We start from the raw sequence: 54,437 nt of genomic DNA, 5'->3' as shown, positions 1-54,437 counted from the left end.
GGCGACCAGGACGGTGCGGCCGGCGAGGAGGTCCGGGACGATGCCGTCGTACCAGTACGGGAGCATGCGCTCCACGACGTCCTTGAGGCACTCGGTCTGCGGGCGCAGCTCCGGCGGGATGGTCGCGTAGCGGGCGTCGCCGGCCTGGGAGTACTCGGCGTCGTCGGCGAGGGCCGGCGGCGGGGTGTCGTACGAGCGGCGCCAGAGCATGAACTGCTCCTCGCCGAACTCGGCGAGGGTCTGGGCCTTGTCCTTGCCCTGGAGGGCGCCGTAGTGACGCTCGTTCAGGCGCCAGGAGCGGTGGACCGGGATCCAGTGGCGGTCCGCGGACTCCAGCGCGAGCTGGGCGGTGCGGATGGCGCGCTTCTGGAGGGAGGTGTGCAGCACGTCGGGGAGCAGACCGGCGTCCTTGAGCAGCTCGCCGCCGCGCGTCGCCTCCTTCTCGCCCTTCGCGGTGAGGTTCACGTCCACCCATCCGGTGAACAGATTCTTCTCGTTCCACTCGCTCTCGCCGTGGCGGAGGAGGATCAGCTTGTACGGTGCGTCGGCCATGCGTACGAGCCTAATGGACCGCTGACGATTGACGCGCGTCGTCAATTCGCTGGCGTCCGCCTGCCGAGATGCGTAAGTTTCGAGAGCTGTTGGAGGGTCTTACAGCACGCGGGGGGAGCACCTCATATGTCCATCGAATCGCTCAGACGGTCGGCACACGCCACCGTCTCCGGTCTCCCGCAGGGCTTCTGGTGGCTCTGGCTGTCGACCTTGGTCAACAGGACCGGGGCGTTCGTCCTGACCTTCCTCTCGTACTACCTGACCGTCGAGCTCGGGTACTCCGCCTGGTTCGCCGGTCTCGTCGTCGCCCTCCACGGCCTCGGCGGCGTCGCCGGCTCCCCGCTCGGCGGCATGCTGACCGACCGCTGGGGCCGCCGGCCCACCATGATCACCATGCACCTCGCGGGCGCCTCCTGCGCCGCCGCGCTCGCCTTCGTCACCAGCGCCTGGGGCGTGGCCGCCGTCGTGCTGCTCATGGGCGTCGCCATGCAGGCCGTCCGTCCCTCCATCAACGCGACGATCGCCGACATGGTCCCCGCCGACGACGTGCGCCGCGCCTACGCCCTCAACTACTGGGCCCTCAACCTCGGCTTCGCCGTCGCCTCGATCGCGGGCGGCGCCGCCGCCTTCCTCGGCTACCGCACCCTCTTCCTCGTCGACGCCGTCGCCACCACCCTCTGCGCCGTGATCGTCTTCCTGCGGCTGCCGGAGACCCGGCCGGAGCGGGCCGCGGGGAAGGAGGCCGGGGAGAGCGGGCCGGCGGACAAGGTGTCGATGCTCGACGTGCTGCGCGACGCTCCCTTCCGGACGCTCGTGCTGCTCAACCTGCTGGTCTGCCTGGTCTTCACCGCGCCCTGGATCGGCCTGCCGCTGACCATGGCCGAGCAGGGCCTGCCGCCGTCCTCGTACGGCATGGTCATCGCCGTCAACGGCGTCGTGATCGTCGGCTTCCAGCTGCTGGTCAACAAGGTGACCGAACGGCGCTCGCCGGTCGCCCTGCTCACCGTCTCCTCGCTGCTCTTCGCCGTCGGCACCGGCGCCACCGCGCTGGCCGGTTCGTCCGTCGCCTTCGCCGCCACCGTCGTCGTGTGGACGGTCGGCGAGATGGTCCACGTGCCGACGAACGCCGCCGCCACCGCCCGGCTCGCGCCCGAGCACGCCCGCGGCCGCTACCAGGGGGTCATGGGCATGTCGTGGGCCGTCGCCGGTTTCGTCGCGCCCGTCCTCGCCGGCGCGATCGTCGACGGGCCCGGCTCGGACGTCCTGTGGGCCGGCACCTTCGGCGTCGGCGTCCTCGCCGCCGTCGGCTACGCGCTGCGGCTGCGGAAGGCGCTGGCCGAGGACGAGACCGTCAGTCCCGTTCCGGCGCGGCCGGAGCAGAAGGAGCAGAAGGAGCAGCGGAAGGAGCCGAAGCGGCCGGCTCCCGCGTCAGGTTCCTGAACGCGTCGAGATTCCGCGTCGACTCTCCCCGGGAGACCCGCCAGGCGTACTCCCGGCGGATGGCCGACGCGAAGCCGAGTTCGAGCAGCGTGTTGAAGTCGCCGTCCGCCGTCTCCAGGACCGAGCCGAGCAGCCGGTCCAGCTCCTCCGGGGTGACGGCGGCCAGCGGCAGCTTGCCGGCGAGGTAGACGTCGCCGAGCGGGTCGATCGCGTACCCCACCCCGTACAGCCTGAGGTTCCGTTCGAGGAGCCAGCGGTGGACGCCGGCCTCGTTCTCGTCCGGGTGGCGGACGACGAAGGCGTTCAGGGAGAGGGAGTGACGGCCCAGGCGCAGCGACAGCGTGGTGAACAGCTTGCGGGTGCCGGGGAGCTTGACCACGTACGAGCCGGGCGCGGGGCTCTCCCACTCCAGCTCCGCCTCGGTGAGGGTGTCCTCGACGATCCGCCGTACGTCCTGAGCGTCCTGAGCGTCAGCCATGGTGGGAGCGTACGCGACGGTGGTGCGTGCGCTGCCGGTGGTCGTGCATGGCGGCCGTGTACACGTCGGCGGTGCCCGACGCGGCCGTGTCCCAGCCGAAGGACTCGGCGTGCCGTGCCGCGGCCTCGCCCATCCGGAGCGTGAGACCCGGGTCGGCGGCGAAACGGTCCAGCACCCGCGCGTACTCCGCCGGGTCGTGGCCCCGCACCAGGAAGCCGGTCCGCTCGTCCCGTACGGCGACGGGCAGGCCGCCCACCGCGGCCGCGACGACCGGGGTGCCGGCCGCCTGCGCCTCGATCGCGACCAGGCCGAAGGACTCGCTGTACGAGGGCATGACGAGGACCGACGCGGCGCGGAACCAGTCGGCGAGCCGCTCCTGGCCCACCGGCGGGTGGAAGCGGACGAGGTCGGCGATGCCGAGCCGGGCGGCGAGCTTCTGGAGCTGCTCCGGCTTGGCGAGGCCGCTGCCGCTGGGGCCGCCGACCACCGGCACCACCATGCGGGAGCGCAGCGAGGGGTCCCGGTCCACCATCTGGGCGGCGGCGCGCAGCAGGATGTCCGGGGCCTTGAGGGGCTGGATCCGGCCGGCGAAGACCGGCACGAAGGCGTCCGCCGGCAGGCCGAGGCGGGCGCGGGCGGCGGTGCGGCCGTCGGCGGGCCGGAAGCGGTCGAGGTTGACCCCGGGGTGGACGACCGCGATCTTGCCGGGGTCCGCGTCGTAGAAGCGGGCCAGCTCGTCGGCCTCCTCGGTGGTGTTGGCGATCAGCCGGTCGGCGGCGGCGACGATCTGGGTCTCGCCGATGACCCGCGCGGCGGGCTCGGGGGTGTCGCCCTCGGCGAGCGCCGCGTTCTTGACCTTGGCCATGGTGTGCATGGCGTGGACGAGCGGGACGCCCCACCGCTCGGCGGCGAGCCAGCCGACGTGGCCGGAGAGCCAGTAGTGGGAGTGGACCAGGTCGTAGTGGCCGGGGCGGTGGCCCGCCCACGCCTGCATCACGCCGTGCGTGAAGGCGCAGAGCTGGGCCGGCAGCTCCTCCTTGGCGAGGCCCTCGTACGGGCCCGCGTCGACGTGCCGCACCAGGACGCCGGGCGCCAGCTCGACCACCGGCGGGAGGCCGCCGGTGGTGGCCCGGGTGAAGATCTCGACCTCGATGTCGATGGCGGCGAGCCGCTTGGCGAGCTCGACGATGTAGACGTTCATGCCGCCCGCGTCACCGGTGCCCGGCTGGTGGAGCGGGGAGGTGTGCACGGAGAGCATGGCCACCCGGCGGGGGGTCCGGGGGCGGCCCGGCAGCCGGAGCCGGGAGGCCGCTGCCGGGTGCCGGTGCCGGGTGCCGGCGAACCGGGACACGTACTGGCTCACGTCGGCGGTCCTTCCGCGAGAGGGGCCTGGCGTGCGGACATGACAGGCGGAGGGCGCGGTCCACGTCCTCCGCCCCGCACAACACCGGAACGACCTCCTTCATTTCCACCCTTTCCACCGCGTCCGGCGTTTTGCCAATTCATTACTCGAGGGACGGTCGAGGTGAGGGGGGTGGACGCGGGCGGTCGGGCGGGGAGTGGTGGTGGGGGACGGGGGGACTAGAGGGACGGAGGACAGGAGGGACGGGGACGGGGGCGGGGGCCGAGGGACTGGGGGACTGGGGGACTGGGGGGCGGGCTAAGGCGGCTGGGCGGCTGAGGCCGGGCCAGGCCAGGCCAGGCCGGGGACGAGGCCGGAAACGAGGCCGGCGTCACGCGGAGCGCCGTGGCCCCGGGGCCGCTCCCCCGCGCGGCTCCGTATCCTCGTCCCATGGCCCCGCGCACCACCCGCCCCGTCGGCACCCCGACCCGCGGGACCACCAACCCCAACCGGCTGCGCCGCATGGACCGCTGGATCGCCGCCGTCCACGGGCCGGCCCTGCGCCGCTCCCCCGAGCCGCCCGTCGCCGTCGACCTCGGGTACGGCGCCGCCCCCTGGACCGCCGTCGAGCTGCTCGCGCGGCTGCGCACCGCCGAGCCCCGCACCCTGCTGTACGGGATCGAGATCGAGCCGGCCAGGGTCGAGGCCGCGAGGCCGTACGAGGAGCGGCACGAGGGCCTGCGCTTCGTGCACGGCGGCTTCGAGGTGCCGGTGCCGGGCGCGCCCGCGCTGATCCGGGCCGCGAACGTGCTGCGCCAGTACGACGAGGAGCAGGTCGCGGCGGTGTGGGAGCGGCTGTGCGGGCGGCTCGCGCCGGACGGCCTCCTCGTCGAGGGCACCTGCGACGAGATCGGGCGCCGGCACGTGTGGGTGGCGCTCGACCGGGGCGGACCGCGCACGGTCACCCTCGCGACCCGGCTCGGCTCCCTCGACCGCCCCTCGGACCTCGCCGAGCGCCTCCCGAAGGCGCTGATCCACCGCAACGTGCCGGGCGAGCCGGTCCACGCCTTCCTGCGGGACTTCGACCGGGCCTGGGCGGCGGCGGCCCCGTACGCCTCCCTGGGCGCCCGGCAGCGCTGGATCCGCGCCGTCCGGGACCTGGCGGCGGACTGGCCGGTCACGGACGGCCCGAAGCGGTGGCGCCAGGGCGAGGTCACGGTGCGCTGGGACGCCCTGGCGCCACGCGCCGGCTGAAGGCGCCCGATCATGGCGCCCGGCCGGGGGAACGTCCGCCGGTCCCCGGGCGTCACTCTGGTGGGGTACCTGTCGTTTTCCGGAATCACGTGGCACTATCGCCAGGACCACACAAGTTACTGACGGTAAATCAGAAAGCGGCCCAGGGGGGACACCCGGGCCGTGAGGGGGAGCCAGTGAACCGACGACGCCGACGTCCGTACGCCGCCGCGGTCACCGTGGCCTGCGCCCTGGCCGTCCTGGCCACACCGGTGTTCACCCTCCAGGCCGCCGCCGCCCCGCTGCCCCCGCCGCCGCCGGCCGCGCCGAAGAAGACCCTCGAAGAGGTCCGTACGGAGATCGAGGCGCTCTACCACCAGGCGGCCGCCGCCACCGACGCGTACAACCTCGCCGAGGAGCGCACCGAGACCCAGTCCGCCGAGATCGTCCGGCTCGCCCGCATGATCGAGGGCGGCCGCAAGCGGATCGACGCGCTCAAGGCCCAGGCCGGCGCCACCGCCCGCGCCCAGTACCGCAGCGGCGGCATCCCCCGGAGCGCCCAGCTCGCCCTCTCCGGCGACCCTCAGCTCTACCTCGACACGGCCGGCCGGCTCCGCGAGGGCGCCAAGGCCACCACCGACCTCCTCGGCGAACTCACCCGCGCCCAGGCCGAGCTGGACACCTACGCCTCGGAGGCCGGCGACAACTGGACCAAGCTGGAGGCCGACCGGGTCCGGCAGGCCACCGCGAAGAAGGAGATCAACGAGAAGATCGCCGCCGCGAAGAAGCTGGAGAGCGAGCTCGCCGCCGAGGAGCGCGAGCGGCTGCGCCGCCTGGAGGAGCAGGCCCGGCAGCGGGCCCAGACCAAGTGGCTGGACACCGGCATCCTCGACGAGCTCGGCGCCGAGTCCACCGCGGAGGGCCGCGAGGCGGTCGAGTCGGCGCTCGCGCAGGTCGGCAAGCCGTACGTGTGGGGCGCCGAGGGCCCCGACTCCTTCGACTGCTCCGGCCTCACCCAGTCCGCCTGGGCCGCCGCCGGCGAGCGCATCCCGCGCACCTCGCAGGAGCAGTGGCGGCTGCTCCCCCGCGTGCAGCCGAAGGACATGCGCCCCGGCGACCTGATCGTCTACTACAAGGACGCCAGCCACATCGGCATGTACATCGGCGACGGGAAGATGGTCCACGCGCCCCGGCCCGGCCGGAACGTGACCGTGGCCGGCGCCGGCTCGATGGAGATCCTCGGCATCGTCCGCCCCTCCTGACGCCCCTCCTGACGCCCGACCTGACACACGAGCGGCCCCGAGTGACCTTTCTCATGGGTCCGGGGCCCGCCCGTGCCCGATCGGTGCGCAACTACCTCCCCTTCCGCGGCATATGCCAAGGAAGACCCCGGCGCCCGCGGAGTGATCGCCATTCCGCCGGGCGCCGCGCGGGCGCTATGGTCCCGGACGGGCGGGCCGCCACCCGGCGCCCGGCGCACCCTCGGGGGAGGGAAGGAAACCCGGACCGATGCCCGTATCCGTACCGCGCCAGAGAATCGTCTCTGCTGCGGGGCCATGCGACACCGCCGCCATGGACGCCACCGCCGCGAGCGACGCGGCGACCGGCACCGACACAGGAGCCGGCACAGACACAGGAGCCGGCACAGGCGCAGGAACCAGCACAGCCACAGGCACAGGAACCGACCGCGACCGCACCGACCTCACCCTCCTGGTCGTCGAGGACGACCCGGCGGGCGCCCTCGCCGTACCCGAGCTGCTCGACGCCGCCGGCGCCGCGGGCACCCGGATCCGCATCCGCACCGCCCGCAACCTCACCGAGGCCGAGCGGCTCCTCACCGACGACGTGCACTGCGTGCTCGTCGACCTCTCGCTGCCCGTGCCCCGGGGCGCGGCCGACGAGGACCCGCTCGCCCCGCTGCGGCACATCCTGCGCCTCGCGCCCCGGCACGCCGTGCTGGCCCTCGCCCCCTCCGCCGACGCGGGGCTCGCCGCCGAGGCGGTACGCGTCGGGGCCCAGGACCACCTCTTCCGCGAGGAGCTCGACGGCCGGCTGCTGAGCCGCGCCATCCGGTACGCGGTCGAGCGCAAGCGCAACGACGCCGCCAAGGTGAAGCTCGCCGAGTCCCGGCTGCGCGCCCAGGAGAACGCCCGCCTGGAGCGCGGCCTGCTGCCCACCCCGCTCCTGGAGGGCTCCGACCTCCGCTTCGCCGCCAGCTACCGGCCGGGCCGCTCCCGCGCGCTGCTCGGCGGCGACTTCTACGACGTCGTCCGCACCCCGGACGGCACCGTGCACGCCATGATCGGCGACGTCTGCGGCCACGGCCCCGACGAGGCCGCCCTCGGCGTCGAGCTGCGGATCGCCTGGCGCGCCCTGACCTTCGCCGGGCTCTGCGGCGACGAGCTGCTCTCCACCCTCCAGCAGGTCCTGGAGCACGAGCGGGAGAGCGAGGAGATCTTCGCGACCCTCTGCACGGTCGACATCGCGCCCGACGGCCGCCGCGCCGGACTCTGCCTGGCCGGCCACCCGGCGCCGCTGGTCGCCCAGCAGGGCGGGACCGCGCGCCTGCTGCCGTACGAGGACGGGGGCCCGGCGCTGGGTCTGCTGCCGCGCGCCCGCTGGCCGCGCCGCCAGGTCGAGCTGGGCGGGGCGTGGAGCCTGCTCCTCTACACCGACGGCCTGATCGAGGGCCGGACCGCCGGTCCCGGCTCGCCGCGGCTCGGGCAGGACGGCATGGTCGACATGATCAACCGGCAGATCACCGGGGGCCTGCGCGGCGAGGCGCTCCTGGAGGCCGCGATGGCGGAGGCCCGCACGCTCAACGGCGGCGAGCTGACCGACGACGTGGCCCTGCTGGCCCTGGAACGCGGCGGGGCCCGGGGGTAAGCACCCCCGGGCCCCGCGCCCGACGCCTTGACGCCCCTCCTACGGCAACCGCTACCGGCCGCCGTTGTAGGGGCCGTACGGGCCGTCGCTGCTGGAACCGCCGCGGCGGCCGCCGCCGCCCATGACCTGCTTGAGGGCCGGGCGGACGTCGACCATGAAGACGATGGCGGCGATCAGGCCCGCGATGAGGAGGAAGAGCAGGCCGGGGAGGAAGAGGTTCAGGGCGAGGTTGACCCCGAGGAGGATCAGCCAGAACTTCTTCGTCTGCTTGTCCGCGGCCCGGTACGCGTCCTCCCGGACCATCGCCGCGATGACGAACGAGGCGACGGCGAAGCCGGTGAAGACCAGGAACATCAGCAGGTTGAGGGTGTTGTCGAACCGGTCCATCAGCATGCTGAACACCGCCTAGGGGTCATGGGGTACGTACGCGCCTCGCGGTCAAGGTACCCGTTCCAACGCTTCGGGCCCCAGGAATGGTGCCCGGATCCGCTATTCGGCCGTCACGTCCGCCTTGGCGGCGGCCGCCTTCCTGGCGGGCGCCTTGCGGGCGGCGGGCTTGCGGGCGGCCACGGTCTTGGGCGCGGGCTCGGCCTCGGCCTCTGCGACCGGCTCGGGCTCGACGACCGGCTCCGGCCGGACGACCGGCTCCGGCTCCGGCTCGACCACGACCGTGATCTCCGTGGCCGGCTCGGCCGTCTCGCCGCGCCAGGCGCGGACGGTCTCCTCGCCCCGGGCGGCGACCTCCTCGTACTTCTCGCGCGCCTTCACCGCGTACTCGGCGGCCACGCCGACGCCCCGCAGGGCGAGGTCCTGCGCCGTCTCGCCCAGCTTCTTGAGGTCGGTGTCGATACCGCCGACGACCCCGACGACCTCGGCGACCGTGGCCTGCACCTTCTCCTGGACCTTCTCCTGCACGGCCTTCGGGTCGGTGTTCCGCACGGCCTCGATCCGGCCGGGCGCCTCGGCGGCCAGCTGCTCGATCAGCGCGGGCACCTTGCGGGCCTGGCGCACCGCGAGGTCGGCGGTGCCGGCGGCGAAGTAGAGGGGGGTACGCAGTTCGTCGATGATGGCCATGCTGGTGGTCCTCCCGGTGGGGCGTACAAGCTGACGTACGAGCTGATCGCTCTAACTGGCCGCTTCCTGGCCGGTCGCGTCCCGGCCGGTCGCTTCCTGGCCGGCCGCTCCGGACTCCGCCGCGTTCTCCTTGCGGAAGGAGTCGTAGATCTGCAGCAGCACCTGCTTCTGCCGCTCGCTGATCGAGGGATCGGCGAGGATGACGGCCCGCGTCTCCAGCTCCTCGCGGTCCTTCTCGTCGAGGATCCCGGCCCGCACGTAGAGCGTCTCGGCCGAGATCCGCAGGGCCTTGGCGACCTGCTGGAGCACCTCGGCGCTGGGCTTGCGCAGCCCGCGCTCGATCTGGCTCAGGTACGGGTTCGACACGCCGGCGGCATCGGCGAGCTGCCGCAGCGAGAGCTGCGCGGTGCGCCGCTGCTCGCGCAGGTAGTCGCCGAGGCTGCCGAGATTGCCGACGTTGAGCGATGCCATGGTCCGTACCCTGCCATCGCTTGCTAACTATTGCAAGCAGTCCGCTTGCAACTGTGTTCCCGCTACCGTGGGGGCGTGGCGACCCGCATCCCCCTCGACGATCTCCGGCGCCTGCGCAGGGCGCGGGACCGGATGGACCGGGAGTACGCGAGCCCCCTGGACGTGGCGGCGCTCGCGCAGACGGCGCTGATGTCCACCGGGCACTTCGCGCGGAGCTTCCGCGCCGCCTTCGGGGAGACGCCGTACAGCTACCTCATGACCCGCCGGATCGAGCGGGCCAAGGCGCTGCTCCGGCGCGGGGACCTGTCGGTGACGGACGTCTGCATGGAGGTGGGGTGTACGTCGCTCGGCTCGTTCAGCTCGCGCTTCACCCAATTGGTCGGCGAGACGCCGAGCGCGTACCGGGCCCGTGCGCACGGCGCCGACGCCGCCCTGCCCGCCTGCGTCGCCAAGGTGGCCTCGCGACCGGTCAGGAACGGAGAAGCGCCGCTCGACAGCGCTCCCTAGCGTGGAGGGCATGGACATCAACCTCTCCCAGACCTTCATCACCGTCGACGACCACGAGAAGGCGCTCGGCTTCTACCGCGACGCGCTCGGCCTGGAGGTCCGCAAGGACGTCGGCTTCCAGGGCATGCGCTGGGTGACCGTGGGCTCGCCCGCGCAGCCGGACGTGTCGGTGGTCCTCGAATCGCCGCTCGCCGACCCGAGCGCCTCCGAGACCGACCGCCAGGCGGTCGTCGACCTCATGCGCAAGGGCCTGCTGCGCGCGGCGATCTTCGGTACGGACGACTGCGACGCGGCCTTCGAGCGGATCACCACCTCGGGCGCCGAGGTCCTGCGCGAGCCGGTGGACCAGCCGTACGGCGTCCGCGAGTGCGCGTTCCTCGACCCGGCGGGCAACCAGATCGTCTTCCAGCAGCCGCTCTCCTGAACCCCCGCTCCCCCAGGGGGGGGCGATCCTCCGGTTTCCGATAATCCGCGACGGACCGACCTCCCCTATCCTGGGCGGCATGACCGCCTTGACGCCCCGCCGCAGCGAGCCCGATCTCTCCTACCTCCTCGACCACACGAGCCACGTCCTCCGGACGCGCATGGCGGCGGAGCTGGCGGAGATCGGGCTCACGGCCCGTATGCACTGCGTCCTCGTCCACGCCCTGGAGGAGGAGCGGACCCAGGCGCAGCTCGCCGAGATCGGCGACATGGACAAGACGACGATGGTCGTCACCGTCGACGCCCTGGAGAAGGCCGGACTCGCCGAGCGGCGCCCGTCGAGCACGGACCGGCGGGCGCGGATCATCGCCGTCACCGAGGCGGGCGCACGGCTCGCCGCGGAGAGCCGGCGGATCGTGGACGGCGTCCACGCGGGCGCCCTCGGCTCGCTGCCGGAGGAGGAGCGGGAGGTGCTGGTACGCGCGCTGGGCCGGCTGGCCGGGGACCACCTGAAGGCGCCCGTCGAGGCACCGGCGACCGCCCGCCGGGCGCGCCAGAAGAACTGACCCCCGCCCCCGCGCACCCTTCCCCCACCAACTCCGCACACCGTCCCGTAAAAAATAGTCTGCAACAAAACCTTCTGCTAACGTCTCTCCTGTTGCCTCCCTCGACAGGAGAGATCCATGCGTACCCGCCCCCTCGCGCTCACCGTCCTCGCCAGCGCCATGCTCATGACCGTCCTCGACGGCAGCATCGTCACCATCGCGATGCCCGCCATCCAGGCCGACCTCGGCTTCACCCCGGCCGGACTGAGCTGGGTCGTCAACGCCTACCTGATCGCCTTCGGCTCGCTCCTCCTGCTCGCCGGACGGCTCGGCGACCTCATCGGACGCAGACGGATGTTCCTCGCCGGGATCGCCGTCTTCACCGGCGCCTCCCTGCTCGCCGCCGTCGCCGCCTCCCCCGCCGTCCTGATCGCCGCCCGCTTCCTCCAGGGCGCCGGCAGCGCGATGTCCTCCGCGGTCAGCCTCGGCATCCTCGTCACGCTCTTCACCGAACCCCGCGAACGGGCCCGCGCCATCGCCGTGTTCAGCTTCACCGGCGCCGCCGGAGCCTCCGTCGGCCAGGTCCTCGGCGGACTCCTCACCGACGCCCTCTCCTGGAACTGGATCTTCTTCATCAACCTGCCGATCGGCGCCGCCGCCATCGCCCTCGCCACCCGCGCCCTCCCCGCCGACCGGGGACTCGGCCTGCGGGCCGGCGCCGACGCGCTCGGCGCGTTCCTGGTCACCGCGGGCCTCATGACCGGCATCTACGCGGTCGTGCGCATCGAGGAGTACGGCGCCGGCTCCGCCCACACCCTCGGCCTCGGGGCGCTCGCGCTCGCCCTCCTCGCCGGCTTCCTGGTCCGCCAGCGCACGGCCGCCACCCCGCTGATGCCGCTGCGGATCCTCCGCTCCCGGGCCGTCGCCGGAGCCAACGCCGTCCAGCTCCTCACGGTCGCCGCCCTGTTCTCCTTCCAGGTCCTGGTCGCCCTCTACCTCCAGAAGGCGCAGGGGTACGGCGCCACCGCCACCGGGCTCGCGATGCTGCCCGCCGCCCTGGTCATCGGGGCCGTCTCGCTCGGCGCCGCCGCCCGGCTCATCACCCGCTTCGGCGAGCGCGCCGTCCTGCTCACCGGCCTCACCCTGCTGACCGGCGTCCTCGGCCTGCTGACCCGGCTCCCGGCGCACGCCTCGTACGCCGTCGACCTGCTGCCCGTGATGCTGCTGGCCGCCGGCTTCGGCCTGGTCCTGCCCGCGCTCACCGCGCTCGGGATGTCGGGCGCCGACGAGGCCGACGCGGGCCTCGCCTCCGGCCTCTTCAACACCACGCAGCAGATCGGCATGGCACTCGGCGTCGCCGTCCTCACCACCCTGGCCGCCGCCCGCACCGAAGCGCTCGACGCGGCCGGCCGGAGCACCGCGGAGGCGCTGACCGGCGGCTACCGCCTCGCCTTCGCGGTCGGTACGGGACTCCTGGTCGCCGCCCTCGCGATCGCCGCGGCCGTGCTGCGCAAGGAGAAGACGCCGGCGCCGAAGTCCGAGGTGGCCATGGCCGCCTGACGGAAGTTCAGGTCGCGCGGCCCTCCACGAGGGCCGCGACGCCGTCCAGGATCCGGGCCAGACCGAAGCGGAACTCGTCGTCGGGGGCGTCGGGCTGGTCCAGGACCCCGGAATCGATCAGCCCCGCCACCCGCGGGAACACCTCCGGGTCGACCAGCCGGCGCAGGGTGCGGCTGTACTGGGCCATCGCCTCCTCCGGCGCGTACCCGGACGCCTCCACGGCGTCGGCCAGCTCCGCCATCATCAGCGCGTCGTTCTTCACGAAGCCGGCCACGAGGAGCGTCACCGAGATCTTGGCACCCTCGCCGAGACCGGTGCCGTCGAGCGCGAGCAGCGCCTTCTCCCACCAGGCCACCGCGTGCGGCGTCGCGGGCGGGCCGGAGACCGGGACGCGCAGCAGCCACAGGTTGCGCAGATAGACCTCGCGCATCGCCCAGGCCCAGCGCTCCAGCCGCTCCCGCCAGGGGTCCTCCGGGCCGAACAGCTCGGGCGGGGCGCCCGTCGCCGCCTCCTGCATCAGGACGTACAGCTCCTGCTTGGCGGAGACGTACCGGTAGAGGGACATGGTGGAGGCGCCCAGCTCCTTGGCGACCCGCCCCATCGAGACGGCGGCGAGCCCCTCCGCGGAGGCGAGGTCCACGGCCGCGGCGACGATCCGGTCCTGGCTGAGCCCGGGCTTCGGCCCCTTGGTGGGGCGCTCCCGCAGCCCCCAGGCGGCCTCGACGGACGGCGGCAGATACGTGCCGCCGCTCTCCCCGGACCCCTTCCGGCCCTCGTCACCCGCCATCCGCGCCGCCTCCTCGCCTCGTTCGCTTGACGCCCATCCTAGTAATGCGTAACCCTTACACAGTAACGCGTAAGGCATACGCAGTACGCCGACGAGCGCAGCAGAAGGGGACACCCATGCCTCCCGCCACCCAAACTCCCGCCATCGAGACCGCCGGCCTCACCAAGACCTACGGCGCCGTCCGCGTCCTCGACTCCCTCGACCTCCGCGTCGAGACCGGCACCGTCTTCGCCCTCCTCGGGCCCAACGGCGCCGGCAAGACCACCACCGTCCGCGTCCTCACCACCCTCGCCGCCCCCGACGCAGGGCACGCGCGCGTGGCCGGCCACGACGTCGTCACCGAGCGGCGCGCGGTCCGCCGCGCCATCAGCCTCACCGGCCAGTACGCCGCCGTCGACGAGACCCTCACCGGCGCCGAGAACCTCCGCCTCGCCGCCCGGCTCTCCGGCCTCTCCCGCAAGGCCGCCGCCCGCCGCGCCGACGAACTCCTCGAACGCTTCCGGCTCGCCGACGCCCGCGACCGGCAGACGAAGACGTACTCCGGCGGCATGCGCCGCCGCCTCGACCTCGCCGCCGGCCTCGTCCGCGACCCCGGCACCACCCGGATCGTCTTCCTCGACGAGCCCACCACCGGCCTCGACCCCCGCAGCCGCAACGAACTCTGGGACGCCGTCCGCGAGTTGTCGGCCCACGGCACCACCGTCTTCCTCACCACCCAGTACCTGGAGGAGGCCGACCGGCTCGCCCACCGCGTCGCCGTCCTCGGCGCCGGCCGCACCCTCGCCGAAGGCACCCCCGAGGAACTCAAGCGGCGGTACGCGGGCCACCGCCTCGACCTCGTCGCCCACGACCGGGAGGCCTACCTCCGCCTCGCCCCGCACGCCACCGGCCACACCCCCGCCACCCTCACCCTCGGCGTCCCCACCGACGGCAGCGCCGCCCACGTCCGCGCCCTGCTCGACGAACTCGACCCGCACCGCACCGACATCGCGCGCTTCGCCGTGCACAGCGCCACCCTCGACGACGTCTTCCTCACCCTCACCAGCGCCACGAAGGAGCCGAGCCATGTCTGACGCGACCGCGAGCCCCCTCGCCACCACCACCGCCCTCGTCGGGCGCGGCATCCTCCTCAGCCGGCGCAACCTCGACGCCGTCGTCACCGCCCTGGTGATGCCCGTGATGCTGATGCTCGTCTTCGTCTACTTCTTCGGCGGCGCCATCGACACCGGCTCCACCCGCTACGTCACCTACGTCGTCCCCGGCGTCATCGTCCTGTGCGCCGGCTTCGGCGCCGCCGCCACCGCCGTCTCCGTCAGCGAGGACATGCGGCGCGGCACCGTCGACCGCCTCCGCACCCTCGACGTCGGCGCCGTCCCCTTCCTCACCGGACACGTCGTCGCCACCGTCGCCCGGAACGTCCTGGCCACCGCGCTGGTCCTCGGCGTCGCCTTCCTCATCGGCTTCCGGCCCGCCGCCACCCCCGGCGGCTGGCTCGCCGCCATCGGCCTGCTCCTCGCCTACATCACCGCCGTGTCCTGGCTCTCCGCAGCCGCCGGCCTCATCGCCAGGACCCCCGAGGCGGCCAACACGGTCACCTTCCTCATGATGTTCCTGCCCTACCCGAGCAGCGCCTTCGTGCCCATCGACACCATGCCCGGCTGGCTGCACGGCTTCGCCGAAAACCAGCCCGTCACCCCGCTCATCGAGTCGATGCGCGGCCTGCTCCTCGACCAGCCCGTCGGCGACGCGCCCTGGACCGCGCTCGCCTGGTGCGGCGGCCTCCTCGCCCTGGCCGTCACCGCCTCCGGCGCGCTCTTCCGCCTCCGCACCCGCTGACGAGCGGGGACCCGCTGACGCGCGAGGACCGGCGTCAGAAGATGTCCGGCGAGAACGCCCGCAGCGGCGCCCGGAACAGCAGCTCGGCCCGGGCCGCCGCCCCCGGCACCGCCTCCTCGATCCGGCCGAGCAGCACCAGCCGGACCGGCGACGCGTCGCCGAGGACCAGCCGGGCCAGCTCCGCCACGTCGAGCACCAGGTCCGCGGAGGCGGTCGTCGGGACGCACGACGCCCCCTTCGGCGAGGCGTCCAGGCGGTAACGGCCGCCCACGAAGCCGTCGCCGTCCCGCACGTCGAGGACGAGCCCGTCCGTCACCGGGTACGTCCGCTCCTCCAGGACCCGCACCACGTCGAGGATCCGCAGCCACACCATGTCCGCGTGGGTCACCGTCCGCGCCGCCCGCGGGTCCGGCAGCAGCAGCGGCAGCGGGTCGTCCGGCGCCCGGGAACCGCTGCGGACCGTCGCCACCCAGTCCACCGAGCAGACGTACCGCCACAGCGCGCGCTCGGCGGCCGGCGTCGCCGCGATCAGGTCCCGCACGGTCAGCGTGTTCTCCGGCTGCTTGCCGTCGCCCCACTTGTCGTCGCAGCGGTACGACACGTAGCCCTCGGGCTCCCCGGCGGCCGAGCGGTAGACCGCGTAGTACGGCTCCGTCCACGGCTCAAGGTGATGCCCGCCGCCGGTGCCCACGTCCCAGTTGCGCGGCGCCCGGTGGGTGACGCCGGCCCGGACCCCGGCGAGCCGCCGGTGCAGCCCGGGGCCGATCCGGCGGATCTCCGCCCCGTCGGTGAGATCGATCCGGCCGCCGTCCTCCGGACGGCCGCTGCGGCGCGGATCGAGGCCCGCCCGGCGCAGGTCCACGCTCCACTCGGTCGACCAGCTCGCCGGGCCGAAGCCGTACCGGCCGTAGATCGGGTACTCGGCGGCGATCAGGGTCGCGACCGCGTCACCCCGCTCCCGGGCGGCCGCCAGGTCCCGCGCCATCAGCCGGCTCAGCAGCCCGCGCCGCTTGTGCGTCGGCGCCACCGTCACCTGCGTGACCGCGTCCGCGACGAGGGTGCCGCCGCCGACGGTGCTCAGCTCCTGCCGGAAGGAACGGAAGGTGGCGACCACCCGGCCGCCGTCCACGGCGGCCAGCGTCCGGTCCAGGTCGACGTGGGCCAGCCGGTCGGCGACCAGCCCGTCGGGGACGACCGGCTCGTTCAGGAACCCGGTCCGCAACGCCCGCAGCCAGTCGGGGAACTCGGACTCGGTCACCGCACGCAGTTCGACAGCCATCCTTCGACCCTACGCACGCCCGCCCGTTCCGCCACGGGATTTTCCCCGGGCTCAGGCCAGCAGGTCGTCGACCTGCGCCTCGCCCTCCCGGTAACGGCGGGCGATCTCCGCCCCGCAGTCGTCGGCGGTCCGCTGGAGCGACTGCCGGCGCTGCGAGATCTGCTGCTCGTACCCGGCGAGCCGCCCCATCGCGGTGTGCAGCTCCTCGTCCGTGCGGGCCGTCAGGTCCGACAGCTCGACCTCCGACAGCATCTCGGCCGCCAGCCGCCGGTACTCCTCCCCGCGCGGCGTCGACAGCGTCACGTGCCGGGCCGAGGACCGGTGCCGCGACGGCACGTCCGCGAGGATCTCGGAGAGCCGGTCGAGCACCGGCGCCTCCGGATCGGTCCGGCGCGCCAGCTCCGCCCGCAGGATGTCGATCCGGCCCTGCAGCATCCGGCGCACATAGCTGAGATCGGCCTCGTCGCTCTGCGCGTCCCGGCGCAGCGCCCGCAGCTCGGCGAGACGCAGCCCGCCGAGGTCGTGCCCCGGCCGGCCGGACGGCGCCGGCTCCCCGGTCCGCTGCACGGGCGGCCGCGCGACCGGGCCACCGGGCACCGGACCGCCGGGCACCGGGCCACCGGGCACCGGACCGGCGGAGCGGATCAGCGGTACGGGGCCGGACGGCGTCGGCCCCGTGCTGGATGCACTCATGAGAATCGTCCCCTCGACCGGTGCGCAGCCGCACCGCCTCCTGGCATGGTGCCACTCCCGCACACGCGCGTGCAGGCGCTCTGCACCCGTTCGGCCCCCAGAAATCCCCGATCGGTAGGTTGGGACCCATGCGAGCTGTGGTGCAGAGGGTGGACGGCGCGAAGGTCGTCGTCGCAGGGGAGACGGTCGGCGAGATCACCGGCGAGGGGCTGTGCGTCCTGGTGGGGGTCACCCACGACGACACCCCCGAGAAGGCCGCCCAATTGGCGAGAAAGCTCTGGTCCGTCCGGGTACTGGAGGACGAGAAGTCCTGCTCCGACGTGGCCGCGCCGCTCCTGGTGATCTCCCAGTTCACGCTCTACGGCGACGCCCGCAAGGGCCGCCGCCCCACCTGGAACGCCGCCGCCCCCGGCCCCGTCGCCGAACCCCTCGTCGACGAGGTCGTCGCGCAGCTGCGGAAGCTGGGCGCGCACGTGGAGACGGGCCGCTTCGGAGCCGACATGCGCGTCAGCCTCACGAACCACGGCCCGTTCACGGTCCTGCTGGAGGTCTGAGCCCCTACGGCTCGACGACGGTCTCCTGCGCGGCGGCCGTCGTCCCCGCCACCAGCGGCGCGTCCACCGGCACGTTCCGCTTCACCAGCGCCAGGGCGATCGGCCCCAGCTCGTGGTGGCGGACGGCCGTCGTCACGAAGCCGAGCTGACGCCCCTCCGGCCCGTCGGCCGCCAGCCGCAGCGGCGTACCGTGCGCGGGCAGCGCCACCTCGCTGCCGTCCAGGTGCAGGAAGACCAGGCGGCGCGGCGGCTTCCCCAGGTTCTGCACCCGGGCGACCGTCTCCTGCCCCCGGTAGCAGCCCTTCTGCAGGTGCACGGCCGTGCCGATGAGCCCGACCTCGTGCGGGATCGTCCGGTGGTCGGTCTCGAAGCCGAGCCGCGGCCGGTGCCCCTCCACGCGCAGCGCCTCGTACGCGAGGACACCGGCGGCCGGCCCGTGCGCGCCGGCGAAGGCCTCCAGCTCCGCACGCGGCAGGAACAGGTCGCGCCCGTACGCCGTCTCCCGTACGACGACGCCCTCGGGCGACTCCGCGGTGGAGCCAGCCGGCAGGTGCACCACGGCGAACTCGTCCGACCGGTCGGCGACCTCGACCCGGTAGAAGAACTTCATCGACTCCAGGTAGGCGATCAGCTCGCCCCGCGTGCCCGGCTCGACGTGCGCCCACACCGTCTCGCCGTCGTCGACGAGGGACAGGGCGTGCTCGATGTGCCCGTTGGCGGAGAGGATCAGCGCCTCCGTGGCCTGACCGGCCGGAAGGTCGCTGACGTGCTGGGTGAGCAGCAGATGCAGCCAGCTCAGCCGGTCGTCGCCGGTGACGGTGACGACCCCCCGGTGCGAGAGGTCGACGAACCCCGCCCCGTCGGCGAGGGAGCGCTGCTCACGGAACAGGTCGCCGTAGTGCGCGGCGACGCCTTCGTCACGGCCTTCGGCGGGAACGGCGCCGGGCAGGGACAGCAAAGGGCTCTTCGAAGGGCTCTTCATGGGAAAAGCCTACGACTCCGCCGTCAGGACTCGTCGGCGGCGGCCTTGCGCGCGCAGTCCGCGCACAGCCCGAAGATCGCGAAGTGCTTCATGTCGGTCTCGAACCCGAAGGTCTCGCGCAGCTTCCCGGTGAACTCGGCGGCCACCTCGACGTCCGCCTCGATCACCCCCGAACAGTCCCGGCACACCAGATGCAGATGGTGGTGCCGGTCCGCGAGGTGGTACGTCGGGGCCCCGTGCCCCAGATGCGCGTGGCTGACGAGCCCGAGCTCCTCCAGGAGCTCCAGGGTCCGGTACACGGTGGAGATGTTCACCCCGGAGGCGGTCTTGCGCACCTCGCCGAGGATGTCGTCCGGCGTGGCGTGCTCCAGCACGTCCACCGCCTCCAGGACAAGCTGGCGCTGCGGCGTCAGCCGGTAGCCGCGCTGCCGCAGGTCGCTCTTCCAGTCGGTGCTCACCACGCCCCCCAGTGTAGGAGGGCGCGGCGGGCCGGCGGGGGTCCCGCGGGGGCCTACTTGAAGAAGGCGATGCCGTCGTCGGGCATGTCGGGGAGGTTGCGCGCCATCTCGGCGACCTCCTCGGGGGTGACGACCTTCTTCAGGTGGGCGGACATGTAGGGGCGGAGCGGGACCTCGGGGGTCGCCTTCTCGCCGACCCACATGAGGTCGCTCTTCACGTAGCCGTAGAGGCGCTTGCCACCGCTGTACGGGCCGGAGGCGGCGGTGCGGGCCACGGCGTCGGTCGCCAGGTCGATCTGCGGCTTCTGGTCGGCGAGCTCGCCGTACCAGACCTCGACGACGCCGTCGTCACGGACCATCACGACCTCGACCTTGCGGTCCTTGTCGATCCGCCAGAAACCGCTCTCGCTCTCCAGCGGGCGGACCTTGTTGCCCTCCGCGTCGAGGACCCAGGAGTGCGAGTGGTACTCCAGGAAGTCGCGGCCGTCGTGGCTGAAGGTCACGGACTGGCCGAAGTTGCACTTCTCGGCGCCGGGGAAGTCGGACACACCGGCGCCCTCCCAGGTCCCGAGGAGGAACGCGAGCGGGACGAGGTCCGGGTTGAGGTCGGACGGGATCTGGATCATGAGCGACTCAGACGATCTGTGAAAGGGGCCGGTGAGAGGGGAGGGACCGAGGGGTCAGCGCTGACCCTGGTACAGCTTCTTCACGGCCAGACCGGTGAAGGCGAGCACGCCGACGGCGACCAGGACCAGCAGGGTCTCGAAGAAAACGATCACGGGGTGCTCCTCGGCTGAGCGGTGAAGGCGGAACGGACCGGACCCCAGCTTAGTGGGCGGGACCCCGGCCCACTCGGTGAGGTGGGTCTCCCCGACGATCAAGCACCGGGACGGCCCCCCGCGCCACGGTCGGCCTCCGGCACGGCCTCGCATTACAGTGCGGTGCATGGCGAAGAAGCTCGTGATCAAGGTGACCGCCGGGGCCGACGCCCCGGAACGCTGCTCCCAGGCCTTCACCGTGGCGGCCGTCGCCGTCGCCAGCGGCGTCGAGGTGTCACTGTGGCTGACCGGCGAGTCCTCGTGGTTCGCCCTCCCGGGCAAGGCGGCCGAGTTCGAGCTGCCGCACGCCGCGCCGCTCCCGGACCTGATCGACTCGATCCTGGCCGCCGGCCGGATCACCCTCTGCACCCAGTGCGCGGCCCGCCGCGAGATCACCGAGCAGGACGTCCTGCCCGGCGTCCGCATCGCCGGCGCGCAGGTCTTCGTCCAGGAAGCCATGACCGACGGCACCCAGGCCCTCGTCTACTGATCCCGCCCCCGGTTCCGGTACGGATTCCGGCCGGATCTCCCCCTGGACTCCTCCGGGCGGATCGCCGACCATGGCGCACGCACGCACGTGTGTACGGACGGTTCCGGGCGAGGCGGGGGAGGCCACGGTGGAACGGAACGACGGCACAGGACGGCCCGACGACGAGCGCCCGTGGAACCGCCCACGGGACCCCGCCCAGCCGCCCGAGCGCCCCGCGTACCCGCCGGGCGACGTGCCGATGCCGCAGCCGGTACGCAATCTCCGCACGCTGCTGATGGTGCTGGCCGGCGCGCAGGCCCTGCTCGCCGTCTGGGTGCTCACCCACGCCACCGAGATCGCGGCGCGGACCTGGGAGGACGACGCACCGGAGCTCCACTCGGGCACGGTCGAGTTCTTCGGCGTACTGATCCTGGCGCTGGCCGGCTGGGGCGTGGCCACCGCGCTCAGGTTCCCCGCCCGCCTGCCGGGCGTACGGATCTCGGCCATCGCCTACGGCTGGGCGTCGTTGCCGTTCGCGTACGTGTTCTTCGGCCTGACGATCATCACGGTGGCCTGGCTGGCCCTGACGATCCTGGCCCTGGTCCGCCCCCACCAGCCGGAGTCCCGCGCCTGGTTCGGCTGACGCCCGCCCGCCGCTACTCCCGCCGCTTCCTGCCGTCGAGCTCGTCCCACCACTCGTCCGACTGCGGATCCCCGGACGGATCGTCCCACCAGCGGTCCTCCGGCCCCCGCCGGTTCGCCACCATCGCCGCGACCGGCGGGATGACCATGGCGACCACGCACATCCCGATGGCCACCGGCATGGAGAACAGCCGCACGACGGCCCAGGCGCCCACGAAGAGCAGCAGGCAGGCACCCATCATCCAGAAGTAGACGCGCCGACGCCGTGCGTACACACCTCAAGCCTACGACCGCGACCCCACCGCGGACAGACCGAAGGGCCGTGCCCCGAGTCCTGGTGATGGCGTCCAACCGTCCCTCGGCGCCGGAACGGATGCGTTTCCGGCGGGCTGCCCCGAACGGTCCTGGGCAGCCTGGACCGCTGTCGGCGTCCGTCGGCGGGGCGCATCCCGTGCGCCGTCCTCGGGACGGTCGGCGATCCTCTGCGCACGGAGGAAACCGGGTCTGCTGTCGTACGCGGCCGGGCGATGGGTCTCCGTACCGGCCCGGCGGCGCGTCTCGACGCGCGACCGCTCGGCCTCTTCCGTCGTCCCGCGGGGTACGGACTTCTCTGCCCTGCGCCGCGCGCCCAGTCCCTGGCCGCGCCTCCCGATCACGACGGCCGAAGCCTCGTGCCGGGACGTCTTCACTCGTGTCGTACTCGTACTCCGCTGCCAGTGCTGCACACCCCACCGGCTGGTGTACGCGGGATCCACCGCGATCACCGCCAGCCCGGCCCGATGTGCCATCACCACGAGCCGGGACATGAAACGGGCGTACGGGATGCCCGCCACCGCCGACCGGAAGCGCCGACCGGCCCGTCCTGGCCAGCCGCACCGCTCCCGCCCGGTGCCGAAGCCCAGGTCCTCGATGACCAGGGCCGTCGAGCCGGTCTTCCTGGCCGCCCTGATGAGTTCGCTGCACAGGTGCCTCACCCCCGCGTCGCGGCAGGACGCCGGACCGTGGTGACCGACATCGATCCGGCCCGGCCGCCCCACCGGGTTCCCGTGCCTGTCCAGACGCCAGACCGCCAGGTGGTCCACGTTCTGGTCGATCCCCAACACGCCTCCGGCCAGGGCCGACGCCATCAGCGCCTCGTCGTCCGCGTCCAGCCGCAAGCCGGCTTCCGCCGGAGTGAAGGAGGCGATCAGATAGCAGCGGCCGCCCTCGAACCGGACGGTGTAGCCGACCGACCGGTGCGCCTCGACCTGAGCACGCCACTCATCGGCCCGGTACGCGAACCGGCACCGGGCGTCCAGCGTGTAACGGCCGAAGCGGTCGCAGTGCTCCCGGTACCGCTCCGCGAGCACCACCGGAAGCTTGATCACGACCACTCCGTCGGGGCCGACCCTCAGCGACTGGTTCCCGTACGTCTTCCCGGCCTCGCCGTCCGCCTCGATCCGGTTCCGCGCCTCCCACCAGCGGTCCCGCCACTCCTCCAGTGATCGCCCCGACCGGTCCGGATGGAGACGCCCGTGCAGCAGATCCTTGCCCCCGCGCACGACGTGAACACGCCCCGCGGAGGCGTCCGCGGCGACCCCGGCCAGTCGCGCCCGGAGGATCTGGAGGCGCTGCTGCTTGACCGCGCGCACCCGCCGCGTCGGATACCCCTTGACTCGCGTGGCTTCGTCGCGCCCGCCGACCGGCGCCGTCAGGCGTCTTTCGATCACTTCGATCTCGGCGGCGAGTTGCTCGAGGTGGGCCGCCTGCGCCCGTCGGGCCAGCTGCCACTGGTCGTTCGAGCCACGGGTCATGGTGCCCGCCCACCGGGAGGAGGTAAGCACCGTCAGCTCGCGCTTACGGCGGGCGAAGTCGGCGGCGGTGTGGCAGGCCCCCAGGGCCACTCGCTCGGCCAAGTCCCGAGCGGCGAGCCGCGACAGGTACTCTGCCAGCTCGCGAAGGATCACGGCATCGCGGTCCGACAGCCGTAGCCTGGTCCGCACGGTCAGCGCGCCGGTCGGGGCGACCACACGCGGAGGAGCGAGCACCCGCAGTCCGGATGCCGAACGCTCGACCATGCCCTCACCCCCCGATCACCCGCCCGTCGAACACCTCAACGAGGCAGGCGCGCGAAGGTCACACGGTCGGCCGAATCATCGGACCGGAAACGGCACGAAGGGCCGCGCGAGGCGTCCAACCCCCAGAATGCGCGGCCCTTCGGCCAGTAGGTGAGGCTTCCCGCAGCGCCGGCCCCGACGGACGGAGGCCGGCGCGGCGGCGCGAAGCCCGCGACGGATCAGACCGCGATGGCCACGTCCGTCAGGCTGCCCGTCTCGGTGACGACGACCTTGCGGTCGGCCTGGGCGCCGGGGACGAGGGCGCGGAGGGTCCACTCGCCGGTGGCCGCGTAGAAGCGGAACTGGCCGGTGGCGGAGGTGGGGACCTCGGCCGTGAACTCGCCGGAGGAGTCCAGGAGGCGGACGTAACCGGTGACGGGCTCGCCGTCCTTGGTCACCTGGCCCTGGATGGCCGTCTCACCGGGCTTGAGGGTGCTGACGTCGGGGCCGCCGATCGGTGCTCCACACATGTTCTCTGTCCTGTCCTAGAGGGGAGGGAAGGTCGCGCGACCCGGTCTTACTTGTTGGCGCCGAGCTCGATCGGCACGCCGACGAGGGAGCCGTACTCGGTCCAGGAGCCGTCGTAGTTCTTGACGTTCGGGACCTCGAGGAGCTCGTGCAGGACGAACCAGGTGAGGGCGGAGCGCTCGCCGATGCGGCAGTAGGCGACGGTGTCCTTCGCCAGGTCGACCTGCTCGGCCTCGTAGAGGGCCTTCAGGTCGGCGTCGGACTTGAAGGTGCCGTCGTCGTTGGCGTTCTTCGACCACGGGATGTTGCGGGCGGACGGGACGTGGCCCGGGCGCTGCGACTGCTCCTGCGGGAGGTGGGCCGGGGCGAGCAGCTTGCCGGAGAACTCGTCGGGCGAGCGGACGTCGACCAGGTTCTGGGTGCCGATGGCGGCCACGACGTCGTCGCGGAAGGCGCGGATCGAGACGTCCTGGGCCTTGGCCTTGTACTCGGTGGCCGGGCGGGCCGGGACCTCGGAGCCGTCGACCAGGTCGCGGGAGTCGAGCTCCCACTTCTTGCGGCCGCCGTCGAGGAGCTTGACGTCCTGGTGGCCGTACAGCTTGAAGTACCAGTAGGCGTACGAGGCGAACCAGTTGTTGTTGCCGCCGTAGAGGACGACCGTGGTGTCGTTGCCGATGCCCTTGGCCGAGAGGAGCTTCTCGAAGCCCTCCTGGTCGATGAAGTCACGGCGGACCGGGTCCTGGAGGTCCTTGGTCCAGTCGATCCGGATGGCGTTGCGGATGTGGTTCTTGTCGTAGGCGGCGGTGTCCTCGTCGACCTCGACGATCGCGACGGCCGGGTTGTCGAGGTTGGCCTCGACCCAGTCGGCGTCGACCAGTACGTCGCTGCGAGCCATGTCTGTTCTCCTCCGGGGCAGTGTGCGGCGGTGTGGTGCGGGGTGGTGCTGCATGTGCGGGTACGCGTCGGGGCTGCGCCCGACGGCGTCGTGCTGCGCGGTGTGCGGCCTCGACCTCGGGGGTCGGCGGGCCGTGGGGAATACGGGCGCGGAGCGCGTCCCGCTCAGACGGAGCGACAGAGCATGGCGGCGATGCGGCACAGGTCTACTGCCCGCCGCTTCGTGAGTTCCGCCTGTCGCTTCATGCCGTCGATCGTAGGGACGGACAGGCGACCGTGTCACCGGCGTGTCGTATCGTGAGACGCGATCGTCCGAAGAATGAGACGAGGGTGGGGTTCGGGCAGGGGGCCGTGCCCCGGTTTCCGGCCGTCCGAGCCCGTGCTTCTGCGGATCGGACGGGGTCGTCTCATTATGTGAAAGAAGGGCCCGCTCAGCCCGCTATCGCGACGTCCCGGCCGTTCACCGTCACCGCGAGCCCCTCGGGGCGCGGCTCGACCTTCGCGACCCGCATGCCGGCGACGCGGCCGATCGGGCGCTCGAAGTCGGTGCGCTCGCGGACCATCTCCTCCAGGAAGGGGATGCCCCCGCCGGGCACCTCGTCGGCGCGGACCTTGAGGGTGTCGCCGTCCACCAGCGTGACCGAGGAGGTGACCGTGCGGGTCACCTTGCGGCCCAGGACCTCGACGCTGCCCGTCACCTTCACCTTGCCGGGGCCGCCGTACTCCATGGCCGTCGCCCGCTCCGAGGCCGCGACCAGGTCCGCGTACGAGATGAGCGCCGTGCCGTTCGCCTCGCCGGCCCGGTAGCCGCTCCAGTCGCCGGTGACGGTCACGTCCCGCAGGTCGAAGGTGATCTCGTCGATCCGGAGGGACTTCTCGCCCGCCTGGGTGTGGGCGCCCCGGGCTACCACCCGGACCTCGCCGAAGCGCTTGTCGGCGGCCTGGGTGAGGAAGGGGAAGCCCTTGATGTCGACCTCGACCGACTCGGTCCTGCCGCCGGCGAGCGAGGCGCGGCCCGCGACCTCCGACTCGGCCCAGGCGGCGGCGAGCCGGTCGGAGCCCACCAGGATTCCGCCCAGTACGAAGGCCGCGACCAGCAGGATCCGCAGTGCTCGCATGGCTTTCTCTTCCCCCGTCGCCAGTTCGTCAGTGTGCCGGTGATGCGTGCCGGCCCCCCGACACGAAGATCGACGTGTCGGGGGGCCGGACGGTTCCCGGGCGCCCCGGGCGGGCCGTGCGTCGGTCAGACCAGGGCGCGGCCGAGAAGGTACACGGCGGGCGCGGCGGCCGTCAGCGGCAGGGCCACCCCGGCGGTCATGTGCACGAAGCGGGACGGGTAGTCGTAGCTGGCCACCCGCAGGCCGACCAGGGCGCAGACGCCGGTGGCGAGGCCGAGGAGCGCGCCGGAGGCGCCCATGCCGTTCAGGGTGCCGGCGGCGATGCCGGCGCCCGCGCCGGCGAGGAGCGAGACGACGAGCGAGACCGGGCCGGGCAGCGGGAGCGCGCGGGCCAGGACGGTCGCGCCGACGGCGGCCGCGCCGACGGCCACCGCGTCCGGCTCGGCGCCGAGGTGTCCGGCGGCGAGGACGGTCAGCGCCGCCGAGGTGACGGTGGCCATGAGGCCGTACATCCGCTCGTCGGGTTCGGCGTGGCTGCGCAGCTGGAGGACCAGGCAGAGCAGCACCCAGACGCCGAGGGTGCCGAGGAGGGCGGGGGCCGCGTGCTCGCGGCCGGTGGCGAGCAGGGCGGCGTCGGCGACGAGTCCGCCGAGGAAGGCGAGCGCGATGCCCTGCCGGGCCGGCCACATGCCGTTGAGCCGGAACCAGCCGGCGGCGGTCAGGGCCTGGAGCGCGACCAGCGGCAGCAGGAGCCCGTAGGTGCCGAGCGCGGCGCCGCCGGCGAGGAGCAGCCCGAGGACGGCGGTCAGCACGGCGGGCCGCATGCCGGGCTCGATGATCGGCGACCGGCCCTCGGCCCGCGCGCGCTGCGCGTCGGTGATCCGGGTGTTCCCGGAGGTGGTGGGCGAGGAGTACGCGGGTCCGCCGGCGGGCGCCCCGGCCCCGTCGGCGGGCGCCGGAGCGGAGGCGGGCTCGGGCTGTGCGTACGGCTCCGGCCGCGGCTCCGGCGGGGCGTACGGCTGCTCGGGCGCGTACGCCTCGGGCTGCGCGTACGGCTGCTCGGGCTGTGCGTACGGCTGCTCGGGCTGCGGGTACTGCTCCGGCCGTACGTACGGTTCCGGCTGCGCGTACGGCTGCTCGGGCTGCGCGTACGGGGCGTACGCCTGCCCGCCGTACCCCTCCTGCGGGTGGGCGTACGGCTGCGGGGCCTGCTGCTGCGCTCCCGGGTACCCGTACGCCGCGTCCTCGGGGCGGACCGCCGGCTGGTACGTGGTGTCCCAGGTCTGGCCCTCCCAGGTCTGGGTGACCGAGGGGTCGTACGCGTTCGGGTCGTGCGGCGCGCCGCCGTACCGCTGGTCGTTGCTCATGCTGTGGGGTTCACCCTCCTGCGAACGGGGGGAGCACCTCGACCGTGCCGCCCTCGGCAAGCCGTACCGTCTCATGGCTCCGGGTGCCGACCGGGTCGCCGTCGACGAGGAACGAGCACCGCTGGAGGACCCGGACGAGCTCGCCCGGGTGGTCCGCGCGGGCGGCGTCCAGGGCCTCGGCGAGGGTCTCGGCGGTGTACGGCTCCTCGGCGACCCCTGCGGCGGCCTTGGCCGCGGCCCAGTAGCGGATGGTTCCCGCTGCCATAGCGGCGCTCCCTTCGTTCGTGTGCGCGCCGCTCCCCATGATGGGCTATCGGCGGACGAGCCAGGCGCCGAGCCGGTCGAGGAGCTCCTCGCCGGCCGCGTTCTCGGCGTGGCCCATGCCCGGCTCCAGCCACAGTTCGACGGGGGCGCCGTCGGGGGCGGCCGCGGCGAGCATCCGGGGGTGGTCGAGCGGGAAGTAGGGGTCCCGGTCGCCGTGGACGAGGAGCAGCGGGGCGGGGGCGATCAGCGGGACGGCCTCGAACGGCGGCAGCGGTTCGGGGTTCCAGGGGCGGGCGTCGACGCGGGTGCGGAGCCCGTACCGGCCGACGAGCCGGCCGACCGGGCGGGTGACCATCCAGTGGAGGCGGCGCATCGGGGCCGTGCCCCGGTAGTACCAGCGGGCGGGGGCGGAGACGGCGGCGACCGCGTCGGGTCCGGTGGGCGTGGCGCGGTCGAGGGCGGCCTGCCGGAGGACGACGGAGCCGCCCATGGAGAAGCCGACGGTCGTCACGCGCGCGTGGCCCAGCTCACGGGCCCAGCGGACGGCGGCGGCGAGGTCGAGGACCTCGCGGTCGCCGAGGGTGGAGAGGCCTCCGGAGCGGCCGTGGCCGCGGAAGGAGAAGGTGACGACGGCGGCCGCGTGCCGGCCGAGGACCTGGGCGGCGCGCCGGACGGCGGGGCGGTCGGCGGCGCCGGTGAAGCCGTGCGCGACGACGACGGCGGTGTCGGCGACACTGGCGGAGAAGGGTTCGTAAACCGCCTCGATCCGGACGCCGTCGTCCGTCGTCAGCATTGCGCGGCGAGGTCCGGAAGTGAGCGAGGAAACATCCATCATGTGAAATCGGCCCTCTGCCTCGGAACTCATGTGGGCTATTCTCCTAGGCAGGGATCCGGGCGACGTCGCCACCGGGTCCTTTTGCGTTTTCCGGCCGTTGTTACGGACGGATGAACAAAAGCTCTCAGGGCGCGGGAGCGACAGGTGAGACCGCAGTAACGGCAGTACGGCAGTACCGCAGAAACAGAGCAGTACCGCAGATGTCCTCGCAGGGACCGAGGAGGAACCGACGTCATGGACGAGCGTACGAAGCACGACCGACCGACGAGCCGGCCGACCCTGGCAGGGGGAGAGGCCCGATGAGTTCTCTGCTGCTCCTCACGAACGCCCTCCAGCCGTCGACCGAGGTGCTGCCCGCCCTCGGCCTGCTGCTGCACAACGTGCGGGTGGCCCCCGCCGAGGGCCCGGCCCTGGTGGACACCCCCGGCGCCGACGTGATCCTCGTCGACGGGCGGCGCGATCTGCCGCAGGTCCGTTCGCTCTGCCAGCTGCTGCGCTCCACCGGCCCCGGCTGTCCGCTGGTCCTGGTGGTCACGGAGGGCGGTCTGGCGGCGGTCACGGCCGACTGGGGCATCGACGACGTGCTGCTCGACACGGCGGGACCGGCCGAGGTCGAGGCGCGGCTGCGGCTCGCGCTCGGCCGCCAGCAGATCGTCGCGGACGACTCCCCGATGGAGATCCGCAACGGCGACCTGTCGGTGGACGAGGCCACGTACAGCGCGAAGCTGAAGGGCCGGGTCCTGGACCTCACCTTCAAGGAGTTCGAGCTGCTGAAGTACCTGGCGCAGCACCCGGGCCGGGTGTTCACGCGGGCGCAGCTGCTGCAGGAGGTGTGGGGGTACGACTACTTCGGCGGCACCCGCACGGTCGACGTCCACGTGCGGCGGCTGCGCGCGAAGCTGGGCCCGGAGCACGAGTCGCTGATCGGCACCGTCCGCAATGTGGGATACCGCTTCGTGACGCCGGAGAAGGTGGAGCGGGCCGCCGAGGAGGCGCGCGCCAAGGAGGCGAAGGGGGCGGCGGGCCGGGAGTCCGACGGGACGAAGCGGACGGAAGCGGGGCAGGACACCCGGGAAGAGGCCCGTACCGGGGGCCGTGCGGAGGCCCGTACGGGTGCCGCAGTCAAGGGCGCCACGGTCGACACCACTCGTTAGAGGGGCAGTAACGTGGCGTATGCCACAACGCGACCTGCCGGTAGGTAGGTCACCCCGCGTAGACTTCCGCGCGTGGCCAAGGTGACGCGGGATGACGTAGCGCGACTGGCGGGTACTTCGACCGCGGTCGTGAGTTACGTCATCAACAACGGACCCCGGCCGGTCGCCCCGGCCACGCGCGAGCGTGTCCTCGCCGCCATCAAGGAGCTGGGCTACCGGCCCGACCGGGTGGCCCAGGCGATGGCGTCGCGCCGCACCGACCTCATAGGCATGATCGTCCCGGACGCGCGCCAGCCCTTCTTCGCGGAGATGGCGCACGCGGTCGAGCAGGCCGCCGCCGAGCGCGGAAAGATGGTCCTGGTCGGCAACTCCGACTACCGCACCGAGCGCGAGATCCACTACCTGCGGGCCTTCCTCGGCATGCGGGTCTCCGGGCTGATCCTCGTCAGCCAGGGCATGAGCGAGCAGGCCGCGAGCGAGATCGAGGCCTGGGACGCGCGCGTGGTGCTGCTGCACGAGCGGCCCGAGGCGATCGACGACGTCGCCGTCGTGACCGACGACATCGGCGGCGCGCAGCTCGCCACCCGGCACCTCCTGGAGCACGGCCACCCGTACGTGGCGTGCCTCGGCGGCGTCCCCAACACCCCGGCCGTCGGCGACCCGGTCGCCGACCACGTCGAGGGCTGGCGGCGCGCCATGCAGGAGGCCGGCCGCACCACCGAGGGCCGGCTCTTCGAGGCCCCGTACAACCGCTACGACGCCTACCAGGTGGCCCTGAAGCTCCTGGCGGGACCGGACCGCCCCCCGGCCATCTTCTGCTCCACCGACGACCAGGCGTTCGGCGTGCTGCGCGCCGCCCGCGAGCTGCGCATCGACGTGCCGACCGAGCTGGCGGTGGCGGGCTTCGACGACGTGAAGGAGGCGGCGCTCACCGACCCGCCGCTGACCACCGTCTTCTCCGACCGCCCGGCCATGGCCCGCGCCGCGGTCGACCTGGTCCTCGACGACTCCGTCCGCGTCAACGGCTCGCGCCGCGAACGCGTCAAGCAGTTCCCCTCGGCCCTGGTGGTCCGCCGCTCCTGCGGCTGCCACTGACCCCGTCCGGACCGGCGGCCACCTTCTTTATTTCGGGCATACAGGGTTCTGTCGGGCTTCTCAGCCGGTCCTCAGACGCTTCTCATCTCGCGGGCCGAGAGTCGGTGCCATGACGGACCACACGCAGCCCCAGCAGCCGTACTACCCGCCGCGCCCGCCGTACGAGCCGACGCAGCCGATCACCACCGAGCCGGGCACCACCGTGTGGCCGTCCGGGTCCGGCGGCTTCACGCCTCCCCCGGCCGAGCCGGCGTACGCGACGGCCGGCCCGGTACCCGCCGCCGGCCCGGTCTCCCGGCGGCGCGCCAGGCGCGGCGTCGGCCTGATGGCGGCCGTGGCCATCGCGGCGGCGGCGATCGGCGGCGGCACCGCGACCCTGGTGCAGCAGCTCACCGCGCGGGACGCGCCCGTCACCGCCTCCTCCGTGGTCAGCGGCACCAACGTCTCCGCGAGCAGCTCCGGCACGGTCGCCGGGGTCGCCGAGGCCGTCTCCCCCTCCATCGTGGAGATCTCCGCGAGCTCCGCCTCCGGCAAGTCGACCGGCTCCGGCGTGATCATCACCGCCGACGGCGAGATCGTCACCAACAACCACGTGATCTCCGGCGCCTCCGAGATCACCGTGCGGACCAGCGACGGCAAGACGTACGCGGCCGAGGTCGTCGGCAAGGACCCCGACAAGGACCTCGCGCTCATCAAGCTCCGCGACGCCTCCGGCCTGAAGGCCGCCACCCTCGGCGACTCCTCCCGGGTGAAGGTCGGCGACGAGGTCGTCGCCATCGGCTCCCCCGAGGGCCTCACCGGCACCGTCACCAGCGGCATCGTCTCCGCCCTCGACCGCGACGTCACGGTCGCCAAGGACTCCGAGGGCTCCGGCGGCCAGGACGGACAGCAGCAGTGGGACCCGCGGCAGGGCTGGCCGTTCGAGTTCGGCGGACAGCAGTTCAACGGCGACACCGGCTCCTCGAAGACCACCTACAAGGCGATCCAGACCGACGCCTCCCTCAACCCCGGGAATTCCGGCGGCGCGCTGATCAATATGAACGGCGAGATCATCGGGATCAATTCGGCCATGTATTCGCCCAGTTCTTCGAGCGGTTCGACCGCCGGCAGCGTCGGCCTCGGATTCGCCATCCCGGTGAACACCCTCAAGGCCGACCTGGACGCCCTCCGCTCCGGCGGCCAGAGCTGAGCACATGGCACGCTGACACCATGACCGGGCAGCCGAACGACACCGAACGCATCCTCATCGTCGACGACGAACCCGCCGTGCGGGAGGCCCTGCGCCGCTCCCTCGCCTTCGAGGGGTACGCGACGCGCGAGGCCGTCGACGGGGTCGACGCGCTCGCCGCCATGGAGTCGTACGCCCCCGACCTCGTCGTCCTCGACGTGCAGATGCCCCGCATGGACGGGCTGACGGCGGCCCGCCGGATCCGGGCCGCCGGCTCGACCGTGCCGATCCTCATGCTGACCGCCCGCGACACCGTCGGCGACCGCGTCACCGGCCTCGACGCCGGCGCCGACGACTACCTCGTGAAGCCCTTCGAGCTCGACGAGCTCTTCGCCCGCATCCGCGCCCTGCTGCGCCGCAGCGCGTACGCCGCCCCGGCCGCGCCCGCCGGCGAGCCGGAGGACGTGCTGTCCTTCGAGGACCTGCGGATGGACCTGGCGACCCGCGAGGTCACCCGCGCCGGCCGGCCCGTCGAACTGACCCGCACCGAGTACACCCTCCTGGAGATGTTCCTGGCCCACCCCCGCCAGGTCCTCACCCGCGAGCAGATCCTCAAGGCCGTCTGGGGCTTCGACTTCGAACCCAGCTCCAACTCCCTGGACGTGTACGTGATGTACCTGCGGCGCAAGACGGAGGCGGGCGGCGAACCCCGCCTCGTCCACACCGTGCGCGGCGTCGGCTACGCGCTCCGCGGCGGAGGCGGCACCGAGTGACCCCTCCTCCCGGCCCCGGTCCCCGGCGACGGCCCCGCACCCCCCTGGCGTGGTTCCGGTCCCGGCCGCTGCGCTCGCGCCTCGCGCTGCTCACCGCCTTCGCCGTGGCCGTCGCCGTCGCCGCCGTCTCCGCGGCCTGCTGGTTCGTGACGCGCGCGCAGCTGGAGGGCGAGATGGACTCCGCGCTGCGCAACACCCGGCTGGACCCGGCCGCCGTGCGCAGCCTCCTCACCCTCTGCCGGCAGGGCGAGACCCCGCCGCCCGCGGCCGGCTCGTACACCGTGCAGATCATCGACTCGGCCGGCGGCGTCTGCACCTCCGGCAAGGCGGCGCTCCCGGCCGGCGAGGGCGACCTGGCGGTGGCCCGGGGCACGCTCGCGTACGTCCTGCACACGGTGAAGGACGCCGACGGGCGCGAGATGCGCGTCTACACCTACCCGCAGCCGGGCCCGCCCGGCCTCGCCGTCTCCGTCGCCCGTCCGCTCGCCGAGATCGACAACTCGCTCTCCACGCTCGGCTGGGTGCTGCTCCTGGTCTCCGGCATCGGCGTGATCGGCGCGGGCGCCGCCGGACTGTGGGTGGCGAGGACCGGCCTGGAGCCGGTGCACCGGCTGACCGGGGCGGTGGAGCACGTGGCGGCGACGGAGGACCTGACGGTACGGATCCCGGCCGACGGCGAGGACGAGATCGCCCGCCTGTCGCGCGCCTTCAACCAGATGACGGCGGCGCTGGCGAGCTCACGGGACCGCCAGGCGCGGCTGATCGCGGACGCGGGGCACGAGCTGCGCACCCCCCTCACCTCCCTGCGCACCAACATCGAGCTGCTCGCCCGCAGCGAGGAGACCGGCCGCGCGATCCCGCCGGAGGACCGCCGGGCGCTCATGGCCTCGGTGAAGGCGCAGATGACGGAACTGGCCGCGCTCATCGGCGACCTCCAGGAGCTGGCCCGCCCGGACGCGGTCCGTCCCGGCCCCCTGGAGGTGGTCCCCCTCCACACCGTGCTGCGCTCGGCGCTGGACCGCGCCCGTCTGCGCGGCCCGGAGCTGACCTTCGCGACGGACCTGGCGCCCTGGTACGTACGCGCCGAACCGGCCGCCCTGGAACGGGCCCTGGTCAACGTCCTCGACAACGCGGTGAAGTTCTCGCCGCCGCGCGGCACGATCGAGGTGACCCTGATGCGCGGCGAACTGACGGTCCGCGACCACGGCCCGGGCATCGCCGCCGACGAGCTCCCGCACGTCTTCGACCGCTTCTGGCGCTCCCCGTCGGCCCGCAGCCTCCCCGGCTCGGGCCTGGGCCTCTCGATCGTCGCCCGCACGGTGAAGCGGACGGGCGGCTCGGTGACCCTGTCCCCGGCGGAGGGCGGCGGCACGGTGGCGACCCTCCGCCTGCCGGGCGCGCCGACGCCCCCGCCGGAGGTCACCGCCTGACCGGCTACTGGCCGACGCGCCCGTCGACGCGCTCGCGCAGCAGGTCGGCGTGGCCGCAGTGGCGGGCGTACTCGGTGATCTGCATGGTGAGGAGTTCGCGGAGCTGGCCGCCGTCGGGGAGCCGCGCGCCGAGGTCCGGCGCGGCGGCGAGGTACGCGTCGGTGGCCGCCGCCTCCTCCTTCCAGCGGAGCCACGCCTCGGCGACGACGGCCGGGTCGGCGACCGCGCCGGTCCAGTCGGCCTCGCGGTCGTCCGGGGTGCGGTAGATCCGGGGCGACTCCTCGCCGGCGAGGCGGCGGAAGTGGCGCTCGTCCTCGGCCATGTGCCGGATGAGGCCGAGGAGGGACATGGTGGAGGGCGGCACGGAGCGGAGGGCGAGCTGCTCGGCGTCCAGGCCCTCGCACTTCAGCTCCAGGGTGAGCCGGAAGTGGCGCAGCGCGTCGAGGAGCGCCCCGCGCTCGTCGCTCACGGCCGCGCCGCCGCCCTCACGCGGGTCCTCGCCGGGGTCGGCCCACATGTCGGTGTGGACGGTGGAGGCGGTCCACCGCCGTACGTCCGTGCCGCTGTTCTCCGTGCCGCTGTTCTCCATGCGGGCATGGTCGTACGGCTCCGGCCCCGGGCGCCAGCCAATTGGCCCGGGGCTCTGCTGCCCCGGGGTCAGTTGTGCCGCAGCAGCGCCTCCACCAGCCCGGCGCGGGTCGCGGGGAAGTCGAGGGGCACGATGCCGAGCCCGGTGCGCCCGGCGAGTTCGGCGCTGTCGAGGAAGCCGTGGACCCAGGGGTTGAGCCGGTCGGAGTTCCAGCGGGGCGGCAGGTAGGCGGAGGTGCTGACGAAGTTCACGTACAGCGGGCCGGGCCGGTCGACGGCGGCGCGGAAGTGGGCCTGGATCTTCGGGTACTTGGCGTCGGGCAGCGCGTTCCAGTCGTCCTGGACGGCGAAGTACCGGGAGTCGGCCCAGCGCAGTCCGGGCAGTCCGCCGTTGTCGGCGAGCAGGACGACCCGGCCGCGGGCCTCGCCGAGGAGCGGGAGGGTGTCCCCGATCCGGAGGAGGGAGCGCCAGCCGCGCCGGTCGAGGTAGTCGTCGAAGACGGCGCGGAAGGTGGCGTCGGACTCCTCGGAGTACTCCTGCTTGACCCGCATGAGGACGGTCTCGGAGGGGTGCGCGGCGAGGAAGTCGCGGCAGGCGACGAGGACGTCGCCGAACATCATGTTCTGGTACGAGGCCCCGTGGTGGATGGCGAAGGACCCGCCGGTGACGCGGCAGCGCACGTCGAGGAAGCGCACGCCGCTGTCGAGCTGCTGGGCGATGGTGGTGTTCTGGCACTCGCTCCAGGGGCCGCCGAACCGGGCACCGGAGTCGTGGGTCCCGGGGATCGTCAGCCGCGCGAGCGCGGTGCCGTCCCCGTGGGCGGCCATCCACGCACGCGTGTCCACGGCCGCGGCCCGCGCCGCGGGCGCCCCGGCGAGCAGTACGGCTCCGGCCCCGAGGGCCCCGGCGAGAAAGCGTCGTCGCTCCATGACACGCGATGATGACAGGTCCGCGTCAAGATGCGCCAGGGTGCCGCCGGGCGCGGAAGAGGGGGCCGTCCCTCCGCCGGCCAGGCGGAGGGACGGCCCCCTCAGGGAGCCACGGGTCCTACTTGACGACCGTGATCCGGCCCGTCGCCGGGGCCTTGAGCGGCTGGGCGGCCGAGGAGTTGGCCGTCAGGTAGGCGATGAAGACGTCCAGGTCCGACGCGCCGACCAGCTTGTTCGTGCCGGTGGCCAGGACCGGGAAGCCGTCGCCGCCGCCCGTGAGGAACTCGTTCATCGCGACCCGGTAGCTCTTCGACGGGTCGATCGGCTCACCGTTCAGGCGCACCGAGTCGACGACGATCCGGTCGGCGCCCGCCTTCGTCATGTCCAGGGTGTAGCTGACGTTCTTCGACACCTGGAGGATCTTCGGGGCCGCCAGGTTGGCACCACTGACCTGCTGCTGGAGCGCCGTGACGAGCTGGGCGCCGGTCAGGTCGACCACCGTCATCATGTTGGTGAACGGCTGGACGGTGTACGCGTCGCGGTAGGTCACCACGCCGTCGTCCCGCTTGGTCAGCGGCGCGCGGACGCCGCCCGGGTTCATCAGCGCGAGCTGGGCGCCGCCCTTGTCGGCCGGGGCCATGCCCGCCAGCTGCGCGTCGGCGATCAGGTTGCCCAGCGGCTTCTCGTACACGCCCGGGTCGATGGGGTTCTCGATGTTCTCGCCGATGTGGCCGACGGGACGGTTCGCGATCGGCGCGGCAAGAACGTTCCAGCGCTTGATCAGGTCGTGGATCCTCCCGTGCGCCTCGCCCCGGGTGACGACGTGGTTGGCCGAGGCGACGGCGGTGCGGACGATGTCCTTCGTGCGCCGGTCGTAGGTGAGCGTCGTGTCGGTGTACAGCCGGCCGAAGGAGGCCGCCGACGTCACCGTGCGCGGCTTGCCCGACGGGTCCGGGATGGTGCACGCGTACGCCTGGTGGGTGTGGCCGGTGACCAGGGCGTCGACCTGCGGGGTGACGTTCTTGGCGATGTCGACGATCGGGCCGGAGATGCCGGCGCCGGCGCCCGGGGTGTCGCAGTCGTAGTTGTACGCGCCCGAGGCGGGCATGCCGCCCTCGTGGAGCAGGGCGACGATCGACTTCACGCCCTTGCGCTCCAGCACCTTGGCGTACTTGTTGATCGTCTCGACCTCGTCGCCGAACTTCAGGCCCTTGATGCCCTCGGCGGAGACGATGTTCGCCGTGCCTTCGAGCGTGACGCCGATGAAGCCGATCCGGACGCCGTCCTTCTCCCAGATGAAGTACGGGTCGAGCAGCGGCTTGCCGTTCTTCTCGTCCGTCACGTTGGCCGCGAGGTAGGGGAAGTTCGCCCCCTCGAAGGTCTTGCCCTCCTCGAAACAGCCCTCGACCGGGTGGCAGCCGCCGTTCTGTATGCGGCTCAGCTCGCGCGCGCCCTCGTCGAACTCGTGGTTGCCCACCGAGCTCACGTCGAGCTTCATCTCGTTGAGCGCCTCGATGGTCGGCTCGTCGTGGAAGAGCCCGGAGAGCAGCGGCGAGGCGCCGATCATGTCGCCGGCGGCGGCCGTGATGGAGTACCGGTGACCCGCGCGGGCCTGCTCCAGGTGCGTGGCCAGGTACTCGGCACCGCCGATGTTGTTGATCGTCTCGGTCGTGCCGTCCTCCTTGACCCGCGTCAGCCGGGCCGACGAACCGGTCGGCGGCTCCAGGTTTCCGTGCAGGTCGTTGAAGGACAGCAGCTGGACGTCGACCATCCGGCCCCAGCCCTTGCCGTTCGTCCCGCCCGCGCCCTCGGCGTCGGACGAGGCGCCCGCCGGCATCGCGGCGACGAGCGCGCCGACCGTCGCCAGCCCCGCGCCGGCGGCCAGAATCCGCCGCCCGGCCTTGCTCTTCCTGCGGTTCACTGCCATCTCTCCTGAGGTCCCCTTTGCCCCGTGCCCCGATTCGCGGCTTTGATCGTCCGCCGCGTGTGCGCTCGCAGCCTAGAGTCAACGCGCGTAGCGCAACAGGGGGGCAGGGGCGATCGATTCCCTTTCGCGACCTCCCGCGGTGGGAAGGGTCGCGCCGCACGTCTGCGACATTGCATTCGATCGACGAACGCGTGACTTTCCCCTCCGCGGCTCGTTCACCCGTATGGACAACGCCTTCGCAGGAGCCGGGTTCGGGACGGGGATCGGGGAAGAGGTGATGACTGATGGCACGTAGGCCTGCCAGGAAACGGGGCTTGCGGGCCATTGCGGACCCGTTCACGGTTTCCGCGCCCGCCGGCGCTCGCATCCGGGACCGATTGCGGGTGACCGCGGCCGATACGGAGGTGCTCCGGCTGGTCGGCGAGCACCTGGGCCACCACCAGCGAGCCGATCTCGCGACGCGCATCGGCATCGGCCAGGTGAGAGCCGGCCAGAACCAGAGGGCGGAACGGAAGAAAAGGCTGACCGCCGTGTCCTCGTCGCGGTGGGCCGGCGCGATGACCCGCGCGAGCGAGGACCAGTACCAGCTCTCCCTCCGCTGCTTGTACGACAAGCAAACGTCTCTGCGGCGGGCTGCCCACGTCATCGAAATGCGGCTTGCGGTGCCGTGCGGGCAGCGGAGCGGCAAGACCCGAGGCTATGCGAACCAGGCAGAACGGTGGTCCAAGCAACGTCGCCTCGCTGTACTTCGCTCCCGACTCACCCGGATCGAGGCCCGTCTCGAATCGGGCCGGCCCGGCATCGTGGCGGGCGGGAGACGGCTGGCCAAGGCACGAAACTCCCTCGGCAGTTCCGGGCTCACCGACACGCAGTGGAGGCAGCGGTGGGACTCGGCCCGTCTGTTCCTGACCGCCGACGGCGAATCCGGTGCTCCGTACGGCAACTACACGATCACCGTAGCCCCGGACACGGGCCTGGTGTCGATCGTGCTGCCCGAACCACTCAGACATCTGGCGAACGCACCCAGGGGCCGGTACCGGCTCTCATGCGCAGTCGGTTTCTCGCACCGGCGGGATGATTGGTCGGACAGGATCACCGCCCACAGGGCCGTGCGCTACCGCATCGCGCACGATGCGGTCCGCGACCGTTGGTACCTCGACGCCTCCTGGGCCACCGACACCGCTGCGCTGCCCACGCCCGAGGAACTTCGGGCCATGGGCGCACGCATGCTCGGTGTGGATCTCAACGCCGACCATCTCGCCGCCCATGTCCTCGATCCACACGGCAACCCCGTCGGCGAACCCCTCACCCTCCCGATCGCCGTCGACGGACCGGCGAGCGGCCGAGACGGGCTGCTGCGCGCAGCGATCACCGAGCTGATCCGCATCGCCAAGCAGCACCAGTGCGCGGGCATCACGATCGAGAACCTGGGCTTCGGCAACGCTCGCGCCACAGGTCGGGAAACCATGGGCCGTGGCGGGCGCGGGAAACGGTTCCGTCGCACGGTGGCCCACATCCCCACCGCCCGCTTCCGGGAGCGTCTGCGCTCGATGGCCTTCCACGCCGGCCTCGTCGTGATCGCGGTCGACCCCGCATACACCAGCGTCTGGGGCGAGCGGTACTGGAAGGCCCCGCTCCAGCAGAACAACCGAAACAACCGGCAGGTCACGGTCACGCGCCATCACGGCGCCGCGGTGGCCATCGGACGACGGGCCCTCGGGTACCGAGCACGGCGTCGGCCAGGTGTGACCGCTCACGACCGGAGGATCGTGACGCGGAGAGCTACCGGTCAGGCCGTACTCCCCCCAAGGGCACGTGGGACCGCGAGCCCGCCCAGGACGGCGAGCACGCCCCTCGAGGGCGGAGAGACTCGACCGCGCCGAGGCGACCAACTCGCGCTGTTCCCTGACCCCGAGGACCGTTCGCGGGGTCACCAGGCCACCACCAGGCCCGGTCGCGACAGTTCGGCCAACAGCGGCCGACATCGCCAGATGCGGTTACAAGACAATTGCCTCCGGCTGACGGAGGGTTCGCCGTAGGCTCGGCACCATGACTTCCGACGCGGCGCCCGCCCTCGAACCGGGACGGCAGATCCAGACGTACGACGAGCTCACCCCCGAGCAGGTCCAGGAGGTCATGGACCTGCTCGCGGCCGCGGACCGCGCCGACGGCGTGCACGCGGTGTCCGAACAGGGGCGGCTCTACCTCCGGCACGGGCGGCGCGAGGGGGTGCGGCACTTCCTCCTCACCGTCGGCTCCCACCTCTACGGCTACGCCCAGCTGGAGGAGACCGACCCCGTCGAGGCGCCGGCCGCCGAGCTGCTCGTCCACCCCGACCAGCGCGGCCGCGGCCACGGGCGGGCCCTCGGCACCGCCCTGCTCGCCGCCACCGGCAAGCGGCTGCGGGTCTGGGCGCACGGCGGCAAGCCGTCCGCGCGCCACCTCGCCCAGGTCCTCGGCCTCACCCTCTTCCGCGAACTGCGCCAGCTGCGCCGGCCGCTGACGCCGCTGGACATCCCCGAACCGGTCCTCCCCGAGGGCGTCACGATCCGCACCTTCGTCCCCGGGCAGGACGACGCGGCCTGGCTCGCGGTCAACGCCGCCGCCTTCGCCCACCACCCGGAGCAGGGCTCGCTGACCCAGCGGGACCTGGACGACCGGATCGCGGAGCCGTGGTTCGACCCGAAGGGCTTCTTCCTCGCGGAGAAGGAGGGGGAGCTCGTCGGCTTCCACTGGACCAAGACGCACGCCGAGGAGCGGCTCGGCGAGGTGTACGTGGTCGGGATCCTGCCGGGGGCGCAGGGCGGCGGCCTCGGCAAGGCGCTCACCGCGACCGGCCTGCGACACCTGGCGGCGCAGGGGCTGCCGACGGCGATGCTGTACGTGGACGCCGACAACACCGCGGCGGTGCGGGTCTACGAGGGGCTCGGCTTCCGGACGCACGAGGTGGACCTGATGTACCGCTCGGAGTCCTGAAACCGGCGGGTCCTGAACAGTCGGAGCCCTGAACCGGCAGTCGGCAGGGGGCGGTTGACACCGCCCCCTCTCTTCCACCACCCTTTCACTACTTGATTAGTGAAAGGGTGGTGGAAGGGACGTGGTCGAGTACCGCATCGACCGGCGCAGCGGCGTCGCCACCTACCTCCAGATCGTCCAGCAGACGAAACAGGCCCTCCGGATGGGCCTCCTGGAGCCGGGCGACCGACTGCCCACCGCACGCGAGGTCGTCGAGGCGACGGCCATCAACCCGAACACGGTCCTCAAGGCCTACCGCGAGCTCGAACGCGAAGGCCTCGTCGAGGCCCGCCGCGGCCTCGGCACCTTCGTCCGCGCCACGCTCGGCACGACCGCCCCCGCCGACTCCCCCCTCCGGGGCGAGCTCGACGCCTGGGCCCGCCGCGCACGCGCCGAGGGCATGGACCGCGAGGACGTGGCGGCGCTCTTCACCGCCGTACTGGCACAGCACTTCGAGGGGGACGACGAACAGTGAGTACGACCACCGTCTTGGGAGCCGAGCTCCTGGGCAAGAAGTACGGGGGACGGAGGGGCGGCTGGGCCCTGCGGGCGTGCGACTTCACGCTCCCCGCCGGCCGGATCTGCGCCCTCGTCGGCCCCAACGGCGCCGGCAAGTCCACCCTGCTCGCCCTCGCCGCCGGCCTGCTGCGGCCCACTGAGGGCACGCTCACCGCGCCCGCCCGCGAGGACCTGGCCTACGTTGCCCAGGCCAAGCCGCTGCACCCCCGGCTCACCGTCGCCGACACCCTCCGCATGGGCCGCGAGCTCAACCCCGGCCGGTGGGACGACGCCACCGCGCTCCGGGTCGTCGAGGGCGGCGGCTTCTCCTCCGACACCCTCGTCCACCACCTGTCCGGCGGCCAGCGCACCCGCGTCGCCCTCGCCCTCGCCCTCGGCAAGCGCGCGCGACTCCTGCTCCTGGACGAGCCGATGGCCGACCTCGACCCGCTCGCCCGCCACCAGCTGATGGGCCTGCTGATGTCCGACGCCGCCGAGCGCGGCACCACGGTCGTCATGTCCTCCCACATCCTCACCGAGCTGGAGGGCGCCTGCGACCACCTGATGCTGCTCGCCGGGGGCCGGATCCGCCTCGACGGCGCCGTCGACGACCTGCTCGCCGCGCACACCCTGCTGCGCGGACCCGTCGCCGACCTCGCCCCGCACCGCGTGGTCGACTCCCGCACGACGGGCCGTCAACTCACCGCCCTGGTCCGCCGCGAGGGCCCGGTCGAGGGACCCTGGGAGACCAGCGAGCCGTCCCTGGAGGAGCTCCTCCTCGCCCACCTCCGCAACCCCGAAGGAGCCCCCGCATGAGCACCCTCGCCCTCAAGGGCCCCGCGTGGGTGACGGCCCGCCAGTACCGGCGGACCCTGTGGCTGGCGGGCGCTACGGGAATCCTGGCGCTGGTCGTGATCGGCGTGCTGCGGATCTGGGACGCGCAGTACCCGGACGTGCGCACGGAGGACGGCTACTGGGTCCGCGACCAGTTCAACAGCGGGTTCCCGTGGCTGATCGGCGCAATGCGCTCCTTCTCCGAGGGCGTCCTCGGGATTCCGTTCGTCGTTGCGCTCTTCGTCGCCGGCCCGATGGTGGCGCGCGAGTTCGAGTCGGGGACGTACCAGCTCTCGCTCACCCAGTCGGTGACCCCGGCGTCCTGGCTGCGCTCCAAGCTGGCCGTCGCCACGGCCGCCACCCTCGGCACCGTCCTGCTCCTGACCGGCGCGTACGCGCTCGGCTGGTTCCGGGTGGCCGACGGATACAGCCTGCTGCGGACGGACATCGGACCGTACATGGTCCTCGGCACCGTCCTCGTCGCCCACACGCTCCTCGCCGTCGCCGTCGGCGCGCTCGCCGGTCTGCTGATCCACCGCACCCTGGTCGCCATGTCCGCCGCCGGACTCTTCGTGGGCGTCACCCTGCTCGTGCTCCACGCCTGCCGCTGGGACTTCCTGACGCCGGTCACGATCACCGGCGAGGCGGTGGAGGGCGCCTCGACCCTCATGGCCCCCGAAGGCTCACTGCTCATGGAGCAGGGCCTGATCATGGCCGACGGACGGCGCGAGTCCGGCTGGTTCTGCGGCGACTCCGAGGGCGTCTGCCGCGTCGACGAGCCCGTGTCCGCCCAGTACCTCGACTACCACCCCGTCTCCCACGTCCTGCCCACCCAGCTCATCGAGACCGGCATCGTCCTGGCGCTCGCCGCCCTCGCCGCCCTCGCCGCCTTCCGGGTCCTCCGTGCCCGGCACCCGTAATCCGAACGGGTGAGAATCGGGGGCGGGGCCCGGCACAGGCCCCGCCCCCGATTCCCGCACGACATGTCGTCGTTACCGGCCATTCAGACGCGCTTGCGACGCTCACGCAATGAAGCGATCCGTGATCACTCCTGGCGGGGCTCCCTCCCCGGGAAGACTCCCCAAGGGGAGACTGCCCTCCCCCACGGCCCGCTCCGACGCGCCCGAGGACCCCTTCGCGCGGAAGAATGGGGCCATGAGCCAGCAGCCCGCCGAGGTCCCGGTCCAGACCTCCGCCACCGCGTCCCCGCAGCCGTCCCCGGGTTCCATAGCGGCGCACCGCCCGCGCGCCGACCACGACACGGAGAACGGCGCCGTCGACACCGGTATCGACTCCGAGATCGACGCCTACGAGGGCGAGGACGGCGACGCCTCGCGCGAGCTGCCGCAGGGCCGCTTCCTGGACCGCGAGCGCAGCTGGCTCGCCTTCAACGAGCGGGTCCTCGAACTCGCCGAGGACCCGACGACCCCCCTCCTCGAACGGGCGAACTTCCTCGCGATCTTCGCCTCGAACCTCGACGAGTTCTTCATGGTCCGGGTCGCCGGCCTCAAGCGCCGCATCGCCACCGGCGTCGCCACCCGCTCCGCCTCCGGCCTCCAGCCGCGCGAGGTCCTCGACCTCATCTGGACCCGCTCGCGCGAACTGATGGCCCGGCACGCCGCCTGCTACCAGCAGGACGTCGCCCCTGCCCTGGCCGACGAGGGCATCCACCTGATCCGCTGGCCCGAGCTCACCGAGAAGGAGCAGGCGCGGCTCTTCACGCTCTTCCGGCAGCAGATCTTCCCGGTGCTGACGCCGCTCGCCGTGGACCCGGCGCACCCCTTCCCGTACATCTCCGGCCTGAGCCTCAACCTCGCCGTGGTCGTACGCAATCCGGTCAGCGGCCACCGCCACTTCGCGCGCGTCAAGGTCCCGCCGCTGCTCTCCCGCTTCCTGGAGGCCTCCCCGCAGCGGTACGTCCCCCTGGAGGACGTGATCGCGGCGCACCTGGAGGAGCTCTTCCCCGGCATGGAGGTGCTCGCGCACCACATGTTCCGGGTGACCAGGAACGAGGACCTGGAGGTCGAGGAGGACGACGCGGAGAACCTCCTCCAGGCCCTGGAGAAGGAGCTCATGCGGCGCCGCTTCGGCCCGCCGGTCCGCCTGGAGGTCGAGGAGTCCATCGACCCGTACGTCCTCGACCTGCTCGTGCGCGAGCTGAAGATCTCCGACGCCGAGGTCTACCCGCTGCCCGGCCCGCTCGACCTCACCGGCCTGTTCGGGATCGCCTCGCAGGACCGGCCCGAGCTCAAGTACCCGAAGTTCGTCGCCGGCACGCACCGGGACCTCGCCGAGGTCGAGTCCGCGTCCGCGCCCGACGTCTTCGCCGCGATGCGCGAGCGGGACGTCCTGCTGCACCACCCGTACGACTCCTTCTCCACCTCCGTCCAGGCCTTCCTGGAGCAGGCGGCGGCCGACCCGGACGTCCTCGCGATCAAGCAGACGCTGTACCGGACCTCCGGCGACTCCCCGATAGTCGACGCCCTCATCGACGCCGCCGAGTCCGGCAAGCAGGTCCTCGTCCTCGTCGAGATCAAGGCCCGCTTCGACGAGCAGGCCAACATCAAGTGGGCGCGGAAGCTGGAGGAGGCCGGCTGCCACGTCGTCTACGGCCTCGTCGGCCTCAAGACCCACTGCAAGCTGTCCCTGGTGGTCCGCCAGGAGGGCGACCTGCTGCGCCGCTACTCGCACGTCGGCACCGGCAACTACCACCCGAAGACGGCCCGGCTCTACGAGGACCTCGGCCTGCTCACCGCCGACCCGCAGGTCGGCGCCGACCTCTCCGACCTCTTCAACCGGCTCTCCGGCTACTCGCGCCGCGAGACCTACCGGCGTCTGCTGACCGCCCCGAAGTCGCTCCGCGACGGGCTCGTCTCCCGGATCACCAAGGAGATCGCCCACCACCGGGCCGGCCGGCCGGCGTACGTGAAGATCAAGGTCAACTCGATGGTCGACGAGGCCGTCATCGACGCCTGCTACCGGGCCTCCCAGGCCGGCGTCCCGGTCGACATCTGGGTCCGCGGCATCTGCGCCGTGCGCCCCGGCGTCCCCGGCCTCTCGGAGAACATCCGGGTCCGCTCCGTCCTCGGCCGCTTCCTGGAGCACTCCCGGATCTTCGCCTTCGGCAACGGAGGCGAGCCGGAGGTCTGGTTCGGCAGCGCCGACATGATGCACCGCAACCTGGACCGGCGCATCGAGGCCCTGGTCCGGGTCTCCGACCCCGCCCACCGGGCGGCCCTCACCCGGCTCCTGGAGACCGGGATGTCCGACACCACCTCCTCCTGGCACCTCGGCCCGGACGGGAACTGGACGCGTCACGCGACCGACCCCGAGGGCAAGCCGCTGCGGCACGTGCAGGAGATGCTCATCGACGCGCGGAGGCGCCGGCGTGCACAACCCTGACCCCACGCAGTCCCCGCAGGCGACGAGGGACCTGACCGCGGGCGAGGTCCTGGCCCCCTACCTGCACGCCCGGGCCGCGGACTTCCTCCGCGGCCTGCGGCAGCACGGCGAGAGCGGCGCGGACACCTCCGGAGCGGACGAGGCCGCCGGTACGCTGCGGGCCGCCGCCCGGCGCATCAGCGGCAGCCTGCACACCTTCCGGCCACTGCTCGACACCGCCTGGGCCGACCAGCTCAGGACCGAACTGGCCTGGCTCTCCGGCACCCTCGCCCAGGAACAGGCGTGCACCTCGCGGCTGATCCGGCTGATGGACGCGCTGAACCGGCTGGCCGGCGGCCCTGGTCCGGTGCCGGCCGCCCGCGGCTCGGAGGCCGCCGGCCTCACCGTCGGCGCCGCCCGGGCCGGCGCCCTCCTGGACCGGCAGCTCACCCTGGCCAGGACCCGCGCCCACTCGGCGGCCCTCCAGGCCCTCGGCTCCTCCCGCTTCCACGCGCTGGCCGACGCCGTCGCCCTGCTCGCCTCCGAGGTGCCGCTCGGCCCGGCGGGCGCGGCCCCCGCCCCCGAGGTGCTCGACGCCTCCGCGTCGGTCGCCCGCCGGCGCCTCCTCGACGCGGTCGACGCGCTGCCGCTGACCCGCGCCGCCCACCCGTACAACGCGGAGGCGCTGGCCCTGGCGGCGGGCGAGAACCAGGACGCGCCGTGGCACCACACCCGGCTGCTGCTCCGCCTCCACCGGTACGCCACCGAGGTGACGGCCCTCGGCCCGGAGCCGGACGCCCCGCTGTACGAGGCGGCCCGGGCCCTGGACCGGCACCGTGACGCCGCCGAGGCGGCCGCGGCCGCCGCCGCGGCGGCCCGCACCCCCCGGATCGCGCCGGCCACCGCGTACGCCCTCGGGGTCCTCCACGCCGACCAGCGGCACGAGGTCGAGGCGGCCCGCTTCGCCTTCCAGCGCGTCTGGCACACGGCCGCCGCCCCCGTCCCATGACCGTCCCGGAGCCGGTCCTGGCGGCGGGCTGCGTCCTGTGGCGCCCGTCGCCGGCCGGCCCCGGCATCGAGATCGCGCTCGTCCACCGGCCGAAGTGGGACGACTGGTCCCACCCGAAGGGGAAGCGCAAGCGCGGCGAGAGCGCCGAGGACTGCGCCCTGCGCGAGGTCCTGGAGGAGACCGGGCACCACTGCGAGCTGGGCGCCCGCCTCCCCACCGTCCGCTACCCCGTCGCGGGCCGCCCCAAGGAGGTCGTCTACTGGGCGGCCCGCGCCCTCGACGGCGCCTTCGTCCCCGGCCGCGAGGTGGACCGCCTGCACTGGCTGGCGCCGGCCGCGGCCCGTGCCCGCCTGACCCGGCCGCGCGACCGCGAGCTGCTCGACGCCCTCCTCGCCGGGGCGACGGCCCCGGACCGTCAGCCGCCCGACGTCTGCTAGACGGCGGCCCGCCCCTCGGCACGGGCACCGTGCGCCACCCCGCCGCGGCACCCCGTGCCCGGCCGCACCGTGGCTTACGGCACGGTTCACCTCGCGTTCACTCTCCACGGCTGACCGCTTCACCTGATCTGCCTAATTTCGGCCTTACGCGGTGCACGGAGCCTGACGATGCACCCGACAACCCGACACGCGCCGCCCTCCGAGCGACGGACACCCGGTCCGAACCACGGCGGCCTCTGGAAGGAACCCCCGAAAGTGAAGCTTTCGCGCAACAACGGGCTTCGCGCCTCCGCGATCGGTGCCCTCGTCGTCTCCGGTGCGCTGGTCCTCTCGGCGTGTGGCTCGGACGACAACAACGAGCCCACCAAGAGCGGTGGCAAGCAGACCTCGGCCGCCGCGTCGAACATCAAGTGCGACGGCGCCAAGGGTCAGCTGCTCGCCGCGGGCTCCAGCGCGCAGGAAAACGCGATGGACCTGTGGGTCAAGAACTTCCAGGCCGCCTGTGAGGGCGTCGAGGTCAACTACCAGGGCATCGGCTCCGGCGGTGGCATCACCAAGTTCAACCAGGGCCAGGTCGCCTTCGCGGGCTCCGACTCCGCCCTGAAGGACGAAGAGGTCGCCGAGTCCAAGAAGATCTGCAAGGGCGGCACGGGCGTCAACCTGCCCATGGTCGGCGGCCCCATCGCCATCGGCTACAAGCTGGAGGGCGTGGACAACCTCGTCCTGGACGCCTCCACCATCGCCAAGATCTTCGACACGAAGATCACCAAGTGGAACGACCCGGCGATCGCCAAGCTGAACCCGGGCGCCAAGCTTCCGGACTCCACCATCCAGGCCTTCCACCGCTCGGACGAGTCCGGCACCACCCAGAACCTGGGCAAGTACCTCTCGACCGCCGCCGCGGCCGACTGGAAGTACGACCCGAAGACGAAGTCGTGGCCCGCCCCCGGTGGCCAGGCCGCCAACGGCTCCTCCGGTGTCGCCCAGGCCGTCAAGGGCGCCGAGGGCTCCATCGGCTACTTCGAGCTCTCCCACGCCACCGCCAACAAGATCTCCACGGTCAGCGTGAACACCGGCGCGGCCGCCCCGGTCGCCGCCACCTCGGAGAACGCCTCCAAGGCCATCGCCGACGCCAAGGTCAAGGGCACCGGCAACGACGTGGCCCTCTCCCTCAACTACGAGACCAAGGCCGAGGGCGCCTACCCGCTGGTCCTGGTCACCTACGAGATCGCCTGCGACAAGGGCAACAAGGCGGAGACCCTGCCGACCCTGAAGGCGTTCCTCAACTACGCGATCAGCGAGGAGGGCCAGAAGGTCCTCACCGACGCCGACTACGCCCCGATGCCGGCCGAGATCGCCGCCAAGGTCCGGGCGATCGTCCCGACCCTGTCCTGACCCCCGGCCGGGGGCGGCCCCTCACCTCCCGTGGAGGGCCGCCCCCGGCATCCGGTGCACCGCCGCCAGGAGCCCGTACCCCGTACGGCTCCGCAGACCGGAGAAACCGATGGTTACCACGACACCACCCGCCAGGGAAAAGAACAGGAGCCGGCGCGCCAAGAGCGCGACCCGCCCCGGAGACCGCATCTTCAGCGGCCTCTCCAAGGGCTCCGGCATCACCCTGCTCGTCATCATGGCCGCGATCGCGGCCTTCCTGACCTACCGCTCCGTCCTCGCCCTCTCCAAGGACAGCGCCAACTTCTTCACCACCTTCGAGTGGAACCCGGCCGGCGACCCGCCGGTCTTCGGCATCGCCGTCCTCGCCTTCGGCACGATCGTCTCCTCGGTCATCGCCATGGTCATCGCCGTGCCGGTCGCGATCGGCATCGCGCTCTTCATCTCGCACTACGCCCCGCGCAGGCTGGCCAAGCCGCTCGCGTACGTGGTCGACCTGCTCGCCGCCGTGCCCAGCATCATCTACGGCCTCTGGGGCGCGATCTTCCTGGTTCCGTACCTGGACGGCCTCAACCAGTGGCTCGACGAGTACCTCGGCTGGACGTACATCTTCGACAAGTCCGCCGACGGCGTCGCCCGCAACCTCTTCACCGTGGGCATCCTGCTGGCGATCATGATCCTCCCGATCATCACCAACGTGACCCGCGAGGTCTTCCTCCAGGCCCCGAAGATGCACGAGGAGGCCGCGCTCGCCCTCGGCGCCACGCGCTGGGAGGTCATCCGCATGGCCGTCCTTCCCTTCGGCCGCTCCGGCATCATCTCCGCCTCGATGCTCGGCCTCGGCCGTGCGCTCGGCGAGACGATGGCCGTGGCCGTGGTCCTCTCCCCCAGCTTCGTGCTCTCGGGCCACCTGCTCGACCCGGGCGGCGGCACCTTCGCCCAGAACATCGCCGCGAAGTTCAACGAGGCCGACGAGTACGGCCGCGACGCGCTGATCGCCTCCGGCCTCGTCCTCTTCGTCATCACCCTGCTGGTCAACGGCGCGGCCCGGTGGATCATCGCCCGCCGCAAGGAGTACTCGGGGGCCAACGCATGAGCCACGCCGTCCAGGAACGCCCGACCGCGTTCGCCAAGCCCCGCGGCCCGCTCGCCCACGCCCGCCTCCCGCGCTGGACCCCGGCCGCCATCGCCGTCGGTTCCGTCGCCGCGGGTGCCGGCATCGGCCTCGCAGCCGGCTGGCACAGCAAGGTCCAGTGGGGCATGCTCGCCGCCCTGGTCTTCCTCCTCGCCACCTACGCGATCACCACCAAGGTGGAGGGCTCCCGCCAGGCCAAGGACCGCATCGCCACCAGCCTCGTCTGGGTCTGCTTCGTCCTCGCCGTCATCCCGCTGCTGTCGCTGGCCTGGGTGACGGTCAGCAAGGGCCTGGAAGTGCTCGACGGGTACTTCCTCACCCACTCGATGAACGGCGTCCTCGAGGTCGAAGCGGGCGGCGGCGTCTACCACGCCCTCCTCGGCACCATCGAGCAGGTCGGCATCGCCACCCTGATCGCCGCCCCGATCGGTCTGCTGACCGCGGTCTACCTGGTCGAGTACGGCACCGGGAAGCTCGCCAAGGCCGTCACCTTCTTCGTCGACGTCATGACGGGCATCCCGTCGATCGTCGCCGGCCTCTTCATCCTGTCCACCTGGACCCTGATGCTGGACTTCGGCCCCTCCGGGTTCGCCGGCGCGATGGCCCTCGCCATCCTGATGATGCCGGTCGTCGTCCGCTCCACCGAGGAGATGCTCAAGCTCGTCCCGAACGAGCTCCGCGAGGCCTCCCTCGCCCTCGGTATCCCCAAGTGGCGCACGATCCTGAAGGTGGTCCTCCCGACCGCGATCGGCGGCATCACCACGGGCGTCATGCTCGCGATCGCCCGCATCACCGGTGAGACGGCCCCCGTCCTGCTCCTCGTGTTCGGTACGAAGCTCATCAACCCGAACCCCTTCGAAGGCGCCCAGTCCTCCCTGCCGCTCTACGTGTACGAGCAGTACGCGGTCGGCACCGACGCCGCCGTGGCCCGCGCCTGGGCCGCCGCGCTCGTCCTGATCGCCTTCGTCATGATCCTCAACCTGGTGGCCCGCGGCATCGCCCGCTGGAAGGCCCCGAAGACCGGCCGCTGACCGCGGCACTCTGGATGTGAACTGATATGGCCAAGCGAATCGACGTCAGCGGCCTCTCCGCCTACTACGGCGCCCACAAGGCGATCGACGACATCTCCATGACCGTCGAGCCCCGCTCGGTGACGGCCTTCATCGGCCCCTCCGGCTGCGGAAAGTCCACCTTCCTGCGCACCCTGAACCGCATGCACGAGGTCACCCCCGGTGGCCGCGTCGAGGGCAAGGTGATGCTGGACGACGAGAACCTGTACGGCTCCGGCGTCGACCCGGTCGCCGTGCGCCGCACCGTCGGCATGGTGTTCCAGCGCCCCAACCCCTTCCCCACCATGTCGATCTTCGACAACGTGGCGGCGGGCCTGCGGCTGAACGGCTCGTACAAGAAGTCCGAGCTCGCCGACATCGTGGAGCGCTCCCTCAAGGGTGCGAACCTGTGGAACGAGGTCAAGGACCGCCTCAACAAGCCGGGCTCCGGCCTCTCCGGCGGTCAGCAGCAGCGCCTGTGCATCGCCCGCGCCATCGCGGTCGAGCCGGACGTGCTCCTCATGGACGAGCCCTGCTCGGCCCTCGACCCGATCTCGACCCTCGCGATCGAGGACCTGATCGGCGAGCTGAAGGAGCGCTTCACGATCGTCATCGTGACGCACAACATGCAGCAGGCCGCCCGCGTCTCGGACCGCACCGCCTTCTTCAACCTGGCGGCGGTCGGCCAGCCCGGCAAGCTCATCGAGCTGGACGACACCGAGCGCATCTTCTCCAACCCGAGCGTCCAGGCGACCGAGGACTACATCTCCGGCCGCTTCGGATAGCCCATCGACCATGCGGCTCCGCCGCGTGGCGTCTGCGGTGCTGCATGGCGGTGCCACCGCACGACGAAAGGGCCCGGCTCCCCCCCAGGGGAGCCGGGCCCGACCATTTCCGGCCACGTCCGTCAGCCGAAGAAGAGCTGCACCACGTAGAAGCTGAGCGCCGCCACGATCGCCGCCGCCGGCATGGTGATGAACCAGCCGAGGATGATGTTCTTCGCGACGCCCCAGCGCACCGCGTTCACCCGCTTCGTGGCACCCACGCCCATGATCGCGGAGGTGATGACGTGGGTCGTCGAGATCGGCGCGTGGAAGAGGAACGCCGAGCCGAACATGATCGACGCACCGGTGGTCTCGGCCGCGAAGCCCTGCGGCGGGTCCAGCTCGATGATCTTGCGGCCGAGGGTGCGCATGATGCGCCAGCCACCCGCGTACGTACCGAGCGAGAGCATCACGGCACAGGCGATCTTCACCCACACCGGGATGTCGTCGCCGGCCTGCTGCACGTCGGCGATGACCAGGGCCATCACCACGATGCCCATCGTCTTCTGGGCGTCCTGGAGGCCGTGACCGAGGGCCATGCCGGCCGCCGAGACGGTCTGCGCGATGCGGAAGCCGCGCTTGGCCTTGTGCGGGTTGGCCCGGCGGAACATCCACATGATCGCGCACATCACCAGGTAACCGGCGACGAGGCCGACGACCGGCGAGATGAACATCGGGATGACGACCTTGTCGAGGACGCCGCCCCAGATCACCTCGGTGCCGCCGGCGAGCGCCGCGCCCACCATGCCGCCGAACAGGGCGTGCGAGGAGGAGGACGGGAGGCCGAAGTACCAGGTGACGAGGTTCCAGATGATCGCGCCGACGAGCGCGGCGAAGAGGATTCCCATCCCCTTGTCGCCGTGCGGCGTCTCGATCAGGCCCTCACTGACCGTCTTGGCGACGCCGCTGCCCATGAAGGCACCGGCGAGGTTCATGACCGCGGCCATCGCGAGCGCCGCACGGGGGGTCAGCGCCCGCGTCGACACCGAGGTGGCGATCGCGTTGGCGGAGTCGTGGAAGCCGTTCGTATACGTGAAGCCGAGCGCGACACCGATGGTCACGATCAGGGCGAAGGTGTCCACGAAGCCTCAGGACTCCTTGACCGCGATGGTCTCCACGGTGTTCGCCACGTGCTCGAAGGCGTCGGCCGCCTCTTCCAGCACATCCACGACCTGCTTGAGCTTGAGCACCTCGATGGCGTCGTACTTGCCGTTGAAGAGGTGGGCGAGCAGCTTGCGGTGGATCTGGTCGGCCTGGTTCTCCAGCCGGTTGACCTCGATCCAGTACTCCGTGAGGTTGGCCATCGTCCGCAGGTTCGGCATCGCCTCGGCGGTCAGTTCCGCCGCCCGGGCCAGGACCTCGATCTGCTGCTCGACGCCCTTGGGCAGTTCCTCGATGTTGTAGAGGACGACCAGGTCGACGGCCTCCTCCATGAAGTCCATGATGTCGTCGAGGGACGAGGCGAGGGAGTAGATGTCCTCACGGTCGAACGGCGTGATGAACGAGGAGTTCAGCTGGTGGAAGATCGCATGGGTGGCGTCGTCGCCGGCGTGCTCCGCTGCCCGCATCCGCTCCGCGATCTCGGCCCGGGCGGAAGGCTCCGCTCCGAGCAGTTCCATCAGGAGCTTCGAGCCCGTGACGATGTTGTCCGCGGACGCGGCGAACATGTCGTAGAAGCTCGTCTCCCTGGGGGTCAGACGAAATCGCACGTGAGGTCCTCGGGGTGCTGGGTTTCGGTCAGGCTGATGCTAGGCGCATCATCCGGCCACGGCTAACCGGCGTCCTCTCAGTGTCGCCCATCAGGCACAGTGAACTGCACGAGACCCCCGCCCCCTCAACGGCGGGGATCGGTACCATATACCCATGAGGGGTATACACCCCCTTATCTGGACAACGGGAGGACGCGATGACGACCACCGAGGCGGACCAGGTCACCCCCGACACCGTCGAATCCGTCGAGCCGGCCGACCACGCCCACGGGGTGCACGGCTACCACAAGCAGAAGGACGAACACCTCAAGCGGCTGCGGCGGATCGAGGGCCAGATCCGCGGTCTGCAGCGGATGGTCGACGAGGACGTCTACTGCATCGACATACTCACCCAGGTCTCGGCCTCCACGAAGGCGCTGCAGTCCTTCGCCCTCCAGCTCCTGGAGGAACACCTGCGGCACTGCGTGGCGGACGCGGCGAACAACGGCGGGGACCTCGACGCGAAGGTCGAGGAGGCCACCAAGGCGATCGGCCGGATGCTGCGCACCTGAGCCGGCGGGTCAGCGCCCGGCCGGTTCGACCCGCAGCACCTCGTCGATCAGGTCGGCGCTGAGCCGTTCCCCGTCCGCGGCCGAGGCCGCGATGATCAGGTCGCCGCAGAGCTCTATCTCGGCGAGGGCGATGCCGTCGGGGTCGGCGATCGCGGTTGCGGTTGCGGTACCGAGCGGAGCCACGCGCCTTCACCCTCTTCCGGACGGAGTCGGTGTCCCAGCGTACGGATCGGGCCACGGCCCGCGCATGACACGGACGGACCATTTGCGGGATGGTCCGGACCCGTCAGACCTCGACCTTGCCCGCGTAGATGTCCCGTCCGTGCGGCAGCGTCACGAGGACCCGCGTCCCGAAGCCGTACAGGAGGGTCGTCGAGGAGACGGAGACCGTCCGCCCCTGGTTGCTGAAGGTGAACCGGTGGCGGACCTTCCGCAGGCGGCCGTCCCCGTCGAGATACGCCTCGAAGGGCACGGCGTGTGTGGAGAACCCTTTCGCCGCCGCGGTGAGCGCGCCCCGCAGCTGCGGCGCGGCGACCTTCGCGGCCGCCGCGATGTCGGTGACGCCCCGGTAGTGCCGGACCTTCACCCCGGCCAGCTCGGTCTCCCCCACGTACGTGACCTCCCGCGCGCCGCGCAGCAGCTCGGCCGCCGCGCCGGGATCGGTGGCCCCGCCGGTGACGAGGTTGCCGTCGTCGAGGGTGGTGGTGTCGACCCGTACCCACTTGTCGGCGGGGACGCCCGCGCCGCGGTTCTTCATGTAGAGGGCGCCGGGGGTGAGGAGCTCGGTGATCGGCCGGTGCGCGCTGGCGCCGGACGCGTCCGTGGGGAGCACCACCCGGAGGTGGCCGGTGCGGCGGCGGAAGTCGTAGCCGCCCTCGCCGCGGATGGTGACCCGGGTGCCGCCGGAGGCCATCTCCATCGCGGTCGACGCCTTGGAGGTGCCGGCCCTGACCAGGGCGTCGGCGGCGCCCCGGACGGTGCCGGCCGGGTCCGGCGCCGGCGCCGGCTCGTCGGGGGCGGCGCAGCCGGTGACCGCCGCGGCGACCAGGGACGCGGTGACGGCGAGCGCCCCGCCGCCGACGCCTCGCGGAAGCCGGTACCGCTGCACCACCATCGCCCGCCGCCCCCCCAAAAAAGCCTGGATTCCCGATGCGGATAACGACGGCACGGGCGAGCCGTCACGCGCAGTACGGTGGGGTCGTGCACGAGCAGTCGGCGACCGGCCCGCATCACACGACGACCATGGAGCGCGGTTCCTTCGCGCTGGCCCGCTGCTCCTGCGGCTGGAGCGGACCGGCCCGCCGCTCCCGCGACCGCGCCCGCACCGACGCCACCGACCACGAGAGGGCGCCGAGCACCGGGGACGTACGGGCCTAGCTTGATCTTTAACGTGTGCCGTCGAACGGTGCGTCGTACTTGATCACTCGGTTCGGTATCCGCCGTACACGGAAGCGGCCTTCGGCTGAA

The 54,437-nt window shown here is 72.5% G+C and carries 59 protein-coding genes (1 of these 59 running past the window's edge); 32 read left to right on the top strand and 27 right to left on the bottom strand.

Annotated features, from left to right (window positions below):
- Positions 1–552, bottom strand: the 5' portion of a protein-coding gene (locus ABZ621_RS24425; RefSeq protein WP_360308299.1) for a phosphoglyceromutase. 207 nt of this gene lie to the left of the window's left edge; 552 of the gene's 759 nt are visible here — the first part of the coding sequence; its start codon is at positions 550–552; its stop codon lies beyond the left edge, outside the window.
- Positions 553–678: 126 nt separating this feature from the next.
- Between ABZ621_RS24425 and ABZ621_RS24420 the strand changes: the two genes are divergently transcribed.
- Positions 679–1,992 (top strand): MFS transporter, encoded by a 1,314-nt coding sequence (locus ABZ621_RS24420; protein ID WP_360607938.1) that lies wholly within the window; start codon positions 679–681, stop codon positions 1,990–1,992.
- Here ABZ621_RS24420 and ABZ621_RS24415 read toward each other — a convergent pair.
- Positions 1,904–2,470, bottom strand: coding sequence for a YbjN domain-containing protein (locus tag ABZ621_RS24415; protein ID WP_360607936.1), 567 nt, complete (start codon positions 2,468–2,470; stop codon positions 1,904–1,906). The genes ABZ621_RS24420 and ABZ621_RS24415 overlap by 89 nt on opposite strands.
- Positions 2,463–3,833 (bottom strand): D-inositol-3-phosphate glycosyltransferase, encoded by a 1,371-nt coding sequence (gene mshA / locus ABZ621_RS24410; protein ID WP_360607934.1) that lies wholly within the window; start codon positions 3,831–3,833, stop codon positions 2,463–2,465. The genes ABZ621_RS24415 and mshA overlap by 8 nt, the downstream gene beginning before the upstream one ends.
- A 429-nt stretch (positions 3,834–4,262) precedes the next feature.
- Between mshA and ABZ621_RS24405 the strand changes: the two genes are divergently transcribed.
- The 3 genes from ABZ621_RS24405 (at position 4,263) to ABZ621_RS24395 (ending at position 7,931) form a co-directional block, all read left to right on the top strand.
- The gene (locus ABZ621_RS24405; protein ID WP_360607932.1) at positions 4,263–5,066 is read left to right on the top strand and encodes a class I SAM-dependent methyltransferase; all 804 of its coding nucleotides are present in this window, start codon (positions 4,263–4,265) and stop codon (positions 5,064–5,066) included.
- A gap of 176 nt (positions 5,067–5,242) precedes the next feature.
- Positions 5,243–6,307 carry a C40 family peptidase gene (locus tag ABZ621_RS24400; RefSeq protein ID WP_360607930.1) on the top strand — a complete coding sequence of 355 codons (1,065 nt, stop codon included), beginning with the start codon at positions 5,243–5,245 and terminating at the stop codon, positions 6,305–6,307.
- A 247-nt stretch (positions 6,308–6,554) separates the two neighbouring features.
- Entirely contained in the window at positions 6,555–7,931 is a 1,377-nt protein-coding gene (locus ABZ621_RS24395) for a fused response regulator/phosphatase (RefSeq protein ID WP_360607928.1), read from the top strand.
- Positions 7,932–7,982: 51 nt separating this feature from the next.
- Here ABZ621_RS24395 and ABZ621_RS24390 read toward each other — a convergent pair whose 3' ends face one another.
- The 3 genes from ABZ621_RS24390 to ABZ621_RS24380 form a co-directional block, all read right to left on the bottom strand.
- Positions 7,983–8,324, bottom strand: coding sequence for a DUF2516 family protein (locus ABZ621_RS24390; RefSeq protein WP_360608259.1), 342 nt, complete (start codon positions 8,322–8,324; stop codon positions 7,983–7,985).
- Positions 8,325–8,420: 96 nt separating this feature from the next.
- Complete coding sequence (locus tag ABZ621_RS24385) at positions 8,421–9,005, bottom strand: hypothetical protein (RefSeq protein ID WP_360607926.1); 585 nt, start codon at positions 9,003–9,005, stop codon at positions 8,421–8,423.
- A gap of 51 nt (positions 9,006–9,056) precedes the next feature.
- Positions 9,057–9,476 (bottom strand): helix-turn-helix transcriptional regulator, encoded by a 420-nt coding sequence (locus ABZ621_RS24380; RefSeq protein ID WP_360607924.1) that lies wholly within the window; start codon positions 9,474–9,476, stop codon positions 9,057–9,059.
- An 87-nt stretch (positions 9,477–9,563) separates the two neighbouring features.
- On the opposite strand from ABZ621_RS24380, the gene ABZ621_RS24375 reads away from it, so the two are divergent.
- The 4 genes from ABZ621_RS24375 to ABZ621_RS24360 all read left to right on the top strand — a co-directional run bounded on the left by ABZ621_RS24375 (position 9,564) and on the right by ABZ621_RS24360 (position 12,511).
- The gene (locus ABZ621_RS24375) at positions 9,564–9,983 is read left to right on the top strand and encodes a helix-turn-helix transcriptional regulator (RefSeq protein WP_360608257.1); all 420 of its coding nucleotides are present in this window, start codon (positions 9,564–9,566) and stop codon (positions 9,981–9,983) included.
- A gap of 10 nt (positions 9,984–9,993) precedes the next feature.
- Entirely contained in the window at positions 9,994–10,407 is a 414-nt protein-coding gene (locus ABZ621_RS24370; RefSeq protein ID WP_360607922.1) for a VOC family protein, read from the top strand.
- 79 nt (positions 10,408–10,486) lie between these two features.
- A complete protein-coding gene (locus ABZ621_RS24365) occupies positions 10,487–10,972 on the top strand; it encodes a MarR family winged helix-turn-helix transcriptional regulator (RefSeq protein ID WP_360607920.1) in 486 nt (161 codons plus the stop codon).
- A gap of 117 nt (positions 10,973–11,089) precedes the next feature.
- Positions 11,090–12,511, top strand: a complete 1,422-nt coding sequence (locus ABZ621_RS24360; RefSeq protein WP_360607918.1) for an MFS transporter — start codon at positions 11,090–11,092, stop codon at positions 12,509–12,511.
- A 7-nt stretch (positions 12,512–12,518) separates the two neighbouring features.
- On the opposite strand, the gene ABZ621_RS24355 is transcribed toward ABZ621_RS24360, so the two are convergent.
- Positions 12,519–13,298: a TetR/AcrR family transcriptional regulator gene (locus tag ABZ621_RS24355; RefSeq protein WP_360607916.1), complete on the bottom strand. Its 780-nt coding sequence runs from the start codon at positions 13,296–13,298 to the stop codon at positions 12,519–12,521.
- Positions 13,299–13,414: 116 nt separating this feature from the next.
- Here ABZ621_RS24355 and ABZ621_RS24350 point away from each other — a divergent pair, with 116 nt between their 5' ends.
- Positions 13,415–14,371 (top strand): ATP-binding cassette domain-containing protein, encoded by a 957-nt coding sequence (locus ABZ621_RS24350; protein WP_360607914.1) that lies wholly within the window; start codon positions 13,415–13,417, stop codon positions 14,369–14,371.
- A complete protein-coding gene (locus ABZ621_RS24345; RefSeq protein ID WP_360607912.1) occupies positions 14,364–15,134 on the top strand; it encodes an ABC transporter permease in 771 nt (256 codons plus the stop codon). The genes ABZ621_RS24350 and ABZ621_RS24345 overlap by 8 nt, the downstream gene beginning before the upstream one ends.
- Before the next feature lie 34 nt (positions 15,135–15,168).
- On the opposite strand, the gene ABZ621_RS24340 is transcribed toward ABZ621_RS24345, so the two are convergent.
- Both ABZ621_RS24340 and ABZ621_RS24335 read right to left on the bottom strand, forming a co-directional pair.
- The gene (locus ABZ621_RS24340; protein ID WP_360607910.1) at positions 15,169–16,413 is read right to left on the bottom strand and encodes a GNAT family N-acetyltransferase; all 1,245 of its coding nucleotides are present in this window, start codon (positions 16,411–16,413) and stop codon (positions 15,169–15,171) included.
- A gap of 51 nt (positions 16,414–16,464) precedes the next feature.
- Positions 16,465–17,106, bottom strand: a complete 642-nt coding sequence (locus ABZ621_RS24335) for an ABC transporter substrate-binding protein (protein ID WP_360607908.1) — start codon at positions 17,104–17,106, stop codon at positions 16,465–16,467.
- 128 nt (positions 17,107–17,234) lie between these two features.
- On the opposite strand from ABZ621_RS24335, the gene dtd reads away from it, so the two are divergent.
- Positions 17,235–17,660, top strand: coding sequence for a D-aminoacyl-tRNA deacylase (gene dtd, locus ABZ621_RS24330; RefSeq protein WP_360308245.1), 426 nt, complete (start codon positions 17,235–17,237; stop codon positions 17,658–17,660).
- Positions 17,661–17,664: 4 nt separating this feature from the next.
- Here the strand turns inward: dtd and ABZ621_RS24325 are convergent, their stop codons facing one another.
- The 3 genes from ABZ621_RS24325 to ABZ621_RS24315 are packed head-to-tail and all read right to left on the bottom strand — an operon-like array spanning position 17,665 to position 19,726.
- Complete coding sequence (locus ABZ621_RS24325; protein ID WP_360607906.1) at positions 17,665–18,642, bottom strand: folate-binding protein; 978 nt, start codon at positions 18,640–18,642, stop codon at positions 17,665–17,667.
- 23 nt (positions 18,643–18,665) lie between these two features.
- Positions 18,666–19,103 (bottom strand): transcriptional repressor, encoded by a 438-nt coding sequence (locus tag ABZ621_RS24320; protein WP_360607904.1) that lies wholly within the window; start codon positions 19,101–19,103, stop codon positions 18,666–18,668.
- Between the two features lie 50 nt (positions 19,104–19,153).
- Complete coding sequence (locus ABZ621_RS24315) at positions 19,154–19,726, bottom strand: FABP family protein (RefSeq protein ID WP_189950939.1); 573 nt, start codon at positions 19,724–19,726, stop codon at positions 19,154–19,156.
- A gap of 319 nt (positions 19,727–20,045) precedes the next feature.
- On the opposite strand from ABZ621_RS24315, the gene ABZ621_RS24310 reads away from it, so the two are divergent.
- Entirely contained in the window at positions 20,046–20,408 is a 363-nt protein-coding gene (locus tag ABZ621_RS24310; RefSeq protein WP_360607902.1) for a DsrE family protein, read from the top strand.
- 127 nt (positions 20,409–20,535) lie between these two features.
- The gene (locus tag ABZ621_RS24305) at positions 20,536–21,030 is read left to right on the top strand and encodes a hypothetical protein (RefSeq protein WP_360607901.1); all 495 of its coding nucleotides are present in this window, start codon (positions 20,536–20,538) and stop codon (positions 21,028–21,030) included.
- A 13-nt stretch (positions 21,031–21,043) separates the two neighbouring features.
- Here ABZ621_RS24305 and ABZ621_RS24300 read toward each other — a convergent pair whose 3' ends face one another.
- The 8 genes from ABZ621_RS24300 to ABZ621_RS24265 form a co-directional block, all read right to left on the bottom strand.
- The gene (locus tag ABZ621_RS24300) at positions 21,044–21,304 is read right to left on the bottom strand and encodes a DUF3099 domain-containing protein (RefSeq protein ID WP_360607899.1); all 261 of its coding nucleotides are present in this window, start codon (positions 21,302–21,304) and stop codon (positions 21,044–21,046) included.
- 9 nt (positions 21,305–21,313) lie between these two features.
- Positions 21,314–23,086: an IS200/IS605 family accessory protein TnpB-related protein gene (locus ABZ621_RS24295; protein ID WP_360607898.1), complete on the bottom strand. Its 1,773-nt coding sequence runs from the start codon at positions 23,084–23,086 to the stop codon at positions 21,314–21,316.
- Positions 23,087–23,304: 218 nt separating this feature from the next.
- The gene (locus tag ABZ621_RS24290; protein WP_031009709.1) at positions 23,305–23,595 is read right to left on the bottom strand and encodes a DUF1416 domain-containing protein; all 291 of its coding nucleotides are present in this window, start codon (positions 23,593–23,595) and stop codon (positions 23,305–23,307) included.
- 47 nt (positions 23,596–23,642) lie between these two features.
- A complete protein-coding gene (locus ABZ621_RS24285; protein WP_360607896.1) occupies positions 23,643–24,488 on the bottom strand; it encodes a sulfurtransferase in 846 nt (281 codons plus the stop codon).
- Positions 24,489–24,918: 430 nt separating this feature from the next.
- Positions 24,919–25,605, bottom strand: coding sequence for a DUF2993 domain-containing protein (locus ABZ621_RS24280; protein ID WP_360607894.1), 687 nt, complete (start codon positions 25,603–25,605; stop codon positions 24,919–24,921).
- A 125-nt stretch (positions 25,606–25,730) separates the two neighbouring features.
- On the bottom strand, positions 25,731–26,972 hold the full coding sequence (locus ABZ621_RS24275; RefSeq protein ID WP_360607892.1) for a hypothetical protein: 1,242 nt from the start codon (positions 26,970–26,972) through the stop codon (positions 25,731–25,733).
- A 10-nt stretch (positions 26,973–26,982) separates the two neighbouring features.
- The gene (locus tag ABZ621_RS24270) at positions 26,983–27,237 is read right to left on the bottom strand and encodes a MoaD/ThiS family protein (protein ID WP_169087723.1); all 255 of its coding nucleotides are present in this window, start codon (positions 27,235–27,237) and stop codon (positions 26,983–26,985) included.
- 45 nt (positions 27,238–27,282) lie between these two features.
- Positions 27,283–28,101: an alpha/beta fold hydrolase gene (locus ABZ621_RS24265; RefSeq protein ID WP_360607890.1), complete on the bottom strand. Its 819-nt coding sequence runs from the start codon at positions 28,099–28,101 to the stop codon at positions 27,283–27,285.
- A 269-nt stretch (positions 28,102–28,370) separates the two neighbouring features.
- Between ABZ621_RS24265 and ABZ621_RS24260 the strand changes: the two genes are divergently transcribed.
- From ABZ621_RS24260 to ABZ621_RS24240, 5 genes are all read left to right on the top strand, one after another.
- Positions 28,371–29,225: a response regulator transcription factor gene (locus ABZ621_RS24260; protein ID WP_360607888.1), complete on the top strand. Its 855-nt coding sequence runs from the start codon at positions 28,371–28,373 to the stop codon at positions 29,223–29,225.
- Positions 29,226–29,297: 72 nt separating this feature from the next.
- Positions 29,298–30,320: a LacI family DNA-binding transcriptional regulator gene (locus ABZ621_RS24255; RefSeq protein ID WP_360607887.1), complete on the top strand. Its 1,023-nt coding sequence runs from the start codon at positions 29,298–29,300 to the stop codon at positions 30,318–30,320.
- A 109-nt stretch (positions 30,321–30,429) separates the two neighbouring features.
- The gene (locus ABZ621_RS24250; RefSeq protein ID WP_360607885.1) at positions 30,430–31,509 is read left to right on the top strand and encodes a trypsin-like peptidase domain-containing protein; all 1,080 of its coding nucleotides are present in this window, start codon (positions 30,430–30,432) and stop codon (positions 31,507–31,509) included.
- Between the two features lie 20 nt (positions 31,510–31,529).
- Positions 31,530–32,261, top strand: coding sequence for a response regulator transcription factor (locus ABZ621_RS24245; RefSeq protein WP_360607883.1), 732 nt, complete (start codon positions 31,530–31,532; stop codon positions 32,259–32,261).
- Positions 32,258–33,691, top strand: coding sequence for a HAMP domain-containing sensor histidine kinase (locus tag ABZ621_RS24240; RefSeq protein ID WP_360607881.1), 1,434 nt, complete (start codon positions 32,258–32,260; stop codon positions 33,689–33,691). Before ABZ621_RS24245 ends, ABZ621_RS24240 begins: the two co-directional genes overlap by 4 nt.
- A gap of 4 nt (positions 33,692–33,695) precedes the next feature.
- On the opposite strand, the gene ABZ621_RS24235 is transcribed toward ABZ621_RS24240, so the two are convergent.
- From ABZ621_RS24235 to ABZ621_RS24225, 3 genes are all read right to left on the bottom strand, one after another.
- Positions 33,696–34,280 carry a DUF664 domain-containing protein gene (locus ABZ621_RS24235; RefSeq protein ID WP_360607879.1) on the bottom strand — a complete coding sequence of 195 codons (585 nt, stop codon included), beginning with the start codon at positions 34,278–34,280 and terminating at the stop codon, positions 33,696–33,698.
- A 68-nt stretch (positions 34,281–34,348) separates the two neighbouring features.
- Positions 34,349–35,209, bottom strand: a complete 861-nt coding sequence (locus ABZ621_RS24230; RefSeq protein ID WP_360607877.1) for a phosphatidylinositol-specific phospholipase C — start codon at positions 35,207–35,209, stop codon at positions 34,349–34,351.
- A gap of 118 nt (positions 35,210–35,327) precedes the next feature.
- Positions 35,328–37,136: a bifunctional metallophosphatase/5'-nucleotidase gene (locus ABZ621_RS24225; RefSeq protein WP_360607875.1), complete on the bottom strand. Its 1,809-nt coding sequence runs from the start codon at positions 37,134–37,136 to the stop codon at positions 35,328–35,330.
- Between the two features lie 314 nt (positions 37,137–37,450).
- On the opposite strand from ABZ621_RS24225, the gene ABZ621_RS24220 reads away from it, so the two are divergent.
- From ABZ621_RS24220 to pstB, 12 genes are all read left to right on the top strand, one after another.
- On the top strand, positions 37,451–39,175 hold the full coding sequence (locus tag ABZ621_RS24220; RefSeq protein ID WP_360607873.1) for a hypothetical protein: 1,725 nt from the start codon (positions 37,451–37,453) through the stop codon (positions 39,173–39,175).
- 10 nt (positions 39,176–39,185) lie between these two features.
- A complete protein-coding gene (gene mshD / locus ABZ621_RS24215; RefSeq protein WP_360607871.1) occupies positions 39,186–40,112 on the top strand; it encodes a mycothiol synthase in 927 nt (308 codons plus the stop codon).
- Between the two features lie 121 nt (positions 40,113–40,233).
- Positions 40,234–40,626, top strand: a complete 393-nt coding sequence (locus tag ABZ621_RS24210; protein ID WP_360607869.1) for a GntR family transcriptional regulator — start codon at positions 40,234–40,236, stop codon at positions 40,624–40,626.
- A 14-nt stretch (positions 40,627–40,640) separates the two neighbouring features.
- Complete coding sequence (locus ABZ621_RS24205; protein ID WP_360607867.1) at positions 40,641–41,465, top strand: ABC transporter ATP-binding protein; 825 nt, start codon at positions 40,641–40,643, stop codon at positions 41,463–41,465.
- On the top strand, positions 41,462–42,403 hold the full coding sequence (locus tag ABZ621_RS24200) for an ABC transporter permease (protein ID WP_360607865.1): 942 nt from the start codon (positions 41,462–41,464) through the stop codon (positions 42,401–42,403). The genes ABZ621_RS24205 and ABZ621_RS24200 overlap by 4 nt, the downstream gene beginning before the upstream one ends.
- A gap of 235 nt (positions 42,404–42,638) precedes the next feature.
- Entirely contained in the window at positions 42,639–44,885 is a 2,247-nt protein-coding gene (locus ABZ621_RS24195) for an RNA degradosome polyphosphate kinase (RefSeq protein WP_360607863.1), read from the top strand.
- Entirely contained in the window at positions 44,872–45,873 is a 1,002-nt protein-coding gene (locus tag ABZ621_RS24190) for a CHAD domain-containing protein (protein ID WP_360607861.1), read from the top strand. Before ABZ621_RS24195 ends, ABZ621_RS24190 begins: the two co-directional genes overlap by 14 nt.
- Positions 45,870–46,310 (top strand): NUDIX hydrolase, encoded by a 441-nt coding sequence (locus ABZ621_RS24185; RefSeq protein ID WP_360607859.1) that lies wholly within the window; start codon positions 45,870–45,872, stop codon positions 46,308–46,310. The genes ABZ621_RS24190 and ABZ621_RS24185 overlap by 4 nt, the downstream gene beginning before the upstream one ends.
- Positions 46,311–46,565: 255 nt before the next feature.
- A complete protein-coding gene (gene pstS, locus ABZ621_RS24180) occupies positions 46,566–47,705 on the top strand; it encodes a phosphate ABC transporter substrate-binding protein PstS (RefSeq protein ID WP_360607857.1) in 1,140 nt (379 codons plus the stop codon).
- Positions 47,706–47,814: 109 nt separating this feature from the next.
- Complete coding sequence (pstC, locus tag ABZ621_RS24175; RefSeq protein WP_360607855.1) at positions 47,815–48,798, top strand: phosphate ABC transporter permease subunit PstC; 984 nt, start codon at positions 47,815–47,817, stop codon at positions 48,796–48,798.
- Complete coding sequence (gene pstA, locus ABZ621_RS24170) at positions 48,795–49,868, top strand: phosphate ABC transporter permease PstA (protein WP_360607853.1); 1,074 nt, start codon at positions 48,795–48,797, stop codon at positions 49,866–49,868. The genes pstC and pstA overlap by 4 nt, the downstream gene beginning before the upstream one ends.
- 26 nt (positions 49,869–49,894) lie before the next feature.
- On the top strand, positions 49,895–50,671 hold the full coding sequence (pstB, locus tag ABZ621_RS24165) for a phosphate ABC transporter ATP-binding protein PstB (protein ID WP_360607851.1): 777 nt from the start codon (positions 49,895–49,897) through the stop codon (positions 50,669–50,671).
- Between the two features lie 122 nt (positions 50,672–50,793).
- Here pstB and ABZ621_RS24160 read toward each other — a convergent pair whose 3' ends face one another.
- Positions 50,794–51,792, bottom strand: a complete 999-nt coding sequence (locus ABZ621_RS24160; protein WP_189853120.1) for an inorganic phosphate transporter — start codon at positions 51,790–51,792, stop codon at positions 50,794–50,796.
- 6 nt (positions 51,793–51,798) lie between these two features.
- Positions 51,799–52,419: a DUF47 family protein gene (locus tag ABZ621_RS24155; protein WP_116159771.1), complete on the bottom strand. Its 621-nt coding sequence runs from the start codon at positions 52,417–52,419 to the stop codon at positions 51,799–51,801.
- A 197-nt stretch (positions 52,420–52,616) separates the two neighbouring features.
- Here ABZ621_RS24155 and ABZ621_RS24150 point away from each other — a divergent pair, with 197 nt between their 5' ends.
- Entirely contained in the window at positions 52,617–52,970 is a 354-nt protein-coding gene (locus tag ABZ621_RS24150; protein ID WP_360607848.1) for a metal-sensitive transcriptional regulator, read from the top strand.
- A gap of 9 nt (positions 52,971–52,979) precedes the next feature.
- Here the strand turns inward: ABZ621_RS24150 and ABZ621_RS24145 are convergent, their stop codons facing one another.
- Together ABZ621_RS24145 and ABZ621_RS24140 are read right to left on the bottom strand one after the other, a co-directional pair.
- Positions 52,980–53,153 carry a hypothetical protein gene (locus ABZ621_RS24145; protein ID WP_360607846.1) on the bottom strand — a complete coding sequence of 58 codons (174 nt, stop codon included), beginning with the start codon at positions 53,151–53,153 and terminating at the stop codon, positions 52,980–52,982.
- A gap of 103 nt (positions 53,154–53,256) precedes the next feature.
- On the bottom strand, positions 53,257–54,084 hold the full coding sequence (locus ABZ621_RS24140) for a hypothetical protein (RefSeq protein WP_360607844.1): 828 nt from the start codon (positions 54,082–54,084) through the stop codon (positions 53,257–53,259).
- Between the two features lie 86 nt (positions 54,085–54,170).
- On the opposite strand from ABZ621_RS24140, the gene ABZ621_RS24135 reads away from it, so the two are divergent.
- A complete protein-coding gene (locus ABZ621_RS24135) occupies positions 54,171–54,347 on the top strand; it encodes a hypothetical protein (RefSeq protein ID WP_360608271.1) in 177 nt (58 codons plus the stop codon).
- Positions 54,348–54,437 lie beyond the last annotated feature (90 nt).

The organism is Streptomyces sp. NPDC007863 (assembly GCF_040633895.1).
GTDB lineage: Bacteria > Actinomycetota > Actinomycetes > Streptomycetales > Streptomycetaceae > Streptomyces.
Note: the sequence above shows the minus strand (reverse complement) of the source record. Positions and strands in the feature narration are given on the sequence as shown.

Excerpts from the sequence above, each read along its gene's own strand:
- ABZ621_RS24420 (WP_360607938.1), top strand. The coding sequence starts at position 679 with ATGTCCATCGAATCGCTCAGACGGTCGGCACACGCCACCGTCTCCGGT.
- ABZ621_RS24415 (WP_360607936.1), bottom strand. The coding sequence starts at position 2,470 with ATGGCTGACGCTCAGGACGCTCAGGACGTACGGCGGATCGTCGAGGAC.
- ABZ621_RS24405 (WP_360607932.1), top strand. The coding sequence starts at position 4,263 with ATGGCCCCGCGCACCACCCGCCCCGTCGGCACCCCGACCCGCGGGACC.
- ABZ621_RS24395 (WP_360607928.1), top strand. The coding sequence starts at position 6,555 with ATGCCCGTATCCGTACCGCGCCAGAGAATCGTCTCTGCTGCGGGGCCA.
- ABZ621_RS24390 (WP_360608259.1), bottom strand. The coding sequence starts at position 8,324 with ATGCTGATGGACCGGTTCGACAACACCCTCAACCTGCTGATGTTCCTG.
- ABZ621_RS24385 (WP_360607926.1), bottom strand. The coding sequence starts at position 9,005 with ATGGCCATCATCGACGAACTGCGTACCCCCCTCTACTTCGCCGCCGGC.
- ABZ621_RS24380 (WP_360607924.1), bottom strand. The coding sequence starts at position 9,476 with ATGGCATCGCTCAACGTCGGCAATCTCGGCAGCCTCGGCGACTACCTG.
- ABZ621_RS24370 (WP_360607922.1), top strand. The coding sequence starts at position 9,994 with ATGGACATCAACCTCTCCCAGACCTTCATCACCGTCGACGACCACGAG.
- ABZ621_RS24365 (WP_360607920.1), top strand. The coding sequence starts at position 10,487 with ATGACCGCCTTGACGCCCCGCCGCAGCGAGCCCGATCTCTCCTACCTC.
- ABZ621_RS24360 (WP_360607918.1), top strand. The coding sequence starts at position 11,090 with ATGCGTACCCGCCCCCTCGCGCTCACCGTCCTCGCCAGCGCCATGCTC.
- ABZ621_RS24355 (WP_360607916.1), bottom strand. The coding sequence starts at position 13,298 with ATGGCGGGTGACGAGGGCCGGAAGGGGTCCGGGGAGAGCGGCGGCACG.
- ABZ621_RS24350 (WP_360607914.1), top strand. The coding sequence starts at position 13,415 with ATGCCTCCCGCCACCCAAACTCCCGCCATCGAGACCGCCGGCCTCACC.
- ABZ621_RS24345 (WP_360607912.1), top strand. The coding sequence starts at position 14,364 with ATGTCTGACGCGACCGCGAGCCCCCTCGCCACCACCACCGCCCTCGTC.
- ABZ621_RS24340 (WP_360607910.1), bottom strand. The coding sequence starts at position 16,413 with ATGGCTGTCGAACTGCGTGCGGTGACCGAGTCCGAGTTCCCCGACTGG.
- ABZ621_RS24335 (WP_360607908.1), bottom strand. The coding sequence starts at position 17,106 with ATGAGTGCATCCAGCACGGGGCCGACGCCGTCCGGCCCCGTACCGCTG.
- dtd (WP_360308245.1), top strand. The coding sequence starts at position 17,235 with ATGCGAGCTGTGGTGCAGAGGGTGGACGGCGCGAAGGTCGTCGTCGCA.
- ABZ621_RS24325 (WP_360607906.1), bottom strand. The coding sequence starts at position 18,642 with ATGAAGAGCCCTTCGAAGAGCCCTTTGCTGTCCCTGCCCGGCGCCGTT.
- ABZ621_RS24315 (WP_189950939.1), bottom strand. The coding sequence starts at position 19,726 with ATGATCCAGATCCCGTCCGACCTCAACCCGGACCTCGTCCCGCTCGCG.
- ABZ621_RS24310 (WP_360607902.1), top strand. The coding sequence starts at position 20,046 with ATGGCGAAGAAGCTCGTGATCAAGGTGACCGCCGGGGCCGACGCCCCG.
- ABZ621_RS24295 (WP_360607898.1), bottom strand. The coding sequence starts at position 23,086 with ATGGTCGAGCGTTCGGCATCCGGACTGCGGGTGCTCGCTCCTCCGCGT.
- ABZ621_RS24290 (WP_031009709.1), bottom strand. The coding sequence starts at position 23,595 with ATGTGTGGAGCACCGATCGGCGGCCCCGACGTCAGCACCCTCAAGCCC.
- ABZ621_RS24285 (WP_360607896.1), bottom strand. The coding sequence starts at position 24,488 with ATGGCTCGCAGCGACGTACTGGTCGACGCCGACTGGGTCGAGGCCAAC.
- ABZ621_RS24280 (WP_360607894.1), bottom strand. The coding sequence starts at position 25,605 with ATGCGAGCACTGCGGATCCTGCTGGTCGCGGCCTTCGTACTGGGCGGA.
- ABZ621_RS24275 (WP_360607892.1), bottom strand. The coding sequence starts at position 26,972 with ATGAGCAACGACCAGCGGTACGGCGGCGCGCCGCACGACCCGAACGCG.
- ABZ621_RS24270 (WP_169087723.1), bottom strand. The coding sequence starts at position 27,237 with ATGGCAGCGGGAACCATCCGCTACTGGGCCGCGGCCAAGGCCGCCGCA.
- ABZ621_RS24265 (WP_360607890.1), bottom strand. The coding sequence starts at position 28,101 with ATGAGTTCCGAGGCAGAGGGCCGATTTCACATGATGGATGTTTCCTCG.
- ABZ621_RS24260 (WP_360607888.1), top strand. The coding sequence starts at position 28,371 with ATGAGTTCTCTGCTGCTCCTCACGAACGCCCTCCAGCCGTCGACCGAG.
- ABZ621_RS24250 (WP_360607885.1), top strand. The coding sequence starts at position 30,430 with ATGACGGACCACACGCAGCCCCAGCAGCCGTACTACCCGCCGCGCCCG.
- ABZ621_RS24245 (WP_360607883.1), top strand. The coding sequence starts at position 31,530 with ATGACCGGGCAGCCGAACGACACCGAACGCATCCTCATCGTCGACGAC.
- ABZ621_RS24235 (WP_360607879.1), bottom strand. The coding sequence starts at position 34,280 with ATGGAGAACAGCGGCACGGAGAACAGCGGCACGGACGTACGGCGGTGG.
- ABZ621_RS24230 (WP_360607877.1), bottom strand. The coding sequence starts at position 35,209 with ATGGAGCGACGACGCTTTCTCGCCGGGGCCCTCGGGGCCGGAGCCGTA.
- ABZ621_RS24225 (WP_360607875.1), bottom strand. The coding sequence starts at position 37,136 with ATGGCAGTGAACCGCAGGAAGAGCAAGGCCGGGCGGCGGATTCTGGCC.
- mshD (WP_360607871.1), top strand. The coding sequence starts at position 39,186 with ATGACTTCCGACGCGGCGCCCGCCCTCGAACCGGGACGGCAGATCCAG.
- ABZ621_RS24200 (WP_360607865.1), top strand. The coding sequence starts at position 41,462 with ATGAGCACCCTCGCCCTCAAGGGCCCCGCGTGGGTGACGGCCCGCCAG.
- ABZ621_RS24195 (WP_360607863.1), top strand. The coding sequence starts at position 42,639 with ATGAGCCAGCAGCCCGCCGAGGTCCCGGTCCAGACCTCCGCCACCGCG.
- ABZ621_RS24185 (WP_360607859.1), top strand. The coding sequence starts at position 45,870 with ATGACCGTCCCGGAGCCGGTCCTGGCGGCGGGCTGCGTCCTGTGGCGC.
- pstC (WP_360607855.1), top strand. The coding sequence starts at position 47,815 with ATGGTTACCACGACACCACCCGCCAGGGAAAAGAACAGGAGCCGGCGC.
- pstA (WP_360607853.1), top strand. The coding sequence starts at position 48,795 with ATGAGCCACGCCGTCCAGGAACGCCCGACCGCGTTCGCCAAGCCCCGC.
- pstB (WP_360607851.1), top strand. The coding sequence starts at position 49,895 with ATGGCCAAGCGAATCGACGTCAGCGGCCTCTCCGCCTACTACGGCGCC.
- ABZ621_RS24150 (WP_360607848.1), top strand. The coding sequence starts at position 52,617 with ATGACGACCACCGAGGCGGACCAGGTCACCCCCGACACCGTCGAATCC.
- ABZ621_RS24140 (WP_360607844.1), bottom strand. The coding sequence starts at position 54,084 with ATGGTGGTGCAGCGGTACCGGCTTCCGCGAGGCGTCGGCGGCGGGGCG.